Source organism: Pontivivens marinum (assembly GCF_900231835.1).
GTDB lineage: Bacteria > Pseudomonadota > Alphaproteobacteria > Rhodobacterales > Rhodobacteraceae > Pontivivens > Pontivivens marinum.
The window spans coordinates 57,672-114,446 of sequence record NZ_OCTN01000007.1 but is presented as its reverse complement, the minus strand read 5'-3'; the positions used below and the strand labels follow the sequence as shown (position 1 = coordinate 114,446).

The 56,775-nt window shown below is 58.6% G+C and carries 58 protein-coding genes (2 of these 58 running past the window's edge); 23 read left to right on the top strand and 35 right to left on the bottom strand.

Annotated elements, in window-relative coordinates:
• The 3 genes in view from fliE to CR254_RS14645 are tightly spaced (at most 12 nt apart) and all read right to left on the bottom strand, a layout consistent with a single transcriptional unit that may run on beyond the window.
• Positions 1–210 carry the 5' portion of a flagellar hook-basal body complex protein FliE gene (fliE, locus tag CR254_RS14655; RefSeq protein ID WP_097931267.1) on the bottom strand. 75 nt of this gene lie to the left of the window's left edge, so the window shows 210 of its 285 coding nt (coding positions 1–210); it begins with the start codon at positions 208–210; the stop codon falls past the left edge of the window.
• Between the two features lie 12 nt (positions 211–222).
• Positions 223–612, bottom strand: coding sequence for a flagellar basal body rod protein FlgC (gene flgC, locus CR254_RS14650; RefSeq protein WP_097931265.1), 390 nt, complete (start codon positions 610–612; stop codon positions 223–225).
• Between the two features lie 12 nt (positions 613–624).
• The gene (locus CR254_RS14645) at positions 625–1,014 is read right to left on the bottom strand and encodes a FlgB family protein (protein WP_097931263.1); all 390 of its coding nucleotides are present in this window, start codon (positions 1,012–1,014) and stop codon (positions 625–627) included.
• Positions 1,015–1,101: 87 nt separating this feature from the next.
• On the opposite strand from CR254_RS14645, the gene fliI reads away from it, so the two are divergent.
• A complete protein-coding gene (gene fliI / locus CR254_RS14640) occupies positions 1,102–2,406 on the top strand; it encodes a flagellum-specific ATP synthase FliI (RefSeq protein WP_097931261.1) in 1,305 nt (434 codons plus the stop codon).
• A 64-nt stretch (positions 2,407–2,470) separates the two neighbouring features.
• On the opposite strand, the gene CR254_RS14635 is transcribed toward fliI, so the two are convergent.
• The 5 genes from CR254_RS14635 to CR254_RS14615 all read right to left on the bottom strand — a co-directional run bounded on the left by CR254_RS14635 (position 2,471) and on the right by CR254_RS14615 (position 5,400).
• Positions 2,471–2,893 carry a flagellar biosynthesis repressor FlbT gene (locus CR254_RS14635; RefSeq protein ID WP_097931259.1) on the bottom strand — a complete coding sequence of 141 codons (423 nt, stop codon included), beginning with the start codon at positions 2,891–2,893 and terminating at the stop codon, positions 2,471–2,473.
• Positions 2,890–3,273, bottom strand: coding sequence for a flagellar biosynthesis regulator FlaF (flaF, locus tag CR254_RS14630; protein ID WP_097931257.1), 384 nt, complete (start codon positions 3,271–3,273; stop codon positions 2,890–2,892). The genes CR254_RS14635 and flaF overlap by 4 nt, the downstream gene beginning before the upstream one ends.
• A 97-nt stretch (positions 3,274–3,370) precedes the next feature.
• On the bottom strand, positions 3,371–4,615 hold the full coding sequence (locus CR254_RS14625) for a flagellin N-terminal helical domain-containing protein (protein ID WP_097931256.1): 1,245 nt from the start codon (positions 4,613–4,615) through the stop codon (positions 3,371–3,373).
• Between the two features lie 201 nt (positions 4,616–4,816).
• Entirely contained in the window at positions 4,817–5,122 is a 306-nt protein-coding gene (locus tag CR254_RS14620; protein ID WP_097931254.1) for a hypothetical protein, read from the bottom strand.
• Positions 5,119–5,400: a rod-binding protein gene (locus CR254_RS14615; RefSeq protein ID WP_245851664.1), complete on the bottom strand. Its 282-nt coding sequence runs from the start codon at positions 5,398–5,400 to the stop codon at positions 5,119–5,121. The genes CR254_RS14620 and CR254_RS14615 overlap by 4 nt, the downstream gene beginning before the upstream one ends.
• 96 nt (positions 5,401–5,496) lie before the next feature.
• On the opposite strand from CR254_RS14615, the gene CR254_RS14610 reads away from it, so the two are divergent.
• Both CR254_RS14610 and CR254_RS14605 read left to right on the top strand, forming a co-directional pair.
• Positions 5,497–6,549 carry a flagellar hook-length control protein FliK gene (locus CR254_RS14610; RefSeq protein ID WP_097931252.1) on the top strand — a complete coding sequence of 351 codons (1,053 nt, stop codon included), beginning with the start codon at positions 5,497–5,499 and terminating at the stop codon, positions 6,547–6,549.
• A gap of 10 nt (positions 6,550–6,559) precedes the next feature.
• Positions 6,560–7,195, top strand: a complete 636-nt coding sequence (locus CR254_RS14605; RefSeq protein ID WP_097931250.1) for a flagellar hook assembly protein FlgD — start codon at positions 6,560–6,562, stop codon at positions 7,193–7,195.
• Positions 7,196–7,237: 42 nt separating this feature from the next.
• On the opposite strand, the gene xylA is transcribed toward CR254_RS14605, so the two are convergent.
• From xylA to xylF, 5 genes are all read right to left on the bottom strand, one after another.
• Entirely contained in the window at positions 7,238–8,539 is a 1,302-nt protein-coding gene (gene xylA, locus CR254_RS14600) for a xylose isomerase (RefSeq protein ID WP_097931248.1), read from the bottom strand.
• Positions 8,536–9,978 carry a xylulokinase gene (gene xylB, locus CR254_RS14595; protein ID WP_097931246.1) on the bottom strand — a complete coding sequence of 481 codons (1,443 nt, stop codon included), beginning with the start codon at positions 9,976–9,978 and terminating at the stop codon, positions 8,536–8,538. Before xylB ends, xylA begins: the two co-directional genes overlap by 4 nt.
• Positions 9,978–10,733, bottom strand: coding sequence for an ATP-binding cassette domain-containing protein (locus CR254_RS14590; protein WP_219618026.1), 756 nt, complete (start codon positions 10,731–10,733; stop codon positions 9,978–9,980). Before CR254_RS14590 ends, xylB begins: the two co-directional genes overlap by 1 nt.
• 14 nt (positions 10,734–10,747) lie before the next feature.
• Positions 10,748–12,049 carry a sugar ABC transporter permease gene (locus CR254_RS14585; RefSeq protein ID WP_097931244.1) on the bottom strand — a complete coding sequence of 434 codons (1,302 nt, stop codon included), beginning with the start codon at positions 12,047–12,049 and terminating at the stop codon, positions 10,748–10,750.
• Between the two features lie 114 nt (positions 12,050–12,163).
• Positions 12,164–13,189 (bottom strand): D-xylose ABC transporter substrate-binding protein, encoded by a 1,026-nt coding sequence (gene xylF / locus CR254_RS14580; protein ID WP_180956028.1) that lies wholly within the window; start codon positions 13,187–13,189, stop codon positions 12,164–12,166.
• A 219-nt stretch (positions 13,190–13,408) separates the two neighbouring features.
• Between xylF and CR254_RS14575 the strand changes: the two genes are divergently transcribed.
• Together CR254_RS14575 and CR254_RS14570 are read left to right on the top strand one after the other, a co-directional pair.
• On the top strand, positions 13,409–14,641 hold the full coding sequence (locus CR254_RS14575) for an ROK family transcriptional regulator (protein ID WP_097931242.1): 1,233 nt from the start codon (positions 13,409–13,411) through the stop codon (positions 14,639–14,641).
• Complete coding sequence (locus tag CR254_RS14570; protein ID WP_097931240.1) at positions 14,634–16,136, top strand: CRTAC1 family protein; 1,503 nt, start codon at positions 14,634–14,636, stop codon at positions 16,134–16,136. Before CR254_RS14575 ends, CR254_RS14570 begins: the two co-directional genes overlap by 8 nt.
• Here CR254_RS14570 and CR254_RS14565 read toward each other — a convergent pair.
• Together CR254_RS14565 and folK are read right to left on the bottom strand one after the other, a co-directional pair.
• Positions 16,133–17,416, bottom strand: a complete 1,284-nt coding sequence (locus CR254_RS14565; RefSeq protein ID WP_097931238.1) for a cytochrome-c peroxidase — start codon at positions 17,414–17,416, stop codon at positions 16,133–16,135. The genes CR254_RS14570 and CR254_RS14565 overlap by 4 nt on opposite strands.
• 53 nt (positions 17,417–17,469) lie before the next feature.
• Entirely contained in the window at positions 17,470–18,021 is a 552-nt protein-coding gene (folK, locus tag CR254_RS14560) for a 2-amino-4-hydroxy-6-hydroxymethyldihydropteridine diphosphokinase (RefSeq protein ID WP_097931346.1), read from the bottom strand.
• 122 nt (positions 18,022–18,143) lie between these two features.
• Here folK and CR254_RS14555 point away from each other — a divergent pair, with 122 nt between their 5' ends.
• Together CR254_RS14555 and ispH are read left to right on the top strand one after the other, a co-directional pair.
• The gene (locus CR254_RS14555; RefSeq protein WP_097931236.1) at positions 18,144–18,683 is read left to right on the top strand and encodes a LabA-like NYN domain-containing protein; all 540 of its coding nucleotides are present in this window, start codon (positions 18,144–18,146) and stop codon (positions 18,681–18,683) included.
• A gap of 65 nt (positions 18,684–18,748) precedes the next feature.
• Positions 18,749–19,696 (top strand): 4-hydroxy-3-methylbut-2-enyl diphosphate reductase, encoded by a 948-nt coding sequence (ispH, locus tag CR254_RS14550; RefSeq protein ID WP_097931234.1) that lies wholly within the window; start codon positions 18,749–18,751, stop codon positions 19,694–19,696.
• Here ispH and CR254_RS14545 read toward each other — a convergent pair whose 3' ends face one another.
• Positions 19,697–20,134: a hypothetical protein gene (locus tag CR254_RS14545; protein WP_097931232.1), complete on the bottom strand. Its 438-nt coding sequence runs from the start codon at positions 20,132–20,134 to the stop codon at positions 19,697–19,699.
• A 380-nt stretch (positions 20,135–20,514) separates the two neighbouring features.
• Between CR254_RS14545 and CR254_RS14540 the strand changes: the two genes are divergently transcribed.
• Genes CR254_RS14540 through CR254_RS14525 form a run of 4 tightly spaced genes read left to right on the top strand, consistent with a single transcriptional unit; the run spans position 20,515 to position 23,095 of the window.
• A complete protein-coding gene (locus CR254_RS14540; protein ID WP_180956026.1) occupies positions 20,515–20,967 on the top strand; it encodes a DUF3429 domain-containing protein in 453 nt (150 codons plus the stop codon).
• Positions 20,964–21,992, top strand: coding sequence for a GFA family protein (locus tag CR254_RS14535; protein ID WP_097931228.1), 1,029 nt, complete (start codon positions 20,964–20,966; stop codon positions 21,990–21,992). Before CR254_RS14540 ends, CR254_RS14535 begins: the two co-directional genes overlap by 4 nt.
• A complete protein-coding gene (rnhA, locus tag CR254_RS14530; protein ID WP_097931226.1) occupies positions 21,985–22,440 on the top strand; it encodes a ribonuclease HI in 456 nt (151 codons plus the stop codon). The genes CR254_RS14535 and rnhA overlap by 8 nt, the downstream gene beginning before the upstream one ends.
• Before the next feature lie 34 nt (positions 22,441–22,474).
• The gene (locus CR254_RS14525; protein ID WP_245851662.1) at positions 22,475–23,095 is read left to right on the top strand and encodes a trimeric intracellular cation channel family protein; all 621 of its coding nucleotides are present in this window, start codon (positions 22,475–22,477) and stop codon (positions 23,093–23,095) included.
• Between the two features lie 2 nt (positions 23,096–23,097).
• Here the strand turns inward: CR254_RS14525 and CR254_RS14520 are convergent, their stop codons facing one another.
• On the bottom strand, positions 23,098–23,355 hold the full coding sequence (locus CR254_RS14520) for a hypothetical protein (protein WP_245851660.1): 258 nt from the start codon (positions 23,353–23,355) through the stop codon (positions 23,098–23,100).
• Positions 23,356–23,358: 3 nt separating this feature from the next.
• Complete coding sequence (gene fmt / locus CR254_RS14515; RefSeq protein ID WP_097931222.1) at positions 23,359–24,270, bottom strand: methionyl-tRNA formyltransferase; 912 nt, start codon at positions 24,268–24,270, stop codon at positions 23,359–23,361.
• Between the two features lie 120 nt (positions 24,271–24,390).
• Between fmt and CR254_RS14510 the strand changes: the two genes are divergently transcribed.
• Positions 24,391–25,140, top strand: a complete 750-nt coding sequence (locus tag CR254_RS14510) for an MBL fold metallo-hydrolase (RefSeq protein WP_219618025.1) — start codon at positions 24,391–24,393, stop codon at positions 25,138–25,140.
• 21 nt (positions 25,141–25,161) lie between these two features.
• Here CR254_RS14510 and def (CR254_RS14505) read toward each other — a convergent pair whose 3' ends face one another.
• Together def (CR254_RS14505) and def (CR254_RS14500) are read right to left on the bottom strand one after the other, a co-directional pair.
• Complete coding sequence (def, locus tag CR254_RS14505; RefSeq protein ID WP_097931218.1) at positions 25,162–25,665, bottom strand: peptide deformylase; 504 nt, start codon at positions 25,663–25,665, stop codon at positions 25,162–25,164.
• Positions 25,665–26,177: a peptide deformylase gene (def, locus tag CR254_RS14500; RefSeq protein ID WP_097931216.1), complete on the bottom strand. Its 513-nt coding sequence runs from the start codon at positions 26,175–26,177 to the stop codon at positions 25,665–25,667. Before def (CR254_RS14500) ends, def (CR254_RS14505) begins: the two co-directional genes overlap by 1 nt.
• A 109-nt stretch (positions 26,178–26,286) precedes the next feature.
• On the opposite strand from def (CR254_RS14500), the gene CR254_RS14495 reads away from it, so the two are divergent.
• Complete coding sequence (locus CR254_RS14495) at positions 26,287–27,459, top strand: MalY/PatB family protein (protein ID WP_097931215.1); 1,173 nt, start codon at positions 26,287–26,289, stop codon at positions 27,457–27,459.
• A 273-nt stretch (positions 27,460–27,732) separates the two neighbouring features.
• The gene (locus tag CR254_RS17940) at positions 27,733–28,116 is read left to right on the top strand and encodes a hypothetical protein (protein ID WP_145996754.1); all 384 of its coding nucleotides are present in this window, start codon (positions 27,733–27,735) and stop codon (positions 28,114–28,116) included.
• 217 nt (positions 28,117–28,333) lie between these two features.
• On the opposite strand, the gene CR254_RS14490 is transcribed toward CR254_RS17940, so the two are convergent.
• Positions 28,334–30,025 carry an NAD(P)H-dependent oxidoreductase subunit E gene (locus CR254_RS14490; protein ID WP_097931213.1) on the bottom strand — a complete coding sequence of 564 codons (1,692 nt, stop codon included), beginning with the start codon at positions 30,023–30,025 and terminating at the stop codon, positions 28,334–28,336.
• A 92-nt stretch (positions 30,026–30,117) separates the two neighbouring features.
• On the opposite strand from CR254_RS14490, the gene CR254_RS14485 reads away from it, so the two are divergent.
• The 4 genes from CR254_RS14485 to CR254_RS14470 are packed head-to-tail and all read left to right on the top strand — an operon-like array spanning position 30,118 to position 33,541.
• A complete protein-coding gene (locus tag CR254_RS14485) occupies positions 30,118–30,582 on the top strand; it encodes a hypothetical protein (RefSeq protein WP_097931211.1) in 465 nt (154 codons plus the stop codon).
• Positions 30,583–30,603: 21 nt separating this feature from the next.
• A complete protein-coding gene (locus tag CR254_RS14480; RefSeq protein ID WP_097931209.1) occupies positions 30,604–31,020 on the top strand; it encodes a hypothetical protein in 417 nt (138 codons plus the stop codon).
• The gene (locus CR254_RS14475; protein WP_097931208.1) at positions 31,020–33,155 is read left to right on the top strand and encodes a thioredoxin domain-containing protein; all 2,136 of its coding nucleotides are present in this window, start codon (positions 31,020–31,022) and stop codon (positions 33,153–33,155) included. Before CR254_RS14480 ends, CR254_RS14475 begins: the two co-directional genes overlap by 1 nt.
• A complete protein-coding gene (locus CR254_RS14470; RefSeq protein ID WP_097931206.1) occupies positions 33,152–33,541 on the top strand; it encodes a hypothetical protein in 390 nt (129 codons plus the stop codon). Before CR254_RS14475 ends, CR254_RS14470 begins: the two co-directional genes overlap by 4 nt.
• Here CR254_RS14470 and xseA read toward each other — a convergent pair.
• The 10 genes from xseA to CR254_RS14420 form a co-directional block, all read right to left on the bottom strand.
• Positions 33,538–35,103: an exodeoxyribonuclease VII large subunit gene (gene xseA / locus CR254_RS14465; protein WP_097931204.1), complete on the bottom strand. Its 1,566-nt coding sequence runs from the start codon at positions 35,101–35,103 to the stop codon at positions 33,538–33,540. The genes CR254_RS14470 and xseA overlap by 4 nt on opposite strands.
• Positions 35,104–35,185: 82 nt before the next feature.
• A complete protein-coding gene (gene hflC / locus CR254_RS14460) occupies positions 35,186–36,130 on the bottom strand; it encodes a protease modulator HflC (protein WP_097931202.1) in 945 nt (314 codons plus the stop codon).
• Positions 36,130–37,296, bottom strand: a complete 1,167-nt coding sequence (gene hflK, locus CR254_RS14455; protein WP_097931200.1) for an FtsH protease activity modulator HflK — start codon at positions 37,294–37,296, stop codon at positions 36,130–36,132. Before hflK ends, hflC begins: the two co-directional genes overlap by 1 nt.
• Positions 37,297–37,360: 64 nt before the next feature.
• Entirely contained in the window at positions 37,361–38,710 is a 1,350-nt protein-coding gene (gene gor / locus CR254_RS14450; RefSeq protein ID WP_097931198.1) for a glutathione-disulfide reductase, read from the bottom strand.
• Positions 38,711–38,790: 80 nt separating this feature from the next.
• Positions 38,791–39,585, bottom strand: coding sequence for a ribose-5-phosphate isomerase RpiA (rpiA, locus tag CR254_RS14445; protein WP_097931343.1), 795 nt, complete (start codon positions 39,583–39,585; stop codon positions 38,791–38,793).
• Between the two features lie 89 nt (positions 39,586–39,674).
• On the bottom strand, positions 39,675–41,120 hold the full coding sequence (locus tag CR254_RS14440) for a cobyric acid synthase (protein WP_097931196.1): 1,446 nt from the start codon (positions 41,118–41,120) through the stop codon (positions 39,675–39,677).
• Between the two features lie 71 nt (positions 41,121–41,191).
• Positions 41,192–42,247, bottom strand: coding sequence for a T6SS phospholipase effector Tle1-like catalytic domain-containing protein (locus CR254_RS14435; protein ID WP_097931194.1), 1,056 nt, complete (start codon positions 42,245–42,247; stop codon positions 41,192–41,194).
• A 36-nt stretch (positions 42,248–42,283) separates the two neighbouring features.
• Positions 42,284–45,448: a 4Fe-4S dicluster domain-containing protein gene (locus CR254_RS14430; RefSeq protein WP_097931193.1), complete on the bottom strand. Its 3,165-nt coding sequence runs from the start codon at positions 45,446–45,448 to the stop codon at positions 42,284–42,286.
• 9 nt (positions 45,449–45,457) lie between these two features.
• Complete coding sequence (locus CR254_RS14425) at positions 45,458–45,898, bottom strand: MarR family winged helix-turn-helix transcriptional regulator (protein WP_097931191.1); 441 nt, start codon at positions 45,896–45,898, stop codon at positions 45,458–45,460.
• Between the two features lie 59 nt (positions 45,899–45,957).
• Positions 45,958–46,392, bottom strand: coding sequence for an acyl-CoA thioesterase (locus CR254_RS14420; RefSeq protein WP_097931189.1), 435 nt, complete (start codon positions 46,390–46,392; stop codon positions 45,958–45,960).
• Between the two features lie 46 nt (positions 46,393–46,438).
• Between CR254_RS14420 and CR254_RS14415 the strand changes: the two genes are divergently transcribed.
• The 3 genes from CR254_RS14415 to CR254_RS14405 all read left to right on the top strand — a co-directional run bounded on the left by CR254_RS14415 (position 46,439) and on the right by CR254_RS14405 (position 51,235).
• Positions 46,439–47,107: an HAD family hydrolase gene (locus CR254_RS14415; RefSeq protein ID WP_097931187.1), complete on the top strand. Its 669-nt coding sequence runs from the start codon at positions 46,439–46,441 to the stop codon at positions 47,105–47,107.
• Between the two features lie 120 nt (positions 47,108–47,227).
• Complete coding sequence (locus tag CR254_RS14410) at positions 47,228–48,784, top strand: trimethylamine methyltransferase family protein (protein WP_097931185.1); 1,557 nt, start codon at positions 47,228–47,230, stop codon at positions 48,782–48,784.
• Positions 48,785–48,817: 33 nt separating this feature from the next.
• Positions 48,818–51,235 (top strand): GcvT family protein, encoded by a 2,418-nt coding sequence (locus CR254_RS14405; protein ID WP_097931184.1) that lies wholly within the window; start codon positions 48,818–48,820, stop codon positions 51,233–51,235.
• Positions 51,236–51,274: 39 nt separating this feature from the next.
• On the opposite strand, the gene CR254_RS14400 is transcribed toward CR254_RS14405, so the two are convergent.
• The 3 genes from CR254_RS14400 to kynU are packed head-to-tail and all read right to left on the bottom strand — an operon-like array spanning position 51,275 to position 53,516.
• A complete protein-coding gene (locus CR254_RS14400; protein WP_097931182.1) occupies positions 51,275–51,511 on the bottom strand; it encodes an Lrp/AsnC ligand binding domain-containing protein in 237 nt (78 codons plus the stop codon).
• Positions 51,508–52,317: a tryptophan 2,3-dioxygenase gene (gene kynA, locus CR254_RS14395; RefSeq protein WP_245851658.1), complete on the bottom strand. Its 810-nt coding sequence runs from the start codon at positions 52,315–52,317 to the stop codon at positions 51,508–51,510. Before kynA ends, CR254_RS14400 begins: the two co-directional genes overlap by 4 nt.
• A gap of 11 nt (positions 52,318–52,328) precedes the next feature.
• Positions 52,329–53,516 (bottom strand): kynureninase, encoded by a 1,188-nt coding sequence (gene kynU, locus CR254_RS14390; RefSeq protein WP_097931178.1) that lies wholly within the window; start codon positions 53,514–53,516, stop codon positions 52,329–52,331.
• Positions 53,517–53,588: 72 nt separating this feature from the next.
• Between kynU and CR254_RS14385 the strand changes: the two genes are divergently transcribed.
• Entirely contained in the window at positions 53,589–54,302 is a 714-nt protein-coding gene (locus tag CR254_RS14385) for an ABC transporter substrate-binding protein (RefSeq protein ID WP_180956025.1), read from the top strand.
• Between the two features lie 36 nt (positions 54,303–54,338).
• On the opposite strand, the gene CR254_RS14380 is transcribed toward CR254_RS14385, so the two are convergent.
• The gene (locus CR254_RS14380; RefSeq protein WP_097931174.1) at positions 54,339–56,294 is read right to left on the bottom strand and encodes a bifunctional 2',3'-cyclic-nucleotide 2'-phosphodiesterase/3'-nucleotidase; all 1,956 of its coding nucleotides are present in this window, start codon (positions 56,292–56,294) and stop codon (positions 54,339–54,341) included.
• Positions 56,295–56,475: 181 nt separating this feature from the next.
• On the opposite strand from CR254_RS14380, the gene CR254_RS14375 reads away from it, so the two are divergent.
• Positions 56,476–56,775, top strand: the beginning of a protein-coding gene (locus CR254_RS14375) for an AAA family ATPase (RefSeq protein ID WP_097931172.1). The gene runs 3,345 nt beyond the window's last position; only the first 300 of its 3,645 coding nucleotides appear in the window; its start codon is at positions 56,476–56,478; its stop codon lies off the right edge, out of view.

Genomic DNA, 56,775 nt, shown 5'->3' with positions numbered 1-56,775 from the left:
CAACTCGGTTTCTGCTAGGGCCTGCACCATCGCATGTGGATCAACTGTGCCAGCCAACGCGCCACGAGCGGCTTGCTCCGTCGATTGCAGATCCGACACCATGTCAGCCGCAACTTGGGCAAATTCCTCAACCGGTTCGACCTGTGGCTTCGCTGAAATCTGGCGTGCCAGTCCGTAGGCCTGACCTGCTAGTGTGGATTGAATGTCCATGATTTAACCCCTTTAGCGACGTAAAAGATCGAGCAACGAGGACGACATCGCCCGGGCTTGATCGAACATTTTGAGGTTGGCTTCGTAGGTGCGCTGTGCCTGACGAGCATCCGCGATCTCCACCATCAAATTGACGTTGGAGCCGTCGTAATACCCCTCATCATCGGCAAGCGGATGGCCGGGGGAATACACCCGCTCAAGCGAGCGCTGGCTCAGCTCTGGCGCGCCGGCAACAACACGCGCAATGCCCTCGCGCCCAGTAACCTCCTCAAAGGAAACTGTCTTTCCGTGATAACCGGGAGTATCGGCATTCGCGATATTTTCCGAACTCAACCGCAACCGCGCGGATTGGGCGGTCATGCCGCTGACAGAGCTTTGCATTGATGACAGTAGATCACTCATAGGGTTTCTCCCTTAACGGCCTAGGCTGGTACGCATGATGTCCAGAGACTTTCGATAAAGTGTTAACGCCAAATCATGTTGCTGACGGGCATCCGCAGCGCGCACCATCTGGTCCTCAATCGAAACGGTATTGCCATCAGGCGTGCCAGCGCCGGTGGTGGAACTGGCAGAAATCACACGTGGTTCCAGGCTAGAGCCACCAGCCATGTGGCCCGCTCGCGTGTTTCGAATAGAAAAATCGGAACTATCTACGGCCATGCGCTGGGAAAAGGGCACAACATCCTGCGCAACGAATCCCGGTGTGTCGGCATTCGCGATATTGCGCGCGATAACCGTCTGCCGTGTTGCGGCGTGGCGCGTTGCCTCAGCAGCAACGCGTAATAATGAGTTGTTTTCGGTCATTTCAGGGCTTCTCCCTTTACTCTTCAACCTCGGCTTAACCTTCGGAAGTGAACAAAGGGTAATCACGGATTAAAAGAGGATCGGCCAATGACACAATTCGCTGCAATGACGCGCTCCATCCGCGAAATTCCTCAAAAATCGCACCTAACAACACTGCGCCGAATCGAGGAGGGGCTACTTGTCGCACACGGTTTGCGGCAGGATATCGGCGTTGGTGATGTTTTCTCGATTGAGGGAGGAACCCGTGCTGAGGTCACGTCCCTATCGCAAGACGAAATTAAGTTGGCGCCGTTTGGTGCCATCAACCGTCTCGCGCCCGGCGCTTACATCTGGAAGGATTCGTCCAATTCCATCAGGCCAGATACCAGTTGGCTGGGCCGCGTGGTAAACGCATTTGGCGATCCTATGGATGGACAAGCGTTAAGCGCCGGCCCGCTACGCCTTGTGCCGACGGGACACCGAAATGCACTATCGCGGCGCAGTTTGGGCACCCGCCTCGACACTGGCCAACCGGCAATCGACACCATGCTGCCGCTAGTTAAGGGGCAACGCATAGGGCTATTCGCGGGGTCCGGCGTCGGGAAAACCAGCCTTCTCAACGCCCTAGCCAGTGGTATCAAGGCTGACGTCATTGTCTTTGCCATGATTGGTGAGCGGGGGCATGAGCTTGCCAGCTTTATCAACCATACGATGGACGCCGAAACGCGATCACGATGCATTTGCGTGGCTGCGACCGCTGATTGTTCCGCGCTTGAACGTCGGCGCGCAGCACAAGCATCAATCGATATTGCGGAGCATTTTAAGGAGCAAGGGAAGCATGTTCTAATCCTGATGGATTCCCTGACTCGTTGGGCAGAGGCCCATCGTCAGGTACAGGCCAGTCAGGCAGGCACCACAATCACCACCGGTTTTCCCGCAAATACAGGTCAAGACTTAGCACGAATGATGGAGCGCCTCGGGCCAGGATCAGCAGGCCAAGGTGACATCACCGCAGTGCTTTCAGTTCTGGTCGCAGGGTCGGATATGGATGAACCACTGGCCGACATGGTGCGCGGAATGCTGGATGGACATATTATATTGGATCGAGAGATCGCAGAAAGCGGTCGGTTCCCCGCAATTGACGTCCTGAAATCAGTATCACGCTCACTACCGCAGGCAGCAAATGCTGACGAAAATGCGGTCATAATGCAGGTTCGGAAAATTCTGGCGGCCGCATCACGTATAGCGCCACTACGTGATGCGGGGCTGGCAGTGGAGGGTGAGAACGCTCAAACCGATAGTGTAATGAAAGCTGCTGACGCGATTGATACAATGTGGTCTGCGCGTGACCTGCCCGACGCGACAACGTCATTTGCACGGCTCTCATCCCTGTGCAGTGCAGCTAGATTTTAATGATGCGCAAGGCCGGGGCGAACCGCCCCGCGCCGTGATAAACTATGCTTATAAGCAAGGTTAGCTATTCGCCAGCCAACCTTGCTGTATCCGCCTCTGCAAACAAATCCGCCTCAATCGGTCGCAGCGCTCTTAGCGAACGCATGCACTGGTAGATCATTCTCGCATCGGCATGGGCCGTGGCCTCAACAAGCAGGCAATGTGCTGGCCCCTCAGTGAAAACATGGCGCAACTGCGCAAGGCCGCTAGTCAATTGCGCGTAGCCTGTCACCTTATCAACCTCACCCGCAAGGATGAGTTGTGCCAGATAGCAAACCCGTGTCACCGGCGTTGTTGCCTGTGTGGGGTGGATTGCATCGCGCAACCGCAGGATGCTGGCATCAGGTGTCAGAATGCTCAGCCGCGACCGCCTATCACCGTTTTCAATGACGACGCCATTTATCAAGACGCGCTCCGCAGGGCGTAGCTTCAGGACCAATCCTGTCATGTCGTCACCTGAGCGGGTTGAGCCGCAGACAGCCCCGACAGGATATCCATATTGATCGCCGACAGGTTCTCAACCCCTGCGCCGCTCATCAGAATCCGATTTGTTTCATCGTGAACGAACCCCGCTAGCGAAAAAAGCTGCTTACGAAGGTCCATCGGCAACGCATTCTCAGGGCTGCTTAGATCCCGTGCAAAAATCCGCCACAGATCTGAATTCGCCTGCAAAGCCTCAACATAGGCTGCATATGACGTATCCCGATCCTGCGCGGCCGCAATGAGCGTCCTTGTGATACGCCCTAGAACACTCGCCTCAACTGATCGCGGAGTTCCAACATTTCGTTGCGCCGTTCCATACCCATTCTGGGCAGTTCGAATATTCATGTTCTGAGTTCCCGCTGTTTGATCGCAACAAGCCAATTTCACTGGCCGTCCGGCGTAAAATCCGGGCCGCTAGATATGCGGCCCGGAACATCAACCATCAGCCAAAGAGGGACAGGATGGATTGTGGAGCTTGGTTCGCAATCGACAACGACTGAATGCCAAGCTGCTGTTGCACCTGAAGCGATTGCAGGCGTGCGGATGCCGCCTCCATATTCGCGTCAACCAGCGCACCGATTCCGGATGTCAGCGAGTCTGTCAGGCTCGACACAAAATCAGACTGTGTATTGATCCGCCCCTGTACCGAACCAAAGGACGCCGCCGCGTCAATCGCGGTGTTGATCAGGGATTCAATATCAGTCAACGCCAGCGCCGCACCTTCCTCAGTCGTCACATCCAAGCTTGCCAGTGCGGAAAGCCCACCAGCAACCGTGCCGCCGGTAGTTTCGGTAAAGCCGACTGTAATCGCATCAGTACCAGCACCACCGCCCAGTGCGACAGTCAGCGCGCCTGTCGTTGCATCCTGCGAGGTGGAGATATTGGTCAGGCTATTATCCGAAATGTAAGTATCCATCTGCGCCTTCAACGCATCGGACACATCTGCTTCGGTATCACTGTCATTGGCAACATAGGTGAAGGTTTGCGCACCGCCTGTATTTGATCCAGCAGCACCCGTTCCCTCAAGAGAGATCGTGTATGTCGCGCCAGCCTCGATTCCGCCCGCTGTGAAGCTAACAACAGCATCTGGATCAGCAGCGTTACCTGCAACAGACGAACCCGTCCGCGTACCAGTCATCAAGGCACCTGCGGCGACAGCAGTGGTGCCGGCTTCCCCCTCAACCGCGGCGAGGTCATTTCTACCCACCGTGATACGCGATGCAGAGACGCTGCCATCCTCGGAACGATCAAGCGATGACAGGATCGAAATCGAGCTAGACCCCTGCAACAGGTTCACACCCTTAAACTGCGCTGCACCAACGATGGAGCTGACCTGATCGCGCAGAGCAGAAATCTCACTTTGGATTTTGCCCTTATCGTTGCCCGTTTCCTGCGCCGAAATAACCTGAGTTTTGATGTCACCCAGAAGGCTCGTGATGGATTCTGCGGCCTGACGTGCAACCGCAACGGTTGAGTTGCCTAGGGTCAAACTCTCAGAAATGGCTGTGAAACCATCCGCGTCCGAGCTCATAACCTGCGAGATCGACCACACCGCCGCGTTATCCGCAGCAGATCCGATTTTCAGGCCTGTGGAAATTTCCTTTTGTGTATCCGCCAGACCTGTACTGATGCTGCGCAACGTGCTGAGAGCCACCATTGCGCCGTTATTTGTCAGAATGCTCGACATGTAGAATACTCCATTCGCAGTGCATTCGGCACCACTTATCGGGAAAGCCGGTATGCCCCGGCAGGAAACGTCATTCTGACGAAAGCGGACCAAACCATTCCGGCAGGTTCCGCGCCGATCCACTCAGATCGCACAGTCACTAAGGCCCGCCACACCCTAACAACAAGTAAATGCGGCGAGCATAGTAGCGTTAACAAACCCCTAACGCTTCACCAGCATGGCAGGCGTATATCCGGCAGTATGCATCGTGCCATCGGGACTATAGGTTTGCAGCACCGGCATGATGGCAGGCGCACGCATTTCCACAACTGCCTCACGTGCAATCGCCAGCAGCTCAAGGTTCCTGCGCAATGCATCGCTGATCGGCGCCAACTCGTGCTGCGTCAATCGTTTCAACAGCGGGGCAATGCGTTCAATTGCACTGGGATCGGGGTAGTCGCCCCGCACAATGGCCGCGCGTTGGTCGGTAATAATCTCATTAACGCGAAGTGCTGTGCGCGATGTCATTGACCGATTCCTTCTGCCTGCGCCAAGCTCTGGAAAATTTGTTCGGCCAACCCGATGCCGCCCTGCTGGGCAAAGGCGCGGGCGTGTTCCTTGGCCAGCAACGAGGCAAAGGCATCCTCACCCGCACCACCGCCCTGTTCCGTTCGCGCGGCGCCGAACCCTGTATGACTCATCATTTCGGCCAGAAAGGCCGCCTCAAACTCAACAGCGGTGCGGCGCAACGCGGCCTCCTGCGCGCGTGGCATCACCGGTTCAGCACTGGAAATCGGGGTAAGCATATGTTTCTCCGTTCTAGATGCGTTCCTTTTCGACGCAGGAAGTAAAGAAATCGTAAGACCTCGCGCATTATCTATCCCCACATCAGGGAGAGAGCTGTGCACCTAATACCTATCGACATCCTCATTCAGACGCCGACCGATAGCGCAGCGCATAGGGTTGCGCCTGCGGGCACTGGCGACTTTTCAGCCCTGCTCGCCTCCATCACAGATGAGGAAACGCCAGCCGCTGAAATACCGGGTGAGGAGGTTGAGATCGGCGACGATATTTCGCAATCCGACACGCCGCCCCCTGCCCCGCAGAAAGCACAAATGCCGTTCGTGCAGTTGACTGCCAGCAAGGAGCCTGTGGAGGCAGCAAAGGCGTCCGCCCCAGCAAGTGACAGTTTGCCGATAGAACAGATGCAAACCACAGATGTCGAAATCGCAGTGAATTCAGCTATCAGCAGTGCCCCCGTAGCATCGCAAGCACCTGCAAGCTCAGCAACACTTACAAGCCTGACGACACCGACACCGACACCGACACCGACACCGACACCGACACCGACACCGACACCGACACCGACACCGACACCGACACCGACACCGACACCGACACAAGGCGAAAGCATAGCCTCCGCAGATAGCAAACCAGCCATTCCCACAGCAGCGGCCCAAGCGACCGAATCTAGCTTGGCAACGGAACAAATACTAACTGTTGAGCCACTCTCCATAACACCGAGAAACGCCACCCATCGCGCCGTAATCCCCGTGCAGCCGCAGATCGCCGCGACAGGAACGGACCCAACCCTAGCGCAAATCCGCGGCCAGATGGCGTCAGTCTCAATTGGTCACGACGGTGGGCAAACGGAGTTGCGGCTCGATCCGCCAGAGCTGGGCCGCGTGCGGATCTCGCTTGAGATTGTTGACGGTCATGTAACCGCACACCTATCGCCCGAACGCCCCGAGGTTATGGATTTGCTACGCCGCCACGCGGATTTGCTCGCTCAGGATTTTCTGGAGAGCGGTTTCGACAGCGCCGAAATGACCTTCAGCGAAAACCACGACACCGAGGGTTATACGGGCGAGGGCTCCCCCCCCACAGATACCGCCACTGAAACCACCGAAGTTCAACTGACCATTCCCAGCGAACGGCTAGACCTCAGACTCTGAAAGGTTTGACATGGAAATCACGAGCACAAGCCAGAGCGCGGCCAGTACAACAGCCACGCAAACATCCAACACATCCCCCACGACTGATTTCGAGACATTCCTGACCCTGCTGACGACCCAAATGCGCAATCAGGATCCCCTGAACCCCATGGAATCCACACAATTTGTGGAGCAACTGGCGACATTCACCTCGGTCGAGCAGCAGATCGAAACGAATACCAAGCTCGACAACCTGACTGCCGCATTGACGGCAAATGACACAAATGGCTTGGCCGCATGGCTAGGTCGCTCGGTTTCGGTTCTGGGTCAGGCGCAATATTCGGGGGAACCGGTTGAGCTTAGCTTCGATACTCCGCCCCCAAATGGCGCCCGACTGATTGTGCGCGACGCAATGGGAGAGATCATCGCCGATCACGCCTATAGCGGTGGCGCATGGAGCGGTACTCTACCCACAGGGCGTGAAGTGCAGGAAGGTGTTTATGATTTCGAACTGCGCAGTTCCGTCGCGGATGGCGATCGCGTAATCGCATATCCCTATACCCATTCGCGAGTGGAAGAGGCCCGAATGTCGCAGGACGGTGCTGTGCTGATATTGGCCGATGGACGCAGCATTTATGCGCAGCAGGTCGCGTCGATCCGCGACTAGTGGCTAACGGGCGGGGCCATACCCCGCCCGCAAAATTTCACATCAAACGAAACGGTTTACCCAGTTTTCGAGCTTTTCCTGACGCCCCGAAATCGGCGTTGGATTCAGGCCGTCACGCAATACGCGGGCCTCAATATCCTCAAGGGTTTCGGTCTTCAGCATATTTTGTGCATCTGCACCGTTCCAGCCAGCGTAACGGTCGGCCAGAGCAGCCTCCATGCCGCCATCCTCAAGCATCGCAACAGCCGCCTTAAAACCACGGGCGCAAACATCCATGCCACCAACATGCGCCGCAACCAGATCCTCCGCATCCAGGCTCTGACGACGCAGTTTCGCGTCAAAGTTGGTGCCGCCAGTCGTAAAGCCACCGCCCTTCACGATGTGGTAATAGGCCAGCGCAACCTCGGGCACGTTATTCGGGAACTGATCGGTATCCCAACCGGACTGATAATCGTTCCGGTTCATATCGATGGAGCCAAAGACACCCAGCGATTGCGCCAAAGCGATTTCATGCTCGAACGAGTGACCGGCCAAAATTGCGTGACCTTGCTCAAGGTTGAGCTTCACTTCGTTTTCCAGACCGTACTTTTTCAGGAAGCCGTATACAGTCGCTACATCGTAATCATACTGATGCTTCGTAGGTTCCTGCGGCTTCGGCTCGATCAGGATTGCACCCTCGAAACCGATCTTGTGCTTGTAGTCTACGACCAGATGCAGGAACCGCGCGAGGTGGTCCAGCTCCGTGCCCATATCGGTGTTGAGCAGCGTCTCGTACCCCTCACGACCGCCCCACAGGACGTAGTTTTCACCGCCCAAACGCTTGGTCGCGTCCAGACAGGTTTTGACCGTCGCCGCGCCAAAGGCGAAAACATCGGGGTCTGGGTTGGTCGCTGCGCCGCTCATATAACGACGATGCGAGAACATGTTTGCGGTGCCCCACAACAGTTTCGGCCCGCCCTGCTCCATCTTTTCCTCAAAGATATCGACGATGGCGTTCAGATTGCGTGTGTTTTCCGCGAAATCCGCGCCTTCGGGGCGAACATCAACGTCGTGGAAACAGAAATAGGGCGTGCCGAGGATGCGGAACATGTCGAATGCGGCGTCCGCCTTGACCCGCGCTGCTTCTGCCCCGCCATCGAACCATGGACGGTCGAATGTGCGACCACCAAAGGGATCGCCACCCTCCCATGCGAAACTGTGCCAATAGGCCACGGCGAAGCGCAGGTGCTCCTCCATCCGTTTACCCATGACGATTTCGTCGGGGTTGTAGTGGTGGAATGCCAGCGGATTGTCACTATCCGCGCCCTCAAATGCGATTGGGGCGATGCCCTCAAAATAACTCATGAATTCAAACTCCTGATAGCTGTTGACGCCATGCGATAACGGGCATGTGCATCCTCGAAAGCGTTGACGAGCGCGCGATCCGGCTCAACCGTGTGGTGAATGCTGGGCGGTGTTGCGATTTCCGCGCCCACGCCCTCAGCCGCCATCAGTCCCAAGCGAGCAGCGCCAAACGCACCGCCAAAATCGCCTGAAACCGGCACATCCAGCGCCAATCCCGTGGCATTCGCCACGATTTGCAGCCAATGCGGCGACAGCGAACCACCACCTACAGCCGTTGCACGCTCCAGCTTGGTTCCCGTCGCGGCCAGCGCGTCGCGGCAATCGGCAAAGGCAAAGGCAACGCCCTCCAACACCGCGCGCGTCATGGCCGAACGATCAACCGCATGTTCCAAGCCAACGAATGATCCGCGAACCGCTGCATCATTATGTGGCGTCCGCTCACCACCCAAATATGGTAAAAACAGCGCAGAACCCGGTGCCTGCACATCGCCCAAACCGGCAGTTAGCGCAGGCGCGGTCGTGTCACAGATTTTCGCAAACCAGTTCAGCGCATCACTCGCCGCCAGAATTACGCCCATCTGGTGCCAACTATTTGGCAATGCATGGCAGAATGTATGAACAGCCGATGCCGCATCCGGCGCGTAGCTGTCATTCGCAGCGAACAGCACACCGGACGTACCCAGTGATAGAAACGCATCGCCCGCGCGAACCGTCCCCATGCCAACAGCGGATGCAGCATTATCACCCCCGCCACCAGCAACGACCACGGTGTTCGAGAAGCCCCAGCGGGATGATAGTTCGGCACGCAACCAACCCGAAACCTGCGATCCCTCAACCAATCGCGGCATATGGGAGCGATCCAATCCGGTCGCCGCAAGCAGGTCATCGGACCAGTCCCGCGCGGCGGTGTCCAGCCAACTGGTTCCGGCCGCATCCGACATTTCGGCAACGTGTTCACCAGTTAGCCATAGGCGCAGGTAATCCTTGGGCAGCAAGATTTTCGCAATTTGGTCGAAAATCTGCGGCTCATTTTCACGCACCCATTCAAGCTTTGGCGCTGTAAAACCCGGAAAAACGATATTGCCCGAGATATCCCGAAATCTAGGATCGGCGTCCATATGCGCAGCTTGCACATGGGACCGCGTATCGTTCCACAAAATGCAGGGGCGCAGTACGTTATCCGCTGCATCCAGCAAAGTCGCGCCGTGCATCTGACCTGACAGGCCGATGCCGCGCACCGCTGACAGATCATGCTGGGCGGCCAATGCGTCCAAAACGTCCTCCGCCGCGCGCAACCAATCGGCGGGTTGCTGCTCGGACCAACCGGAATGGGGGCGCTGCACGTTCAGCGTAGCAGTGCTGTGCCCGACAACCGATTGGTTCTGATCGATAAGTACGCCCTTTAATCCGGACGTACCCAAATCCAATCCCAAATACATCAGGCTGCTTTCTCAGGCTGCTTGCCCAGAATGATCATGCCCAGCACGTCATCCTCGGTCACATCGGCGACATTTTCCGTTCCGACAAGCTGACCGTTTTTCATAACGCTAACGCGGTCGCACAGCTTGAATACATCCTGAATATCATGCGAAATCAGGAAGATACCGATGCCTTGCCGCTTTAGCTCCTCAATCAGTTCTGCCACCATCTGCGTTTCATGCACGCCTAGGGCGGCAGTCGGCTCATCCATGATCAGGATTTTGGCGTTGAAATAGACCGCCCGCGCGATTGCCACAGACTGACGCTGACCACCGGATAGCGCCGATACGGGTGAGGCGAACTTCTTGAAGTTCGGGTTGAGACGCGCCATGATCTCGCGCGTTTCAGCCTCCATCGCATCATCATTGACGAGACCAAAGCTGTTCGTGATCTCACGTCCCAGAAACAGGTTCGAGGCAGCATCCAGATTATCCGCCAAGGCGAGCGTCTGGTAGATCGTCTCGATATTGTTGGTACGCGCATCACGCGGCGAATTGATCGTGACCGACGTGCCATTGATGCAGATTTCGCCGCTATCAGCCTTGTACGCGCCGGACAGGATCTTGATTAGCGTGGATTTACCGGCGCCGTTATGGCCCAACAGGCCCACAACTTCACCCGGATACAAATCAACCGAGACATCATCCACAGCCTGAACGCCACCAAAGGCAATCGAAATGTTCTTCATTTCGACGAGAGGGGTTCCGAATTCCATAATCTCAACTCCTCTCAAAGACCGGCACGGCGGCGATAGATGATGTCCACCCACACGGCCAAGACCAGCACCGCACCAACGATGATGTTTTGATAGGGCGCATCAACGCCAACCATCGCCATACCCGATTGCAGGGATTGCATAATCAGCGCACCCAGAATGGCGCCATAGATCGTACCCAAACCGCCCGACAATGCCGTGCCGCCAATAACCGCAGCCGCAATCACGCGCAGCTCGTCCAGTGTGCCGATATCATTGGTGTGGTTCGTCAAACGCGCCGAGGCAACAACAGCGGAGATCGCGCACAGCGCCCCCATGATCGCGAACACCTTGACCGTCAGCATGCGTGTATCAATACCGCTCAGCTCTGCCGCATCAGGGTTTCCACCGGTGGCAAAGATATAGCGACCCAGCCGTGTGCGGCGTGCAATCACCGTCATCACGATCGCAATAACAATCAGCAGCAGTGCGGAGATCGGGATACCGTAGCCCATTTCCAGACCCTCGGGCATCACCTCACCACGGGCTGCGAATTGACGCGCCAGACGGGGACCGGGGATTTGGTAGCTGTTGATGATCAGAATAAAGCCGAGGATCGACACGGTGAAGATCGCACCCAGCGATATTTCAGCCCAGCGTGGTTTAACCGGAAAACCATGTGCGGCCTTTGTCCGGCGCGATTGCACCAGCATAATCAGCGCACCAGCCGTCAGAACGGCCCCGACGATCCAGCTCCACGTTTCACCCAGCGTTCCGTTGATACCGCCGAAAATCGCGAATGTCGGGTCTAGCGGGCCAACCGTCTGGCCATCCGTCATGTGCCACGCAACGTTACGCCAGACCAGCAGGCCGCCAAGCGTCACGATAAAGGCAGGGATCGTCAGATAACCAATCATCCACCCGTGGAAGGCGCCAATTGCCGTACCAACGATCACACCCGCAATCACCGTGAATATCCAGATGAAGGGGGACCCCAGCCCGAAAATCTCGGGCAAATACTGCGTTTGCAACATCGCCATCGCAGCGGAGCAAACACCCAGAACCGAGCCAACGCTCAGATCGATATGTCGCGTTACGATCACAAACACCATTCCGGTTGCCATGATGGCCACGGACACTGTCTGGATTGTAAGGTTGAAAATATTGCGTGGCGTCAGAAAACGTCCGTCCGTAAAGGCCGCAAACGCAATCCAAATCACGAGCAGTGCCGCGATCATTCCGATCAGGCGCATATCCAATTCCAGCGCGGCCAAACCCTTACGCTGGGTTGTTAGCGGCCCGGATGTGCCAGCGTTGCTGGTATCTGTCTGGCTCATTTTTCCATTCCCTGAATACAGGTCGCACCGCCCCGCGCGACGCACGAGGAGACCTGAACATTAAGCCCCGGCACGATGGCCGGGGCGGTGCGATTTTACGATCGTTCGTATCGATCAGTTGCAGGCGTCAACGGTGCCAGCGGCAACGTTCTGGCACAAGCTTTCCTGTGTGATCCAACCTGCATCAACAACAGCGGAGAGGTTGGCGCGGGTAACAGGAACAGGCTCCAGGAACTCAGCGTTCATCTCGGTCCCGGCTGGCGAGGTCCATGCCTCAGCGCCGTCAACATCAGCCATTGCGGTGCCACCTGCGAGGGCAACAGCAATCTCTGCCGCTGTGCGACCCAGATCACGGGCATCTTTCCATACGGAAACAGTCTGCGTACCCATTGCAACGCGGTTCAGCGCAGCGTGGTCGCCATCCTGACCCGAGACAGGAATACCGTCCATGCCCTGTGCCGTCAGCGCAGCAACTGCGCCGCCTGCTGTACCGTCATTCGAGGCAACAACCGCATCAACGGCGTTATCCTGAGCGGTCAGTATCTGCTCCATGTTGCGCTGTGCGTTCGCTGGCAGCCAGCCATCTGTATAGGCCTCGGCAACGATGGTGATTGCGCCGGAATCGATCGCGTCCTGCAAAACTTCCTGCTGACCACCACGCAGGAAATCTGCGTTCGGATCGGTTGGCGAGCCCTTGATCATCACGTAGTTGCCCTCTGGCTGTGCCTCCAGAACGGCGCGTGCCTGCATGCGGCCAACCTCAACGTTGTCGAAAGTCAGGTAGAATGCGCGGGAATCTTCGATCAGGCGGTCATATGCGACGACTGCGATGCCCTCATCAGCGGCCTGCTGAACTGCCGGCCCGATTGCGGAGGAATCCTGTGCCAGAATGATAAGCGCGTCTGCACCCTGTGCGATCAGCGATTCAACATCGGAAAGCTGCTTGGACGCGGAGGATTGCGCATCAGCCGAGATGTAAGTCGCGCCAGCTGCTTCGAGGGCAGCAACGATTGCAGCCTCATCAGTCTTCCAGCGCTCTTCCTGAAAGTTGGACCAGCTTACGCCAACGGTCAGATCCTGTGCGAGGGTCGGAGCAGCAAAGCCAGCGGCAAGAGCCACAGCAGCTGCGATTGTTTTCATCGTGTTCATTTTTCTCTCCCAATGATCCCGGTTAGCCACGATTCGTCGTGAAGTCCGAGAATGTGAGTGCATATTGGACGATTTAATTCATATGTCAAAAAATATTTGACGCTGATACGGTAGAAATGCACTCTTCGCAGGCAGAAGGTGCATATTTTGCATACTTCGCACTCGCAGCAATACCGACTCAAAGCGCTTTAAATTGAACGGATGAATTTAATGGACAGTGAACTGCTCGGATACGGCCCTCGCGGTTTACAAAGCAGCGCCCGCGACGAAACCGCTACCGAGCGTGTTTTTCAGCAGATTCGCGCTGATGGAGAGACCGCCCGCGTCGATATCGCCCGCGATCTGGGCATCAGCCCTGCAACTGTCACGACAATTACCGCCGATTTAATGGCCCGCGGTTTGATTGAGGAAACAGCGGCCCGCACCAATGCCACCGTTCGCGGCCGCCCCCGCGTCGCGCTGCAATTGCGCGCGCAGGCCCATGTGGTCGCGGGACTAAAGCTGGGCGATAAGGTCACAACCCTGGTGCTGCTGGATTTTCAGGGGCGCCAATTAGCTGAAACCGCGCTGCGCCAACCATTACACTTCGCTGACACCAATACTATTGTGCAGCTGATCAGCAAGGCTCTGGATCAGGCGCTCGCACAGGCGGGTCTGTCACGGGCGGATCTGTCCGCTATTGGGATCGGCGTTCCGGGCTTTGTGGATGCGCAACTTGGGCTGGTGCATTGGTCCCCAATTCTGGACCGCCGAATGGTCCCATTGCGTGCCTTGCTTGAGGATGCGCTGGATTGCCCCATCGCCATTGATAATGACGCGAACCTGCTGGCTCTGGCGGAATTGTGGTTTGGCGTTGGCCGCTCAATCCGCGATTTTATCGTTGTCACAATCGAGCAAGGTGTCGGCATGGGCGTCGTGATTGGCAACCAGCTATACCAGGGGACGCGTGGTTGCGGGATGGAATTCGGCCACATGAAGGTTCAGCCCGAGGGTGCATTATGCCGATGCGGCCAACGTGGCTGCCTGGAGGCCTATGTCGCCGATTACGCCCTGCTGCGAGAGGCAGAAATGGCCCTGCCCCTTGTGCCCGCTGGCAGCCCTGACCGCCTGGAAAAGCTGTTTGGAGAGGCAAAGGCCGGTAACCTTGCCGCGCAATCCATTTTCCGCCGTGCGGGAAAGCTGTTCGGCATCGGCCTCGCCAATATCGTCAATATTTTCGACCCCGAACTGGTGATCCTGTCCGGCGAGCAACTGCGCTATGACTACCTTTACAGCCGTGAGGTGCGGGAGATGATGGAGATGAACTCACTCGAACTGGGTCATCCCCCCGTCGAATTGCGCCTGCATAAATGGGAGGACCAGCTCTGGGCCAAGGGGGCCGCTGCATTTGCGCTGGATCGCGTTTCGCGCCGCGTGCTGGTCGGAGGAGCGCAAAATGCGTAACCACCTGATTTCAGGCATCTGCCTTTTGGCGGCAAGTTCGGCGCATGCACAGCCTACATTCGTAAATGACGCCCCGTTGCAGGATTTCACTCATATTTATGGCGGCGGATGGGAACATTTCGTCGGCGGTGGCGTGGCGGCATTTGACTGCAATAATGATGCTTTGCCTGATTTGTTTATGGCAGGCGGTGAAAACCCTGCGACGCTGGCACGCAATACATCCAGCATTGGTGGGCCGCTGCGCTTCACAGCAGAATCCACTGGGATCACTGGTGTAACAGGCGCGTGGCCGCTGGATATTGATGGCGACGGCATCCTAGACCTTGCCGTGATGCGCGCAGGCCCAAACCTGTTATTGAAGGGCGGCGCTGATTGCAGCTTCTCCCCTGCCCCATGGTCATTCGCAGCGGAGGATCGCTGGTCCACCGCCTTTACCGCCACATGGCAGGGCGATGGCTTTCCTACGCTCGCGGTTGGAAACTACGTTGATCGCAGCAACCCCGACGGCCCATTCGAGGCATGCGACAGCAACCAGCTCTACCGGCCCAATGGCGCGGGATATGCGGAACCAGTTCTGCTTGAGCCAGGATTTTGCCCGCTTTCCATGCTATTTTCTGACCCACTGCACAGCGGCACGCCGCAACTGCGTGTTTCCAACGACCGTCATTATTATGTGCGCGGCGGGCATGAGCAGATGTGGCAACTCACACCGGAACTGCGCGAGTTAACCGCCGAGGATGGCTGGCAGGCCCATATGCTATGGGGCATGGGCATCGCGAGCAGGGATCTGGATGGCGACGCCGTAGCGGAGGTCATGCTAACCTCGATGGGCGATCAACGCCTGCAACTGAATACAGGCGGTGCTGGCTGGGTGGATGCGCCCTTTGCCACGGGCACGGCATCGCAGCGGCCCTATACTGGCGGCGACGGGCGGCCTTCGACTGGCTGGCATGCCGAATTTGGGGACGTCGACAACGACGGGCGCGATGACCTGTTTATGGCCAAGGGCAACGTCGATCAAATGCCCGACGCCGCCACCCATGATCCCAACAACCTGCTGCTAGGGCAGCCGGACGGCACATTTACTGAGGTCGGGATGACAGCAGGCATCGCCACGATGCAGCGCAGCCGTGGTGCCGCCGTGGTGGACCTGAACGCCGACGGATTGCTGGATATCGTGGTGATGAACCGGCGCGCAAATGTTGAGCTACAGCGCAACACGACCACGGACGCAGGTAACTGGCTTGCCATCGACCTGCAACAAAGCGGCGGTAACACCCGCGCGGTCGGGGCCTTTATCGAGCTGCAAACAGCGGATCGCACCTATTGGCGTGAAATCACCGTTGGCGGTGGGCATGGCGGCGGACGCGCGGTGCCGGAACATTTCGGGCTGGGCGACCATATCTCAGCACGCGCACGGGTTCACTGGCCTGCTGGCGGTATTTCGGAATGGCGCGACCTGCCCGCCGGTCAAGTCGCGACGTTCAACCGTTAACGATCAATTGGCAGGCCGCTTGGCACGCTATCCGGTATGCCAAGCCGCCCGTCGATGCTGCCCCGATCGGTCAATGCACCCAGAAAGGCGAGTATCTGCGCAACCTCCGCATCGCCTAGTGCGATCGGGGTTAGTGCAGATGCATCCGTGATAATCGCCGCGTCGGCATCCGTATCGAAATGGTCGTCAAACCCATCGGGCAGAACGACTTGCGTCTGATCCCAACCCTGCGCGCCAAGGTGATGGCGCACCACGCCCTCCAGCGTCGCAAAGGCACCGTTATGCCCATAGGGCGCAGTTGCCGTCACATTGCGTAGGGATGGCGTACGGAATGCGAACATATCAGCCAGATCGCCGGTGACACGGCTGCGCCCCTCATCCCGATTATGGTTTTCGAAACGCGCGGCCTTTCCCGGCCCGAATTGCGGCATCCCTATCGCATGAAAGGCATGATCCGTTTGCAGCGGCCCCGCATGGCAATCCGCGCATCCCGCCTGCCCGTAAAACAGCTGTCGCCCCGCATCCGCCTGCGCGCTCAATTCAACCTCACCTCGCAAGAATTGATCAAACGGGCTGTCATCCGCACGCCATTCCCACGCCATAAAGGCAGCAATAGCGTTTGAAATATCGGTGAAGTCCAAGGGGCGCTCGGCCAGTTCAGGCAGAGCCGCATCGAAACGATCCGCATAGGCCGGCAGCGCGGCGACACGCGCGGTTAGCAAGCTCCACGCACCGCCCTGACCTGTAATTATGCCCTGCCGCACGGCGCGCGAAATCTCGTTCTCGGAATAATGCCCTGCCATCTCATCCGCGCTGAGCACGGGAAACATCGTTTGCGCGGACAATACGCCCGAGAAGCCGGACACCATATCGTCCTCAATCGGCGAGCGAATGCCCGACGGGCGCGTATCGTCCTGCTCCAACCGGCCATCGTGAAACAGCACGGTGAATTCGCGGGCGCCAAGGTTGAACAGTGCTGGTGCATTGCGCGGGATGCGCTGCTCGGGCGTATTCTCACCGGTGATGTGCCGGTCAGGGCCTAGGCCAACGCCGCCCTCACCCACCCCCAACGACAGGCCGTCAGCCGTACCGAAACGCGGATGGTGACAGGTCGCGCAGGATATATTTTGGTTGCCGGATAATATCGGATCCCAAAACAAATCCCGCCCGATTTCAACAATCGCCGGATCAACCGTGACGTAATCGGCATCGATTAACGGCGCAAAATCTTGCGCGATTGCGGGTGCGGCGAACAGGCTGAGGAGAAGGTATCGTTTCATGGCGCAACTGTGCCGTCACATGTGCCATCTGACAAGCATATGTCGAGGCGGCTTCATATCCGGCAAATTTCGGCCCGCGCCTCATCTGACAATGCATCACACATCTGCCTAACAGTGCGCCCAGTGATCGGATGCACCCAATCAGGCGCGACATCTGCCAGTGGAACCAGAACAAAGGCCCGCTCATGCAGGCGCGGATGTGGCAGGATCAATTCATCCGGTGCAGCAGGCGGAGTTTCATTGATAGGCATATCCATCCACCGCTGAACCGTCTGCCGATCCGGCAGGGTTTTCGCCCCCGATCCCAGCAGGTCCAAATCACAGGCGCGCGCGGCCCAGCGACGCCCACGGACACGCCCCAGATCAGCCTCGATCCGGTGCAGAATTTCCAGAACTTGCTGCGGGTCCAGCGCCGCCTCAACCCGCGCCGCAGCATTCGCAAAATCAGGGCCAGACCCAACCGGCCATGCAGGTGTGGCATAAATCGGGCTTAGCTCAGCAACCCTCAACCCAGCCGCGCCCATCTGCGCAACCGCATGTGATAGCGTCTGCGCCGGTGCGCCAAATGGCCCCGGTAAATTGGCGCCTAGCGCGATCAAATGCATCACGTCGCGATCCCCTTCCAATACCTCTTTGCACGTCAACCCCTTTTTCATAGTGTGTAAGTATTGCACAAGGAGTCCGCCCCGTTTTTTTACGCGGACACATCTGCCGAATTGGAGATAAGATGTTTTACCGCGACGAAAAACTAGCATTGTTCATTGATGGCGCGAACCTATACGCCGCATCAAAGGCGCTAGGTTTTGACATTGATTACAAACTGTTACGCACCGAATTCATGCGTCGCGGAAAATTGCTGCGCGCATTTTACTATACCGCCCTACTGGAAAACGATGAGTACTCACCTATTCGCCCGCTGGTGGATTGGCTGAACTATAACGGCTTCATGATGGTCACAAAACCGGCCAAGGAGTTCACCGACTCGTTAGGTCGACGCAAGGTAAAGGGCAATATGGACATCGAACTTAGTGTCGATGCCATGGAAATGGCCCCGCATATCGATCATATGGTCTTATTTTCCGGTGATGGTGACTTTAAGCCGCTGGTCGCAGGGATGCAACGTCAGGGCGTGCGCGTGTCGGTTGTTTCAACCATACGATCGCAGCCGCCAATGATTGCCGATGAATTGCGCCGACAGGCCGATAATTTTATCGAACTTGAGGAACTAAAAGACGTCATTGGGCGCCCCCCTCGCGCCGAAGATTGATCCGCGCCGGTTTATCTGCCCTCCGCAGCACGCTATATAAACAGCAGCGAATTACGGAGACGCCGATGCCGCCCCTGACCATCTACCTCGCCGCGCCACGCGGATTTTGCGCAGGCGTTGATCGCGCCATCAAGATTGTGGAAATGGCCCTCGAAAAATGGGGGGCTCCAGTCTATGTCCGCCACGAAATCGTGCACAACAAATACGTCGTGGACGGGCTGCGGGATAAGGGCGCTATTTTTGTCGAGGAACTGGACGAATGTCCGCTGGATCGCCCCGTAATCTTCTCGGCGCATGGCGTCCCGAAAAGCGTTCCTGCCGCAGCAGAGGCGCGGCAAATGTTATATGTGGATGCAACCTGCCCGCTGGTCAGCAAGGTCCATATCGAGGCTGAACGCCACCACGGCAACGGCCTGCAAATGGTGATGATCGGGCATGCTGGTCACCCGGAAACAATCGGCACGATGGGCCAACTGCCGGATGGTGAGGTTCTGCTGGTTGAAACGCCTGCTGATGTCGCGACTCTGTCACCGCGCGATCCTGAACAACTGGCCTACATTACCCAAACGACCCTTAGCGTGGATGACACGGCCGAGATTGTAGCCGCGCTGAACGCACGGTTTCCGCGGATTGTTGGTCCGCACAAAGAGGATATCTGCTACGCCACCACCAATCGTCAGGAGGCGGTAAAGGCCGTCGCGCCGATGGTCGATGCATTGCTGGTGATCGGGGCGCCGAACTCATCCAACTCCAAACGCTTGGTCGAGGTGGGATCGCGCGCCGGATGTGCCTATTCACAATTGGTGCAGCGCGCAGCTGAAATCGATTGGCGCGCTATTGATGGCATCTCCTCCCTCGCAATTACCGCCGGGGCGAGCGCGCCTGAAATCCTGATTGAGGAAGTCGTTGACGCGTTCAAAGCCCGCTATGACGTAACTGTGCAGATTATCGAAACCGCTCAGGAAAATGTTGAGTTCAAGGTGCCGCGCGTTTTACGCAGCGCGACCGCCTGATCACTCAACGTAGGCGTAAACGCTGGCATCAGAAACACCCAGATCCATCTCATGCATCGGCAGATCGAAATCCCATGCCACGTCGGTGTTTACGCAACGCTCACGTGCAGCAGCAAGTGGTGTCATATCGACGTCATAGGTACGCCCAGCCAGGGTCAGCTTGCCGTGATCCAGCATATCCGCAGCAAGCGTACGATCGTTGGAGGTGCTTGCATCTGTGTAACCGCAGAGCTGCGAACCACCGCGTCCATTGCCAACCAAACGATAACGAATTTGTGCGGCGGTATCAGGAAGTTGCTGCGAGAAGTACAGCGCGTGCAATGAATTGCCCTGCTCCTCCATCGCCGCCATCATGGATTCAGACATACAGCCGGAGATCAGGCCTGCTGCCAACAGGGTTGCTGCGCCTTTGTAGATACCAGTCATAATCGTTTTCATTGTACTCTTCCCGCATTTTACCTGAGAGGGCGAACGTTTCCGGGGGGGGCCGGAAGGCTTATTCGTTTCTCTTAAACTCACCTTAGTTGGGGTTTTCACGTAACGTCACACGGCCTTGGCATAGCGGGAGCCTCTGAAAGAACTAGCACCTACCCCAAAGTATTAGCGTCCTAACCTCGCGGGGTTCAGCGGGCACTTTCTGCACCGTACAAAGAGCGGGAAACGCTCGGAAATGGCTAGGTGCTGCTCGTGCAGGTTGAGCGGCAATCATGCGATTCTGTCGCATGTATCAAAGTAGATGCCGCAGCGAAGCCTCCCTGCGGTACTTGTCCATGCGTCAACCTGCGTGTAGCGAAGGGGCGAAATCACGGAGGCACGCAATGTCCAACATACCCAGACCTGCGCTTGTCATCTCGATGATCGGGCTGATCCCGTTTATTGTCGGCGCGTTGGCGATACTGGCACCTGATACGCTGCCACAAATCGGATGGTTCGATGGGGGCGTGAGCGCTGGGCGTGCGCTATTGTCGCTCTACGGCACCATGATACTGTGCTTTCTGGCCGGTTCCCTATGGGGTTTTGCATCACGCCATGGCCGAAAACCGGGTTGGATTGAACTGGGTCTGGCTATCGCGCCAGTGTTGGCTTTGCTGTTTGCGATGTCTAACGATCCGTCACGTTCGTGTGCCGTCCTCGTATACGCCTTTGCAGGGCTGCTTCTGATCGAATGCTGGTATGCGCGACGCGCCATTGTGGTTTGGTGGTGGTTGAGCCTACGCATCCCTCTGACTATCGTGGTTTCCCTTTGCCTAATGATCGGAGCATTTGCATGAGCCTGACCGGAGGATGCCAGTGCGGCGCCATTCGCTACGAAATCACAGGTGAGCCGCTGGGCTATGCCCGCTGCCACTGTACCGACTGCCAACGTCAAAGCGGGTCCGCCTTTGGCCTGTCGCTATACGTCGCACCTGATGAGGTTACATGGCAGGGCGACATGGCGGAATGGCACGACATTGCCACCAGCGGTCGTAAGGTTATTCGTAGCTTCTGCCCAAACTGCGGCACACGGCTGATGCATCGCGCCGCGCAGGGCACCGACTATATCTCGATCAAGGCAGGCACGCTGGATGCCGGTCATGATCTGGTGCCAAGTGCAGAACTGTGGACGGACTCCGCCCAACCATGGGTTTCATTGCTAGCAGACGTGCCGACCTATACGGGGCAACCCGAAACTCATGATGAGCTACGGCGTGCATGGGCCGATTGGCGGCGCGGGCGTACCTTGGCCTTTTATGACGATAACGCCGCCAGCTATGCCGATTATTCGCAACGTGACGAACCACATCCCCGCCTGACAGCATGGCTGGATGGCCTGCCAGATGGTGCCCGCGTGCTGGATCTGGGCTGTGGCATCGGCTGGGCAACGGCGCAGATGCTGCGGCGTGGCTTTGCAGCGCGGGCCATGGATGGATCACGCGGATTGGCGGATGAGGCTAAATCGCGCCACGGCGTTGATGTTGAGGTCATAAATTTTGGTGAGTTGGCCGAGAAGGCAAGCTTTGACGCGGTATGGGCGTTTTTCAGCCTGCTGCACGCCTCACGCGACAGAATGCCCGACCATCTGCGCCGGATTTATGACGCGATGACCCCCGGTGGAAAACTGTATCTGGGCCTAAAGCAGGGCGAAGGTGCCGTCCGCGATCAGCAGGGCCGTCTATACACCTATTACACCGAGGCCGAAATCCGGCGGCGTCTGGAACATGGCGGCTTTACTGTCACATCCGTTGAACAGGGTGAGGGCACCAATTTCGACGGCACCCCCACCGCAAACCTATACGTGGAGGCCACCCGTGGCTGAGTTTTTTGCCTATACTGACGGCGCATGTTCCGGCAATCCCGGCCCCGGCGGCTGGGGCGTTTTGCTGCAAGCCAAAGACGGCGCAGAAATCGTCAAGGAACGTGAACTGTCCGGCGGCGACCCGCAAACCACCAATAACCGCATGGAATTGATGGCCGCGATCAGCGCACTGGAAACCCTAGGACGGCCCGCAGCGGTTACTGTCGTCACCGACTCCTCCTATGTCAAAGATGGTTTGACCAAGTGGATTCACGGCTGGAAACGCAATGGCTGGAAAACCGCCGCGAAAAAACCCGTGAAAAACGAGGAGCTGTGGAAGCGTCTGGACGAGGCGCAGCAGCGGCATCAGGTTTCGTGGGAATGGGTAAAGGGCCATGCCGGCCACCCCGAAAACGAGCGCGCAGATGAGCTGGCCCGTGCGGGTATGGAGCCGTTTAAAAAGAAATGATCGCTGCCACGCACTCAACAGAATGGATCACCTCATGCTGGTAAGCGTGCTGGACCTGCTATCGGTCTTTATCTTCGCGCTGACCGGCGCGTTGACGGCCAGCCGTGCGCAGTTGGATCTGGTCGGTTTTGTCTTTATCGCCTGCCTGACAGCGATGGGCGGTGGTACGGCCCGCGACGTTTTGCTGAACCGTGATGCTGTGTTCTGGATTGCGGACCCGCGCTACGTGGCCGTTGCGACAGCGGCTGCAATCCTCGTCTTTTTCACGGCGCACCGGTTGGAAAGCCGTATCAAGACGCTGATCTGGCTGGACGCGCTGGCCGTGTCCGTGGCTGTGCCCGTGGGCGTGGCCGTGGCGCGCGGCATGGGCTTTGACTGGCCCGTCCTGCTCATCATGGGCATGGTTACCGCCTGCATGGGCGGGTTGGCGCGGGATGTGGTCTGTAACGAGGTGCCACTGGTACTAAAAGCACGCGATCTATACGCGACCGCCGCTTTGGCCGGTGCGGCGCTGAACGTCGTGGTCTATATGGCGACCAGCAGCCCCCTCTTCGCGGCTCTGGCCTGCGCGATCGTAACGTTCACAATCCGCGCAGGATCACTGGCATTGGGCTGGCGCGCACCGGTTTACCGCAGTACGCCCCCACGCCAGTAACGCTATTTGCGCCGTTTCCGAGAGCGTGACGCCGCCTCGGTCGGGATCAGGATCAATGCGCCCGCAGCCGAAATAATCGCGTTCAGCCCGTTACTGCCAAAGCTGATGCCGAACATGATGCGGATCATAAAGAACAGCATAACCCCGCCAATCGCGATGATGATGGAGGGGATATATCCGTTATGCGTAAAGCCCATCCGCTCCGCCGCGTAACCGACGATACCGCCGAGCATCAATGATCCGAAAAAAGCGAAAAACAACGATCAATCTCCTAATGTGTTGCCTGCATATATGGGATGGCCGCGCAGGAATTCACCTGCATCTTGCACTCCACGCCCCTCTCGCTGCAAGCGGATCAGTTTCACCGCCCCTGTGCCGCATGCAATAGTCAGCTCATCATCCAGCGCCGTTCCCGCTGGACCGGTGCCATCGGCCAGCGCGGATAGATGTAATTTCAGCCGCTTTCCACCGTGCATCGTCCATGCGCCGGGGAACGGGGCCAGCCCGCGAATTTGGCGATCTACATGCTCCGCCGGTTGCGACCAATCGATCTTCGCCTCAGCCTTGTCGATTTTGGCGGCATAGGTCACGCCCTCAGCCGGCTGCGGCACAGCCGTCAGGTTTGGCAGGGCTTCCAACGAATCAACCATCAGGCGCGAGCCGATCTCGGCCAAGCGGTCATGCAACGTCGCGGCGGTATCATGTGCGGTCAGCGCAGTCGCCTCTCGCAGCAGAACATCACCGGTATCCAGGCCCGCATCCATCTGCATGATGCAAACACCACTCTCCGCGTCACCCGCCATGATCGCCCGTTGGATCGGGGCCGCACCGCGCCAACGCGGCAACAGCGAAGCGTGGATGTTAAAGCACCCCAATCGCGGCGCATCCAGAACCGCCTGTGGCAGGATCAGGCCATAGGCAACAACCACAGCGGCATCGGCGTTTAGCGCGGCCAGATAGGCCTGCTCCGGCGCGCCGCGCAGGCTGCGTGGATGGCGGACATCTAGGCCCAGATCTGCGGCACGGGCGTGAACAGCCGTCGGGCGATCCTTTTTTCCGCGCCCCGCTGGCCGTGGCGGCTGGGTATAGACAGACACAATCTCGTGACCCGCCGCGATCAGCGCATCCAGCACTGTTACTGAAAAATCGGGCGTTCCCATAAAGATCAGCCGCATATCGCACCTCACGCACTATCCAAAATCATCGTGTCACGTATCACCGGCAGGACCGTAGCGCGCGACATTCACGCCCCATGTACTACGTTACTGGCAGAAGCCACAATGACAGGACATATCATGGACAGACGCAGCTTTCTCGCCACTACTGCGGCACTCAGCGCTACTACCTTTTTGCCCTATGCCGTGATGGCAGATGGCCATGCGGAGCCGTTCACGTTTGACAGCGCCGGTGGGCCGATTGTGATCAAACCAATCGATCATGCGTCCTTTATCATGCAGGTTCCCGGATTGGTCGTCCATGTTGATCCGGTGGGCGAGCCATCGCTCTATGCCGATGCGCCGACACCTGATGTGATCCTGATCACGCATCACCACGGCGATCACTTCAACATGGAGACACTGCGTGGGCTGGCCGGTGATGAGACGACCTTCATCGTGAACCCGACCGTTTATGACGCGCTGGAGGAATTCCAGTCCCGCGCGACCGTCATGGCGAATGGCGATACAGGCATGATCGGCGATTACCCGATTGAGGCCATCCCCGCCTATAACCTGACCGAGGAACGCCTAGGCTATCACCCGCAGGGGCGTGATAACGGCTATATCCTCAGCATCCACGACAAGACGGTCTATATCGCAGGCGATACCGAGGACATCCCTGAAATGCGCGCCCTAACAGGCATCGACATTGCATTCCTGCCAATGAATCTGCCCTACACGATGGATATCAATGCAGCGGCCAGTGCCGTGGCGGAGTTCCAGCCGACCTATGTGTTCCCGTACCACTACGGCGAGAGCGACATTGACGCCTTCACTCAGCTCGTCGGCGATAACTCCGAGGTTCTGCGCGGCGCGTGGTACGACTAAGCACCGAAAGCGGCGGGGGATTTAACCCCGCCGTTTGTTTTTCTGATGCTTGGCCAGCAGCATTTTCCGCTTTACCGGTCCCAGCCGATCGACAAAGACCTTACCGTCCAGATGGTCGATCTGATGCTGCACCGATGTTGCCCAGAGCGAGACAAAATCCCGCTCAACCTCATCCCCGTTTTCATCCATGAACGCGACAGTCACCGCCCGTGGGCGCGAGATCGTGGCCGACAGCCCCGGCAGGTTGGGCGAGGCTTCCTCATGCTCACGCATTTGCCCTGACTGATGCAGAATGCGCGGATTTGCCATGCGAACCGGCTGATCCATTCCGGGGGAACAATCAACAACAGCCAGCGCCATCATCTGACCGATCTGCGGCGCTGCCAGGCCAACACCCGGCATGGCGTACATACTGTCCAGCATGTCGTCCCAGATCGCGCGAACCTCATCCGTGATCGCGTCAACCTTGACCGCGGGGGTGCGCAGGCGTTTGTCGGGCCATTGCAGGAACGGACGACGCGCCATCAGGAGGCCAAGCTTCGTTTGAGCTTTTTCATCTTGTTCGTAATCATCGAGCGTTTCACCGTGCTGAGGTAATCGATGAACAGCTTGCCATCCAGGTGGTCCAATTCATGCTGCGCGCATGTTGCCTGCAAGCCGCCAAAATCCGCCTGCTGGATTTCGCCGTTCAGGTCCAGCCAGCGCATGCTGACCTCCAACGGGCGCGTCACCTCGGCATAGATGTCGGGGATGGACAGGCAGCCCTCCTCGTACACGCCCAGTTCCTCGGATTCGGCTGTGATCTCGGGGTTCAGCATGACGATGGGCGCTGGTGCCTCGTCCTTATCCGCGCAATCCATCACGAAGATGCGGCTCATCACGCCGATTTGCGGCGCAGCAAGGCCAATGCCCGGCGCATCATACATTGTGGCCAACATATCGTCAGCCAGTTTGCGCAGCGCATCCGAAGAATCGGCCACGGATGGCACGACCTTTTTCAGGCGAGGGTCGGGGTGGATTAGGATAGGTCTGATCATAGGCGTTCACTTAGGCCAAGCTGCGCAAAGGTGCAATTGCGGGTACAATACCAGACTTGCCCTCATGGTTCGCGGGTCTAATCTGACGAAAACGACAAGGAGTCTCAATATGTCCGCGAATTTTGACGAAATCATCGACCGGCGCAACAGCCACTCCGCCAAGTGGGACGCGATGGAGGCTTTGTACGGCGTATCGCCCGATACAGGCATTTCGATGTGGGTCGCGGATATGGACTTCAAACCGCCACAGGCCGTGAATGACGCGCTAGCAGCTGCGGTGCAGCACGGCGTGTATGGCTATTTCGCGAATGACAAACCCTACAAGGATGCAATCATCGGCTGGATGAAACGTCGCCACGACTGGGATGTTGATCCGGCATGGCTGTCCACAACGCATGGTCTGGTCGCCGGTGTTGGTCTGTGCCTGCAAGCATTCACGCAGCCCGGTGATGGCATCATGCTGTTCACGCCCGTTTATCACGCCTTTGCCAAGATGGTGAACGCCAATGACCGTAAGGTTGTTGAGTGTGAGATGGGGATCGAGGATGGGCGCTATTCCATCGACCTAGACCTCGCCGCGTCCCTTATTGACGGCGTGAAGATGGTCATACTGTGCTCGCCCCACAATCCGGGCGGCACCGTCTGGACCGAGGCTGAGCTGCGCGCCATCGCTGCCTTCTGTGTTGAACATGACCTGATCCTGATCAGCGACGAGATTCACCACGACTTGGTGTTTTCCGGCCAAACGCACCATGTTCTGGCGAAACTGATGCCCGAACTGTCCGACCGTCTGATCACGCTGACCGCAGCGTCCAAGACATTCAACCTTGCCGGCGGCATGACAGGCAACGTCATCATCGCGGATGCTGACATGCGCGCGAAATTTGCCAAGACCCATCTGGCCGCAGGCGCATCGCCCAACCGTTTCGGCATGTTGATGACGACCGCCGCCTATTCCCATGGCGATGAATGGCTGGACGAGCTGATTGCCTATCTGGACGAAAACCGCCGTATTCTGGAGGAAGGCCTAAGCGCGATCCCCGGTGTGCAGGCAATGACGCTGGGCTCCACCTATCTGTGCTGGGTTGATTTTTCCGGCACCGGAATGGAGCCAGCCGAGATTCAGCGCCGTGTACAGACCGAGGCACAGGTCGCCCCGAACCACGGCGTGACCTTTGGCAAGGGCGGCGAAACCTATCTGCGCTTCAACGTCGCAACGCGCCGCGCCCTGATTGTTGAGGCGGTAGAGCGGGTGCAAAAGGCCTTTGCCGACTTGCAGTGATCCGGCCCACATAGCCCTTAAAATAAGAGCAATCGGCTGAACGAAGGCCATTCCGAGTTGTAGAATACGGACGGTAGATTACTGCCGTCCGTTTTCTACTTCCCACTACCGAGCGTTCAACGAGATCGCCTGATCCTGTCAACCCACTTGAGAGCTGATACCCTCTTACCGACTTTGGCAGACTAGTCTTCCTATATAGGGTGGAAACTTGAAGCCACCTCTACTTAAATGCCAATCTGCTGCGTGACGGGGCCGCATCAGTCGAGGGAACGGATGTCACAAACCACAAAAGAGCCAACAGCTACCGAGATTTGCGACATGTTTTTGAAGGCCGCTGGGGTCATCGCTCTGGCCATCGTATCTGCTGGTTATATCGGAAAATACTTAAGTTGTGTGCCTAACAGTACGCTTTGGTCTGCATGGGGACCGGTGACGTTTGTCGCTGCGTGCTATCTGTTTGCAGGGAGGGTGGTCGTTTGGAACATCTTTGGTCCGTCGATTGCCACCATCCCAGCCATGACGATACGTGTGCTTGTGCGGACGATTGCATGCGTCGCCTTGGCATGCGCTATGACAAATGCGTTAGCTGTATTTTCTCCGGCATTCAATCGAGATGCCGGTACTTGTCCAAACTACATAGCCTACGATTTCTTCTAGGAAGCCAAAGTTTGATCGGTGCAGCCGCAAGAATAACTGACTACGGGAGATTGCAGCTCCCCGTATTTCGTCCTTAACCTCTAGCACGTCGAGTAAGGGTAGGACCTAAAAAGGCATACTTAGCTCCCACGTGATAGGCTCATAGAGATCGTGCTATAGTACGGGACGGCTTCAGAAACGGGCGGCAGCCCTCCCAGCTTACAGTGGATATTAGTATTTAAACCTCATCTGCAAAATGCTTTAGCACCATACGGATAGGATTGGGCGCCGCCTGTCCCAGACCGCAAATGCTGGAATCCACCATCAGCGTGGAAAGCTCCTCCAGCAACGCGCCGTCCCACGTTTCCGCCTGCATCAGCTTCACAGCTTTTTCACAGCCCACACGGCAGGGCGTGCATTGGCCGCAGCTTTCATCCTCGAAAAAACGTAGCATGTTCAGCGCAGCATCACGGGCGCGATCCTGATGTCCCAGCACGACCACAGCTGCCGATCCGATAAAGGTTCCGTGCGGCTGCAAGGTGTCGAAATCCAGCGGAGTATCCGCCATGCTGGCAGGCAGCAGCCCCGATGACGGGCCGCCGGGTTGATAGGCGTAGAATTCATGCCCCTCAGCCATGCCGCCGGCCAGCTCGATCAGCTCGGCTATGGTATGCCCCGCATCGACGATATAAACGCCCGGATTGGCAACGCGACCGGACAGGGAATAGGCGCGCATCCCCTTGCGCCCGTTAATGCCATAATCAGCGAAGACCCCTGCCCCCTCGCGGCAGATGCGCGCGATCCAGTGCAAGGTTTCGACATTGTGCACCAATGTAGGCCGGTCAAAGATACCGACCTGCGCCACATATGGCGGGCGGTGACGCGGCAGACCACGCTTGCCCTCGATGCTTTCGATCATCGCGGATTCTTCGCCGCAGATATAGGCACCGGCACCGCGGCGCAGGTCGATATAACCGGCCTCGACAATGCCTGCGTCCTCCAGCGCGGCGATCTCCTCGGCCAGGATATGCAGCACGGCAGGATATTCATCACGCATGTAAATGTAGCAGGTTGTCGCCTCAACAGCCCACGCGGCGATCAGCATCCCCTCAAGGAATGTATGCGGCGTCCGTTCCAACACATAGCGGTCCTTAAAGGTTCCCGGCTCCCCCTCATCCCCATTCACGGCGAGGTAGCGCGGTCCATCAGCCGCACGGACAAAGCTCCACTTTTTACCGGACGGGAAACCCGCACCACCCATCCCGCGCAGGCCAGATTCCAGCACCTCATCCTGCACCTGATCCGGCGTTTTGGACCCGCCGCGCAAAGCTGTCAGAACATCGTACCCCCCGGCCGCGCGATAGGTCGCGAAGGTTTCGTAATCGGGAATGGTCGCATGGGTTTCGCGGGCAGCGATCGCCGCCTCAACCTTTGCCACGGTGGCGTGGTCAATATGGGCGTGGCCCAGTTCCAGCACCGGCGCGGTATCGCAGCGGCCCATGCAGGGGGCGCGCAGAACCCGAACCTCATCGGGATTCATGCCGTCATCCAAGGCGCTCAATAGTTGCTGCGCACCGGCCAGCTCACATGACAGGGAATCGCATACACGAATTGTCAGCGCGGGGGGCGACACCTCATCCTCCTTTACCACGTCGAAATGGGCGTAGAAGGTTGCAACCTCGTAAACCTCGGCCTGCGACAGGCGCATTTCCTCGGCCAAGGCACGCAAATGTGCGGCGGACAGGTGGCCGTATTGATCCTGTATCAAATGCAGAAACTCGATCAGCAGATCGGACCGGCGTGGCGCATCCCCCAGCAGGGCGCGGATATCGGCCAATGCGCCATCCTCGTACTGGCGGCCCTTGGGCGTCGCGCGCCCTTTGCCTCGCCCAGATTTCCACACACCCTTACGTTCGTCGAGCGGAGCCATTGCCCACCTCCCCTGCATTGCATGACAGACAGTAGGACGGCATATTCATTCATGACAGTGCAAAAGCGGCGCTCGACGGGGGACAAGACGACATGCAGGTTTCGGATCAGCGACTATGCACCACAATCGGTGGCACGATACTGGCCATCGCATTGGCCAGCGCTACACCAATCGCAGCACAGGACAGCAAATTGCCCGCAGTGATGCGCGATATCCCTGTCGCGGAATGGATTCAGCGTGCCATAGGCCGCACCGTTTATTACTCGATAGACGGCACACCATTTGGCCGCGAATATTACGCACCGGATGGCCGCAGCGTTGTGTTCCAGCATGCCAGTGGCACCTGTCTGGAGGGCGAGTGGACGTACCGCGAGGATATAACCGCCTATTGCTATATCTGGCCCAATTCCGTGTCATGTTTTCGCCATGTCGAAACCGATGACGGGGTGCAGATTCTAAACGTTGAGGCAGATGGCTCCCCCACGTTGCAATCCGTACAGAGCGTGGAACAAATCGTCACTATACCGCTGAGCTGTGGTCCCGCCGTGACCAGCTAACCGACTATTCTGGAGTATCCCATGCGTCCGCTATTTCTAAGCTTGTGCCTGGTTGTCCTGCCCGCTGCGGCGCAGGACAACCCAACAGAACCACGCGATATTCCCCGTTTAGAATGGTTGGAGCGGGCATTGGGCAACTCTGTCCACTACACCGTGAATGGTGAATATATCGGGCGCGAATTCTATCTGCCAGACGGGCAATCCGTGCGGTACGAGGACGCGGCAGGCAACTGTCAGGATGGGCGTTGGACCTATAAGGATCAGACCTATTGCTTTGCTTGGCCCAACTCGCTGGTTTGTGCGCGCCATATTGATCTGGGTGACGGCTTGCTCAGCTTCCCCTCGGTTGAGAGTGACGGCACCCCGATCCCCGACGAAACGCAAGAGGGCACGCTGGTCGGCGGCGGGTTCTCCTGCAGCCCCGGAGTAATATCCTAATGACCCAGCCCCCCGGTGTTCAGCGTGATCCCGTACTTCAGGCCCAGTTAGATGCAGCGCTGATTGCCCGCGGGCCTGATTATCAGCCGCGCACCCACCTGATGGACGGCAGCGCCCCGCGCTATACCAACCGCTTGATCGAGGAAGCCTCGCCCTATCTGGTGCAGCATGCCCATAATCCGGTGGACTGGCGGCCATGGGGACCCGAGGCATTGGCCGAGGCGCAGGCGCTAGACCTGCCCATCTTCCTATCCGTTGGCTATGCCACCTGCCATTGGTGCCATGTGATGGAGGAGCAAAGCTTTGACGATGAGGAGGTCGCAGCTCTGCTCAATTCAGGCTTCATTCCGGTCAAGCTGGACCGTGAACAGCGCCCCGATGTGGATCAGGTCTATATCCTCGCCACGATGCTGCAACACCGACACGCCGGTTGGCCGAACTCGCTATGGCTGATGCCAGACGGGCGGCCCTTCCACACTGGCACATACTTCCCCAAGCCACAGTTCATGCAGGTTCTGGGCGCGATCAAACTGGGCTGGGCCGGTGAGCAGCGCGAACAGTTTGATAGCGTGGCCACCCAACTGTCCGACGCAATGGCGCGCATTCCCGCGCAAACCGCGCCGACAACTGCGCTGACCCAAGCCCCCGCCGCAGCGCTAACCGATCTGTCTCAAATGTATAACGCGGCTGAGGGCGGATTTTCCCACGGCACCCAATTCCCGCAGGAGGGACACCTGCTGTTCCTGCTGGATCACTGGCACCGCATCGGTGATGCCGCTGCGCGAGATATGGCTCTCGGCTCACTGCAAGGGATGATTGCCGGCGGTATCCACGATCATGTGGGTGGCGGCTTTCACCGCTATACCGTCGATGTGAATTGGCGCACCCCGCATTTTGAGAAGATGCTGTATAATCAGGCGCTGATGACCCGTGCCTTGGTTCAGGGCTGGCACATCACGAATGATCCGATGATGGCGCGCGCGGTGGCCCGCTGCATCGAATATGTGCTGCGCGACATGACCGCCCCTGATGGTGCGTTCTATTCGGCGGAGGATGCGGATAGCCTCGACCATACCGGCGCGCTGGAGGAAGGGGCCTTTTACGTTTGGTCTCCGTCCGAAATCGCAGATGAGTGGGTGATTGCCACCTTGGGCCTGCGCGAGAAACCTACGCTGGAGGCAGGTCCGGTTGCCCATCTGCGACCCAATACCTCTGTGGATATCACTCGCCTCGATCCCGCACTGGACGATATGCGTATCCGCCGCGATGCGCGCATCCGCCCCCTACGGGATGAGAAGGTCATTGGCGGCTGGAACGGCCTGATGATCCGCGCGATGGCGCAGGCGGGGCAGGCTATGGCACGGCCCGATTGGATTGATGCGGCGAACCGTGCCTTTGATGCCTGCATTACGCGGTTAGGACCGCTGCATCAGCTTGCACGTCTCGATATGGACGGGCGGCGACGTGAGGATGCAAACTTGTCCGATTACGCATGGCTGGGGCTGGCTGCCCTGTCCCTGAACCGCGTGGTGCAGGCGGGTGAAATCGCTGAGATCATGCTGGAACGCTTCGCATCCGGTGATCGGCTCGCGCTCAGCCCCGATGGGCCGCTTGGCCCTGTTTTGGAAACGGAGGACGGCGCAACGCCATCGGGTGAGGGGTCCGCGCTGGAACTGCTGGCCCTGCTATCGCAGGCAATGCCTGACCCGAAACGGGATGCCCGCGCCGCCGCCCTGCGCGACGCCGTTTCTGGGCGAATAGCGGAAATGCCGCTGGCCCGCCTCGACACCCTGCGCGCAGCTTCAATGCTGGATCAGGGCGCGACGGAGCGCTACCGGCGCATTGGCGAAATCACGCTGCATCTGCGCAACGATCGGACAGGCTATATGCTGGAGCTAACCATTCCCGATGGGTGGACCCTAGCCGCCGATGGGCAGGATGGGCTTGTCCCTCTGAGCCTTACCGGTGCCGAGACCGCATGGCCCGACCCGGTCACATTGGATGGAAAGCTGGCATGGACGGGCACCCTGTCCATGCCGCTAACACAGATGCAGGACAGCATATCAGTCACCTTCCAACCCTGTTCCGGTTCGGAATGCCTATTGCCCGTAACAGCGCAGTTTCGCCTACAATGATCCGGTTCGTTATCGCCCTATTGCTGGCCACGCCTGCCGCCGCGCAGGATGTAGTCCCGCCCGAGGATGTGCTGGACATGGTTGAGGGGCGCACCCTGCAATATGCCGCCGGCGGGCAGGATGTTGGACGGGAACAATTCCTATCCCGCTCGCAGGTTGTGCTGCGTGACGCATTTGGCCAATGCCTGCACGGTCAAGTCACGGTTCGCGGCAGCGCATTGTGCTTTGTATATGAGGGCGATCCACAGCAATTTTGCTGGTCCACGTTCAGCTTTCCAGATGGCAGCCTGAAGATGCGGATCACCTCACTGGGCAACGCAACCGTACTGGATCTGGCCGGAATAGACGACAAACCAGTGACATGCGATCCGGTCGGATCGGTTTAGAACAGACTGCCCTGCCCGCTATCCTTGGATGATGGTCGTGGTGCCTTGGTTGCGGCTCGCGGTTTTGATGCCGCCTGCCCCTCAACCCGCGCGGTTGTAGTTTTGTGATCGGCAAAGGTGATAGACAGCGTATCACCAGCGGAAAGCGCATTGGGATTCTTAATCAGCTCATCCCCCCTGTGCACCACTGCGAAACCACGGTTGAGCACCTCATGATAGCTCAAGGTCTCCAATGTGCGCCCCAGCGAGGTCAGCGCCCGCGCACGATCCGGCAAAATACGCGCGCCCGCACGGTGTAGGCGTTGTGCCTGTTGCGTGGTCAGGCTGCGCCGCTCCTCGGCCATGCGGATCAGGCCCGCGGGCCGTAGCTGCGCGCGCTTCACTCGATCCTGCCGGTCGCTCAATCCCTTTAGAATGGCGCGACCCAGTGACATATTCCGCAGCTTTGCACGGGGTTCAGCCAAGTGCGCCACCAACCGTGCCGGATCAAATGCAACTTGCGTCAATGCCAGTCGCTTTCGATCAGCCATGCGGCCCAATGCTGTTGGCAACCTGTCCCCCGCCCGATCCAGTCGCTGTCGCGGGTCCGATACAAGAGTTTGCGCCCGTGGTAGAGCCCGCGCCGCCGCACGGACACGATCCCCACGGTCGCGCAGAATACGTGCCATACCTGCGATCCGACGCTCATCCAACGCGGCCAGTGCGGCGCGCAATTCGGCGCGAACCGGCACTGCAATCTCCGCCGCTGCCGTCGGCGTTGGCGCGCGACGGTCCGAGGCGAAATCGATCAGCGTCGTATCTGTTTCGTGCCCAACGGCGGAGATCAGGGGGATCTGGCTGTCCGCCGCGGCACGCACCACGATCTCCTCATTGAAGCCCCACAAATCCTCAAGCGAACCGCCACCACGGGCAACGATCAGCAGGTCGGGGCGCGGGATCGGCCCATCGGGTGCTAAATTGTTGAATCCGCGAATGGCCGCAGCGACCTCTGCCGCGCAACGTTCGCCCTGTACGGCAACGGGCCAGACCAGCACCTCACGCGGGAAACGGTCGCGCAGGCGGTGTAAAATATCGCGGATTACGGCGCCGGATGGCGATGTGACCACACCGATTACCTTTGGCAGGAACGGCAGAGCGCGTTTGCGTTCCGCATCAAACAGCCCCTCCGCCGCCAAGGCATTACGCCGCTTTTCCAGCATCGCCATCAGCGCGCCGACGCCTGCGGGGGCCAAGCTTTCAATCACCATCTGGTAACGGGACTGACCGGCAAAGGTTGTCAGTTTACCGGTGACGATAACCTCCATCCCCTCCTCAGGCTGGGTGCGCAGCTTGCTCGCCACACCCTTCCAGATGATGGATGCAAGAACGGCGCGATCATCCTTTAGGTCCAGATAAACGTGGCCCGAACGGGGGCGCGACACTCGGCCCACCTCTGCCCGCACCCGCACATGGCCAAAGCCGCCCTCAATCGCGCGCTTCACCGCACCGCTGAGTTCGGAGATCGTGACCGTTGGCGCATTGCCACCGGCACCGGGTTCATCATCGTCAAAAAGATCGCTCATGGACCTGACCTTATCGTGGTGCAGCAGGACGAAAAAGGGCGGACCCGACAGGCCCGCCCCTAAATTTAGCAATTAGCCGCGCTTACTGCTCAGCTGGAGTAACCACGTCGGTCCGAACAGGGCGGGTTCCGGCCTCGGCCCGTGCGCTGCCCTCGTACTGATCGCCGTTCAGATACTCGAAGAACTCGCTATCCGGCGAAATCACCAACGTGGAGTTATCGCCGTTCAGGGCTGCCTCATACGCGCTCAACGAACGATAGAACGCAAAGAATTCAGGGTCCTGACCGAATGCATCGGCAAATATCCGGTTCTGTGCCGCGTCAGCCTCACCACGAATGATGTCGCTGTCACGCTGTGCCTCGGAGCGCAGTTCAACCGCGGTACGATCGGCGAGGGATTGCACGCGTAATGCGGCCTCCTGACCACGTGCACGTTCGTCCTCAGCCTCACGCTCACGCTCAGCGCGCATGCGGTTGAAGGTTTCCTCAAGGTTTTGCTCAGGCAGATCAGCGCGTTTGATGCGAACATCTACGACCTCAATACCCAGCTCAACCGTTTCACGCGCTGCCTGATCCCGAATCTGGTTCATCAGGCCAACACGGTCAGCCGACAGAACGGTGTTCGAGTTCACGGAACCCAGAACCTCACGCAAGGCAGAGTTCAGAACCGTGACAAGCCGCTGCTGACCCGAGATGATAGCGAAATCGCCATCGGTTCCGGTCCGCTCACGGAAACGCTCAACATCCGAAATACGCCAACGCGCAAACGCATCGACCACAAGGCGGCGATCATCCAGAGGCGTCACCTCCAGCGATTCCGTGTCGAGGCTTAGGATACGGTCGTCGTAATAGACCACTTGCTGGATGAACGGGATCTTGAAGCCAAGACCCGGCTCCTCCTTAACGGCCTTGATCTGACCAAACTGTAGAACAAGCGCACGTTGGCGTTCATCAACGACATAGATCGAGGACAGGGCCAGTACGGCCAGCAGGACAACACCTGAAATAGCAATAGTGATGCGGTTCATCAGTTGGTTCCCCCACGACGGAGTTCATTCAGTGGCAGATATGGCAAGACGCCCTGGCCGCCCTCTGGCTGGTCGATGATGATCTTGTCCACATCGCCCAGAACACGTTCCATCGTCTCGATATACAGACGCTTGCGTGTCACTTCCTCGGCGCCCTGATATTCGGTCAGGATGCTCAGGAAGCGCGCGGCCTCACCTTCAGCCTCGTTCACGACCTGTGCGCGATAACCCTCGGCCTGCTGCAAGAGTTGAGCAGCCTCACCACGGGCCTCGGCCAAGGCGCGGTTTGCATATGCATCCGCACGGTTTTGGGCGGTAACACGCTCCTGCTCCGCTGCCTGAACGTCACGGAAGGCATCAATAACGTCATTTGGCGGATCAGCACGGTCAAAGTTCAGACGAACGACCGAGATGCCGCTGTCATAGTTGTTCAGCGTTTGCTGGATCAGTTCGGACACTTCGGCCGAAATGATACCACGGTCACGGTTCAAGATCGGCGCGAGCTGCGAACGCGAGATCACTTCACGCATTGCGGATTCAGACACGGACGAGATTGTGCCCTCTGGATCGCGCAGGTTGAACAGATAAGCCGCCGGATCGTTGATGTTCCAAACAACCTCGAAATCAATATCGACGATGTTTTCATCACCGGTCAGCATCAAGCCATCATCACCACGGCCCGGACGTGTGCCCGTTCCGACATTGACGATCCGCTCGTTCGTCACTTCGACGATTTCATGCGTAACGATCGGCCACGGCGCGAAGTTCAGGCCCGGACCACCGGTCGAGGAATACTGACCCAGCGTCAGTTCCACCGACCGCTGCGAGGGCTGCACCGTATAGGCGGATGCATATAACCACGCGGCCGCACCCAGCACAGCAGCAATCCCGAAGATCAGCTTGCCGGATGGTCCATCGCCGTCGCCACCGGTGCCACCGCTGCCGGTGCCACCACCGCGTCCGCCCATCAGAACCTTAAACTGTTCCTGGCCCTTGCGCAGCATATCCTCGATATCGGGCACCTGACCGTTATTTGGTCCCTGCCCATTACCGTTATTAGGGCGGTTGCCGCCCCCCCAAGGATTGCGGTCGTCGCTCCCCTTATTATCACCCCGGTCGTTTCCCTTTTTACCCCAGGGTCCGCCGGAATTGTCGTTATAGGGCATCATGTGTCCTGTCTGTTATACGCATTTGGTGCATAAATTGTGTATTCACGCGGTCGTTATCAACCTAACGCGTTGGCGTCTTGAGAGTAACGAGTTCTTCTGCCGCAGTTGGATGAACGGCGACGGTGCGATCAAAGTCAGCCTTGGTCGCGCCCATCTTGATCGCGACACCGGCCATCTGGATCATTTCGCCAGCAGCCTCGCCTACGATATGACAGCCCAGAACCTTGTCATCAGCACGGCTGACAATCAGCTTCATCAGCATCCGTTCGTCCCGATTGCCGATGATGTGACCCATGGACCGGAAGCTGGTGCTGTAGACGTCAATCTCACCCACATTGCGGGCGTCTTCCTCGCTCAAACCGACAGTGCCGATTTCTGGCTGGGTAAAGACCGCCGTCGGGATCAGATCGTAATCAGCCTGTGTTGGCATATTGCCATAAACCGTCTGGGCAAAAGCCTGCCCCTCACGGATCGCAACTGGAGTCAGGGCCACACGGTCGGTCACGTCGCCAACAGCATAGATCGTCTCAACATTGGTTTGCGACTGATCGTTTACCAAAATCGCGCCATTCTTGCCGGTTTCAACGCCAACCGCCTCAAGCCCGAGGCTGTGCGTGTTGGGAACGCGGCCCGTTGCATACATCACACCCGAATAGTCAGCCGTGGTGCCACCAGTGAAATGCAGTTTTACGCCTGTCTCGGTCTTCTCGACCTGCTCCACATCGCAATCGGTGCGGATGTTGATGCCCTTCTTCGACATTTCCTGCGCGACGTGGTCACGGACCTCATTATCGAAGCCGCGCAAAATCTGGCTAGAGCGATAGATCAGGTCAACCTTGACCCCCAAACCATTGAGGATGCCTGCAAACTCACATGCGATATATCCACCGCCGACAATAGCGATACTGTCCGGCATGGTGTCCATCAGGAACATATCGTCCGAGATCATCACATGCTCATGTCCCGGAATATTCGGAACGAAGGGGGTGCCGCCAACGGCGACCAATATGCGCCCAGCGGTATGGCGCACGCCGTCCATCTCAACCGTATTGGCGTCCACAATCGTGGCCCGACCGTCCAGTACGTTCACATTCGCATTGCTGAGGTTACGGCGGTAAATCCCCTCCAACCGGTCCAGTTCCGCGTGGATATTCCCGCGCAGGCTGAGCCAGTCGAATTTCGGCGCCTCGACGCTCCAGCCATAACCGGCTGCATCGTGGAAGCTTTCGGCGAAGCGCGATGCGTAAACCATCAGTTTTTTAGGAACGCAGCCCCGAATAACGCAGGTGCCGCCATAGCGATACTCCTCGGCGATGGCGACACGAGCCCCTAATTCCGAAGCGATCCGCGCGGCCCGCACCCCCCCCGATCCACCACCAATCACAAATAGATCGAAGTCAAAATCGCTCATAGAATGTAGCTCCTGTAGGGGTATGCGCTATAATTTGGTTCGACAGGTATTATGCCCTAACGACCGTACAACGTGTCATCTCAATCTTGTGACATGACCCGCTTAATGAATGCCTGTTCGTCGATACCATCGGCAAAGGAAACGGGACGCATTACGCCATTTTCCTCAAGCAGATGGGCCTGACCGCTATCATAGCCGACCATGATTTGATCCGCGACGCCCAGGAACAATCCGTTTTCCACGACACCGGCCACTTGGTTCAGCAGCGGCGACAGGCGGTGAGGATCACCGATCCGTTTCAGGTGCAGGTCGAGGATATGGTTCCCCTCATCCGTGCGATACAGTTCCGAACCGTTCATGCGTGGCGTCACCTCACGACCGTCCACGTCAATCTGCTCCAGCATCTCCTCGATGATTGCACGGCTGGCGGTCCACCCCAGCGGGATCACCTCAACCGGCAATGGGAATGCGCCCAAAGTATCGACCAGCTTGCTATCATCCGTGATGACAACCATGCGGTCAGAGGCAGTTGCCACGATCTTTTCCTGCAAATGTGCGCCGCCGCCGCCCTTGATCAGGTTCAGTGCGGGATCAACCTCATCCGCACCATCAATGGTCAGGTCCAGCCATCCGGCTGCGTCCAGCTCAATCACCTCGATCCCCTCACTACGGGCCAAGGCGGCAGTGCGGTCCGAGGTCGCAACCGCCGACAGCTTGATACCATCCACACGAATGCGTTCGCCCAGCAGGCGGATAAACCAGTTCGCGGTAGAGCCTGTGCCCAATCCCAATTTCATATCCGGCTCGACCAATGACAGGGCCGCACGGGACGCCGCATATTTCGCACGATCAGCGGGTGTAAGGGTGTTCATCAGGCTATCTCCGGCACAGTGGTTCACGACCTTATATCAGCCAAGTTGCGCGGCGCGAGGGGGCCATGCAAAAATCTTCACCTACAGGGCCTTTAGCGCGCAATTGCCGCAATCGCGTCCAAATCCATACAGCGTTCCAGATGATCGGCCAATCGGTCCAGAACATCCTCGATAACCTGCGCATAGACCAGATCGCTGGCCTGATGCCCCAGCCGCGCCAGATAGGCCGCGCGAAAGGCGTCATCCGTGAACAACCCGTGCAGATAGGTGCCGCTAACCCGCCCATCGCGCGAGGTTGCCCCATCGGGCCGCCCGTCCAGCATCAAAACGGGCCGGTCGCAATCGGGGCCATCAGTATGCCCCATATGGATTTCATAACCGGTAACTGGCACATTTCCACCCGCCAAGGTGCCATGGACCTGCCCCAAACGCTTGACCGGTTGCATTGTCGTACGTGCATCCAGATGGCCCAACCCCTCGACCTGTCCGGCAACGCCGTCCACACCATCAGGATCGTCAATCCACTGGCCCAGCATTTGGTAGCCGCCGCAAATCCCCAGAACATGACCGCCCCGTCGCAAATGCGCCGCCAGATCAATGTCCCAGCCCTGTTCGCGCAGAAAGGCCAAATCACCCGTCGTGCTTTTGGAGCCGGGCAGGATCACCAAGGCCGCATCCCCCGGCAGCGGCTGACCAGCCGGAACCATTACGACCTGCACACCGGGCTCCAGCTTTAGCGGATCGAGGTCATCGAAATTCGCAATCCGCGCCAGCATAGGCACCGCGATTTTCAAACTGCCGGTCCCGCCCGACGCGATGCCCAAAGCATCCTCCGCCGGTAGTTTCGACGCCTCAGAAAACCACGGAATCACGCCAACGCTGGGCCAGTTGGTGAAACGCTCAATATCGCGCACGCCCTCATCAAACAGGCTGACATCACCGCGAAACCTGTTCACGGCAAAGGCCGCGATCTGCGCCCTATCGCCCGCCTCCATCACCGCCGCATGGCCGGCAAGCTGCGCGATAACCCCGCCGCGATTGATATCCCCCATCAAGATCACAGGAACATCCAGTGCGCGGGCAAAGCCCATATTGGCAATGTCATTCGCCCGCAAATTGGTTTCCGCGGGCGACCCCGCCCCCTCCACAATCACCAGATCGGCGGTATCCTTGAGCTGGGTGAAGCTATCGGCAACGGCCTGCAACAATTCCGCCTTGCGATCTGCATAGGCACGGGCCTGCGCACGGAATGCGACCTTACCATGCACAACTACCTGCGCGCCGGTTTCGCTCTCGGGCTTTAGCAACACCGGGTTCATGTGGACCGAGGGCGCTTGCTTACAGGCCAACGCTTGCAACGCTTGCGCACGCCCGATTTCGCCACCATCGGCGGTAACGGCGGCATTGTTGGACATGTTTTGTGGCTTGAACGGCATAGCCCGCAGGCCCCGCCGAACAAAAGCACGGCACAAACCCGCCACGATCAGTGACTTTCCAACATCCGATCCGGTGCCCTGCACCATCACTGCCTTACCCATCGCGCGCGGCCCTCTTAACTGGTGCTACAACCTGTTCAGCAATGACTATCCAAGGCCGGTGATGCAACACCTCAGGGCGCGGTTTCAGGGGTATCGGCAACATCATCGCGCAGGGCAAGGTTTACCGGCGCGCCCAGTTCACCCCGCGGGCGATATCCGCGCAGGTTGCGAATACGCTCGCTGACTGTCGGATGTATCTGCTGCGCGGCCTCAGGCTGTATCAAGCGGCGAATGCGGAACAAAAACAGCTTGGCCGAGCCTCGCCAATTCCCGACCGAGGGGGCCAACGGATCGGTTGGAAACCGGTCACGCCAGCCCTCGGGCAGGGTAACGTCGCAATTTTCCAGATGGTTCAGCATCCAGACCAGCGGAATATTCGATAGCGGGCGCGCATCGGGATGCCGCCAGACATGCCCGCCAACATCACCGTGATTGCCCGCAAACCACATCTGCTGCATTTGCCCCGGCCAATCGGGCCGTGGATGCCACAGGATCGGGTCATAGGCGGCGCGCGTTTCATCAATGGCCAAGGCCTGAAAGGCATGGCTCACCCCGTCCCCGACGCGATCATCGTGAAAATCCGTCACCATCGGCGCAAGCCGGTTTAACAACGGATAGGGCAGCCCCAGCGCGCTAACCGTATCCCAGACGCCCACCATTTCGATATGAACGTCCTGATGGCAATATTTCTGGGAAAACCGCATCGCCTGATAACTGCGGGTCATGGATTCGTAATACCGGAACGATCGCAGTACCCGCCGATGCATGGCGTGCTGCGCCTTTAGCAATCCGACCTGCCCGATCCACCCCGCAAGGCTGCGCACAGCATAGGCCCCTCGCGAATAGCCCATCAGCACGATCCGATCACCGGGGCGATAGCGTGAGGCAAGCGTGGCGTATCCCTCGGCGATTGCCTCGTTGATGCCCAGTCCGGCAGCGGCGGCCAGCCACTTACTCCACCCCTGCCCCTGCACACCGGGGTGATAGCTAACCGATTGCTCGACCGTTTGGCCAACTTCCTCAAGCAAGCGATAGGTCAGGCCCGCATTCGTCTCATGCCCTTCGATCAGCCGTGAAAACGTGCCGTCGATGATAACAATATGCGTTCTGGGCGTGCGATCTGACATTTTGGCAAGGGATCGCAAGCGCGCCTGACATGCAAGTCAAAGCAGCGAGATTTCGATGCTACCCCCTGCCTGTGCTGCGCGTGAACGACACAGGATCATTGCGCCCTTGCGATCCGCCTTGGACAAGACATGGTCCCGATGCTCCACATCCCCCGCGATCAACCCGCATTTACAGGTTCCGCACAGCCCGTCAGCGCATTTCACGTCCACCGCAATGCCCTGCGCGATCAGGGCGTCTGCTGCGCTTTCCTCAGCACTGACCGCGATTTCGCGCCCATCTGGCAATGACAATGTGAAGGGGTGGTTTTCATATTCCGGCTCCTCAGGAACCGAGAAATACTCCCTATGCACGGTTTCCTCAGGCCAGCCCTGCCGCTCCGCCTCATCCAGAACTGCACCCATATATCGTTCTGGTCCGCAGGTATAAACATGCGCCCCGTCCGAGGGCGTCAGGATTTGCGACAGGTCCGCCCGTACCTCATCCGAGAACCACAGATGTACCCGATCCGCCCATGGTGCCGCTGTCAAATCGGCCAAGAACCCAGCCGAGGCCCGCGTGCGACACGAATAGTGCAGCTCGAATTCCTGACCCAATTCATGCAGTCGGTGCGCCATCGCGATCATCGGCGTTACGCCAATGCCACCGCCCATCAGCAAGGTGCGCGGCGCGGTATCGTGCAACGGAAAATGATTGATCGGTCGCGAAATATAAACGCGCCGCCCCTCGGTAAAGATACGGTGCATCAGCGCTGATCCGCCACGGCCCTCATCCTCACGCAGCACACCAATCTGATAAACCGAACGATCCGCCGGATTGCCCGACATCGAATATTGGCGCAGGAATTCCGGCGCGACCACGATGTCCAGATGCGCCCCGGCGGTCCATTCGGGCAGATCACTGCCATCGGGGTTGCGGAACTCGTATTTCACGACATCGCCGGTCATGTGTTCCACCCGCGAGATTACGAGGGGCAGCACGGGGCTTTCCCCACCGAAATCGGGGCGTTTATGCGCAGGATCATCACCAGCGGCCACGCGGCTGCGGTAATCATCGGCGCTGATCAGGTTTTGATAGGCCTCGATCCCTGCCTCACGATCCATCGGATAGGGGAACGGCCATGGCGGCGGGGCCAGATCAGCGGGATAAACCGCCAGCGTCTGATCCTCATGTTTCAGCACACGTTCCGGAGCGATTTCGCGAGCGTTAAGCGGTTTGCTGCTAGGCCGATAGGGCCCGTCGCTCTCCATCTCCAGATCCCACCACCACTTCTTGGTCGGGTTCATATTGCCCCGCCCTAGGCGGTCATCCAGCGCTGCAAGGTGCTTTGCCGCCCCCGGTACATTCATCGCGGCCCAGCGGAACGGTGCCTCGGCAAACAGGCCCTCCAGATTCCAAGGGCAGGTTTTCATGCACCGTCCACACATCGCGCCGCCCTCGGTTCCGATGCGGTAGGTCGTGCATTTCTGGCTATCGCTTTTCCAGATTTCATAGCCGTTGAACATCCGCTTTGGCCCAGCGGTAATCGCGCCGGAAGGGCATTCACGGGCGCATTTATTGCAAGCCTCGCAGAATTTTTGCAGGCCGAAATCGATCGGCGCATCATGCACCATCGGCATGTTGGTGGTGATTGCACCCGATTTCAGGCGCGGCCCCAGAAACGGGTTCAGGATCACCTCACCAATCCGGCTGACCTCACCCAATCCGGCCAAGAGCATCAGCGGCGGCTGCAATACCTCACCATCGATGACAGAGTGGACGCGGGCCTCGTACCCCATTTCGCGGATAGCCTCAGCGATCACGCCACCAAGTAGCGAGAACCGCAGATAGGCCCGCATGGATTGCGCGCAGGCGATCCAGTCATCACCGCTTGCGCCCTCCATCGTCTCATGCCCCTGATCGATAATCATCGAGATCGCATTGCGATGATAGGCTGGCAGCGGGTCGCCCTTTGCATCATGCGAGTAATACGCCCAGTCAGGGCAACGGCTGATCCCCACTGCATCCGCGCCCAGGAAATAGCTGGCCGCCTTGATCCAGTCCGCGTTTCGCTTTTCCTCATCCGCGCGCGGGTCCTTGGCCTGCGCGGGGCCGTCCTGCAACAAGGTGAACGCCCCCAGCGCACGGCGAAACGCAAAGGCGGACGCCGATTTGCGCACGTAATTGCCGTTTTTGGCATTGTCCTGCGGGGTGCGGCCCATATCGCCGAACAGGGCACGGCTGAACATATCGGCACGTTTGGGAACACGCGGGACACGCGGCTCATCAATATAGGTTGTTGGATTTTCGACCCGCTTCAACGTCTCGAACGGATGCGGTCCGGCGGCAAAATCGCGTGAGGCATAGGGATCGCCGTTCAGCGCGGTTTTCGACTGAGCGCCCAACCACCATTGCGCGCCGCCCTTACTGCCACTGGCCAAGGGCGCGTCCGGTGCCAGATCGAATGTTGTCGTGACAACGCCGATGCCGAACTCCGCACCCAGCCATGGGTTTACCAGCTTACCGCCCTCAACACGGGCCAAGCCTGCGGCAACTGCCATCTTGCCTAAATGCACGTCAGAGGCGGTGCCGTGATGGGCCCGTGCCTCGAACCCCAGCAGGCGGATATAGTTGGCCAGCACGGCGCCCGTTTCACCGGCGCGCAATGCTGCGCGGGCATCCTGCGCGTCCTGCAACATCCACTCACCCGGTGCATCCTTGGGGTCGCGAGGATGCGCATACAAGTAGACCAGAGCATGCGTGTGCTGGTGGCAATCAACGGGCGCTGCCTCCGCGCTTTCCCGTAGCTCGGCCATGATAACGTCGATACCGGCGCTAAAGGTCGAGGTTTGGCGTGTCCGCAAATCCTGCGCCAGTGCACCAACCGCCGGATTTGCAACGGGGGATGCCAACCACATCTCGGGCGTGATCGCCGCCACACCGGCAAGGCTGACATCGCAATAATAGGCAAAGGACTTCAGATGGTTCGAGCGCTCCTGAGGATCATCAGGCACTTGCGCCATCTCATCCTTGACCAAGCCATCACGGATTGCGTCCAGCATCGCCTGATAGCGCGAAATCGCTTTACCCAATGGCGTATGCGGCGTTTTAACAGGGCGATCCGCAGGCACATTATCCAGCCGCACATCAGTCGCACGGGGCACATGCTCCTGCGGATATGGGCCAAGGTGCATCGGTCGGTCAGCGTAGGAACGCAGGCGCATGACGCCTCCTTATAGTTTGTCGAGAGGAGTTTGGGCGTCGTTAAAGGCCGCCAGCAGGTCAACGACCCGAATACGTTCGCGTGGTCGCAGGGCCAGCAACACCTGCTCCGCGTTGCGTTCTGCCGCGTCGATACCGGCCTGCATGGCAACGCGCCCCTCATCGGTGATGACCAACAGGCGGTTGCGCGCATCCTGATCGCAGACAACACGACGCAGATATTTCTGTTTTTCTAAGCGCGTCAGACCACGCGATACTGCCGCACGGTCCAGCCCGAAATGCTCACTAAGCCCCGAGGGTTGGGTGATGCCATCCTGCCCGATGCCCAGCAACAGGCACCATTGCAGGCGCGTCAGATCAAGGGCTTTTAGCTCCTCCTCAAATCCACGCTCCACCGCACGGGCAGCACGCGACAACTGATATCCGAAGGATGCTTTTAAATCATAGGTCATGGACGCAGCGTGGCGATTAAAGTTGACTCCGTCAATGAATTTAAATTGATGCAGTCAACTTAATTAGCCAGCCCACGCAATGCTGTTGCGAACTCCACTGGCAACGGAACAGGTCGTCTGGACTGCGCGTCCACATAAACATGGGTAAATCCTGCCTCGGCTGCGGCGGCGGGCGCGTCGCCGCGAAACAGGCCAACCTCGTACCGCACGGAACTGCGCCCGACAGTGGCAACCCGTATCCCCGCATCAACCGGATCGGGATATCCCAGCGACGCATTGAATTTGCAGTCGGATGACACGACCAAACCGATGACGGGACCGTTTGGGATGATCAGGGTTTTGCTGGCAATGATCCAATTGTTCACTGCCGTATCGACAAATTCATAAAAGACGGCGTTATTCATATGCCCGTAAACATCATTGTCACGCCAGCGCGTTGGCAGCCGGTCAAAGACGCGATAGGCATCACGGGTAGCGGGGGCTGGTCGGCTCATGAATAGTCCTGCTTCATTGGCGCTTCTCCATTTAACGGACCTATCCATGACGCAAGCTATCATCTTCGACAAGGACGGCACCCTTTTCAGTTTTAACAAGACTTGGGCCCCGTGGTGCACCGCTCTGATGCGCGACCTGACGCGGGATGAGGGTCACGCCCGCGCCCTGTCCGGCTGTGTCGGCTTTGATCTGGATACGGGGCTATATGCCACCAACAGCCCTGTAATTGCGGGAACACCGGACGATTCTGCGGACCTGATGCTGCCCCTGTTGCCGGACTGGGATCGAACAGAACTGATTGCACATATGCTCTCACGTCCGGTGACACCTGCGCCCGCGACCGAGCTGAACGCCCTACTCACTCTACTGGGCGCGCGCGGGATCAAGCTGGCCGTGATGACTAATGATTCCGAGGGCGCGGCCCGTGAGCAATTGACGGCATTGGATGTGGCGCATCATTTCGACGCCATTATCGGCTACGATAGCGGACATGGTGCAAAGCCTGACGCCGCCCCCCTGCTGGCCTGCGCGACAATGCTTGGCACCTCCGCCGCGCAGTGCCTGATGGTTGGCGATAGCCTGCACGATATCCACGCAGGGCAAGCAGCAGGCATGCGGACGCTTGGGGTTCTGACCGGGATTGCGGGCGCCGAAATTCTGTCTGTCGCGGATTCGGTGCTGCCCGATATCAGCCACTTGCCGGATTGGCTGTAGGTAAAACTGCGCAACATGCCGACCACATAGCCACCGAAAACGACACAATCAGTCGCGCTTCGCACAGAATCCTCCGCCAACCCCTCGTCTTGTGGACTGAGATAACGCGGAGGAGCCACCATGACGGCACATCAACCAAAGCGCGGACGCTCCGGCGGGAGGGCAGGTAATGCCCGTCGTGGGGCGACCGAAACCATTGCCCAGATGCCATGGCAGCAGCCGATAAATATCGACCGCCCCACGGAACCCCTGCCCCCCGAAGGCGTCGCCGCAGTCCATGACACCGCCATGCGCGTGCTGGAGGAAGTCGGCGTAGAATTCCTGAACGCCGAGGCCCGCGACACCTTGGCCAAGGCGGGGTGCAGGATCGAGGGGGAAAACGTGCGGATGGACCGCGAATGGGTCATGGAAATGCTGACCCATGCGCCGTCGCAATTCACGCTGACGCCGCGTAATCCAAACCATGCGGTAACGATCGGAGGCAAGCATATGGCCTTCGTCAACGTGTCGTCGCCGCCCAATGTCATGGATCTGGATCGGGGGCGGCGCGTGGGCGACATGGGCAGCTTTCGCGACCTGCTCAAACTAACCCAGTATTTCAACTGCATCCACATTGCAGGCGGCTATCCGGTGGAACCAGTGGACGTGCATGCCAGCGTTCGGCATCTCGACTGCCTGTACGAAAAGCTGACCCTGACTGACAAGGTTGTGCATGCATATTCACTGGGGCCAGAGCGGGTCGAAGACGTGATCGAGATGGCACGCATTGCCTCAGGTCTGGATCACAGCACCTTCGAGGCATCCCCCCATGTTTACACCAACATCAATTCGTCCAGCCCGCTAAAGCATGACTGGCCCATGCTGGACGGCGCAATGCGGTTCGCGCGACGCGGCCAGCCGGTTATCGTAACGCCGTTTACACTGGCCGGTGCGATGGCACCGGTCACAATGGCCGGTGCGGTCGCCCTATCCGTGGCCGAGGGATTGGCCGCCATCGCATTGCTGCAATTCATCCGCCCCGGTGTGGGTGTTGCGCTGGGGTCGTTCACCTCGAATGTCGATATGAAAACCGGCGCACCCGCCTTTGGTACACCGGAATATGTGCGCGCCACGCAGATGACCGGACAGATGGCGCGGTTTTACGGGCTGCCGATGCGGGCGTCGAATGCCTGCGCCTCGAACGCGCCGGATGGGCAGGCGATGTGGGAAAGCTCGAACTCGCTATGGGCGGCGGTGAATTCCGGTGTGAACCTAGTCTATCACGCGGCTGGTTGGCTGGAGGGCGGTTTGATCGCCTCCTACGAGAAATTTGTGATGGATTGCGAATTACTGCAACAAATCCAGCGTTACATGGAGCCAAGCATCACGGCGACCGATCCTGACAGCCTAGCCTTTGATGCCATTGCGGAGGTCGGCCCCGCCGGACATTTCTTTGGCACGCAGCACACGCAGGACCGGTATCAAACCGCGTTTTATTCCCCCTTCATGTCCGATTGGCGCAATTTCGAAGCTTGGCAGGAGAGCGGCGCCGTTTGGGCGGCCGAGCGTGCAAACAAGATATGGAAGGGCGTCCTGAACGAATACCAACCGCCCGCAATGGACGACGCCACCCGTGAGGAACTAGCCGCCTTTGTCGCCCGTCGTAAATCCGAGGGCGGCGCGCCGACCGATTTCTAATCTACCCAAGACCCCTCCGAAAGGAACCGATCCATGACACAGCATTACCGCGCTATCGTAATTGGAGGGGGCGTCGTTGGCGCATCTGTCCTGTACCACCTGACCAAACGCGGCTGGACCGATGTGGCGCTACTGGAACGCGACGTGCTGACCTGCGGCTCCACTTGGCATGCGGCAGGCGGGTTTCATACGCTGAACGGTGATCCGAACGTGGCCAAATTACAGCAATACACCGTCGAGCTGTACAAGGAGATCGAGGAGATGTCCGGCCAATCCTGCGGCCTGCACCTGACCGGCGGTGTTCAACTGGCCAAGACCAAGGAGCGGATGGAAAGCCTGTATATGGCGCAGGCCCGTGGCCGCTATATGGGGATGGAGCTGGATATCGTCACGCCGGAATGGACCAAGGAACGCTTTCCCATTCTGAACGACAAGGAGTTCATCGGCGGATTGTGGGACCCGATCGAGGGGCATCTGGACCCATCAGGCACCACCCATGCCTACGCCAAATGCGCCCGCATGAACGGCGCGAAAGTCCACGAGAAAACCAAAGTTGACGGCATGTCCCGCGACGAATTCGGCACCTGGCATATCCAGACCAGTCAGGGCGAATTTACCACCGACAACGTCATCAATGCCGGTGGCCTATGGGCGCGTGAGGTGGGCCGCATGGTCGGGCTGGAACTGCCCGTTCTGGCGATGGAACACCACTATCTACTGACCGAGCGCGTGGACGAGGTTGCCGATTACAAGGAACGCACCGGCGAGGAAGTCATCCATATCATCGATTTCGAGGGGGAGATTTACACTCGGCAGGAACGCGACGGCATCCTGCTGGGCACTTACGAGCAGGCCGCAACCCCGTGGCAGCCGCGTGAAACCCCGTGGAATTTCTCGGCTGAGCTGCTGGAGCCTGATTTCGACCGCATCGCCCCCTCGCTGGAGGTGGCGTTCAAACACTTCCCCGCGCTTGAAAATGTCGGGATCAAGCAAGCCATAAACGGGCCATTCACCTTTGCCCCTGACGGCAATCCACTGGTTGGGCCGGTACGCGGACTGCCCGGATATTGGTGCGCCTGTGCCGTGATGGCCGGGTTCAGTCAGGGCGGCGGCGTCGGGCTGGCCCTGTCCAACTGGATCGTCGATGGCGATCCGGGTTTTGACGTGTGGGGCATGGACGTGGCGCGCTTCGGCAATTGGGCCACGATGAGCTACACCAATGAAAAGGTCCGTGAGAATTATTCCCGCCGGTTCCGCATCCGCTTCCCGAACGAGGAACTGCCCGCCGCACGCCCCCTGCGCACGGCGGCGTTGTATGATCGGCACATCGCGCTGGGGGCGCAAATGGGCATGTCCTATGGGCTGGAAACCCCGCTTTGGTACGCGCCTGATGGGGTCAGCGATGCGTTTTCGTGGCGCCGCTCCACCGATCACGATCATGTCGCGGCAGAGGTTGCTACCGTCCGCGATGGGGTCGGCATTCTGGACATTAGCGGCTTCGCCAAATTCACGGTATCAGGCACGGAGGCGGAGGCGTTTCTGGACAAAGTTCTGGCCTGCAAACTGCCCCAAACAGGCCGCATGACATTGGCCCCTATGTTGAACCAGAACGGAAAGCTGATCGGCGATTTGTCACTGGCCAATATAGGCGATCACTATTGGCTGGCCGGTTCAGGCGTGGCCGAGGAATATTACCTGCGCCATTTCGAGGCACACCGCCTGCCCGATATGCGGATCACCTCCATGGGCCTAGGCACCTGCGGCATCTCCATCGCGGGCCCCAAGGCGCGTGACCTGCTGGCCCGCGTGACGGGTCAGGATGTCAGTCACGATGCGTTTAAATTCATGGCGATGCGCCCGATGACCATTGGCCATGCACCCTGCACCGTTGGCCGCGTAACCTATACCGGCGATCTGGGATATGAGATCTGGATGGACACAGATTACGCCCGCTATGTCTGGGATTTGCTGATGGCTCAGGGTGCGGATCTGGGCATTGCGCCGGTTGGAGTGCGCGCGCTAAACGCGCTGCGGCTTGAGAAAAACTGGTCTAGCTGGGGCCGCGAATATCGCCCTGTCTATGGTCCGCTGGAGGCCGGTCTGGACCGTTTCGTCGCCTATGACAAACCTGCGGATTTCATTGGAAAGCAGGCCGCACTAACCGAACGTGAAACCGGCGGCGCCCTGCGGCTGGTCACCTTCCGCGTTGATGCGATAGATAGCGACCCGATCGGGGATGAGCCGATCTGGCATCAGGGTCAGGTGCGCGGCTGGATCACCTCTGGCGGCTATGCCCACAATCAGGGCACCGCGATGGCGCAGGGATATGTTCCGGTTGAGCTGGCCAATGCCGATACCGGCTGGGAGGTTGAGGTGCTGGGCAAGCGTTTGCCCATGCACAAACAGGCGCAACCTGCCTTTGACGCCAATTCCAGCCGGATGCGCAGCTAAACCCGCGCCCAGTCAAATCCCCGCGTTACGGCGCGGGGGTCAAAACGCCTTGAACGTCAATGTCGTCATGGACCGTTCAACATGGGTGATATTCGCCACGTTTTCGTTGATCCAGTGGCCGATATCCACATCCTCGGGCGGATATACCTTTAGCAGCAAATCCCACTCACCAGACGTGGAATATAGCTCCGAGACGATTTCCCGCTCATATAATTCATCAGCCACGGTATAGGTTGTGCCGGGTTTGCAGCGGAGTTGTACGAATACAGCGCTCATAGATCGGTTCTCACTTGCCAGAGTTCAGGGAACAGTTCGGTTTCTAACATTTTTTTCAGATAGCTAACGCCGCCCGTACCGCCGGTGCCGCGCTTAAAGCCGATCACCCGCTCTACCGTTGTGACGTGATTGAAACGCCAGCGGCGGAAGTAATCCTCCATATCCACCAGCTTTTCCGCCAGCTCGTATAGCTGCCAGTTTGCCTCAGGCGCACGGTAGACCGTGGCCCATGCTGCGGTCACACGCGGATCGGCGGTATAGGGTTGGCTAAGGTCGCGGTCCAATACCGCAACCGGCACATCCGCCACCTCGGCCAACCGACGCAGGGCGATGTCGTATAGCGAGGGCTGCGCGCATTCCTCGATCAGTGCCGCCGCCATTTCAGGGCGGTGGGCGTGGGGTTTCAGCATCGCGGCATTGCGATTGCCCAGCATGAATTCAATCCGGCGATATTGCCACGATTGAAAGCCGGAGGATTGGCCCAAGCTCTCGCGAAACCGCGTGTAATCCGACGGCGTCATGGTGCGCAGCACGTCCCACGCATTGTTCAACTGCTCGAATATCCGCGCCACCCGCGACAACATCTTGAACGCGGGGCGAATGTCCTCTTGCTGCAAGGCAGTGCGCGCGGCATCCAGTTCGTGAATTGCCAAGCGCATCCACAGCTCCGATGTTTGGTGCTGCACGATAAACAGCATCTCGTCATGCGCATCAGATCGTGGATGTTGTGCTGTCAGGATCGCATCCAGCCCAAGGTAATCGGTATAGGACATCCGTTCCGAAAAATCGGTGATTGCGTCACTCATCGGGGTCTCCGTCATGTCACTGCCTGCCGAGCGTGAAATTCCGGCTTATCCCAACTGGCGGTCTCAATGATCTCTGCCAGAATGGCCGCGGCGCGGCGCACCTCATCCTCACCGATATATAGCGGAGTAAAGCCAAAGCGCAGAATGTCCGGCGCGCGGAAATCACCGATCACACCGCGTGCGATCAATGCCTGCATCACCGCATAGCCCTGCGGGTGGTGGAAACTGACCTGCGAGCCACGTTGCGCACCATCGCGGGGCGAGGCAAGGGTGAGGTCGGTTGCCGCCTCTACTTGCGCGATGAACAGATCGCATAGCGCGATGGAGCGGCTGCGCAGATCCGCCATATCCACCCCGTCCCACGCATCCAGCGCCGCGTCGAGCGAGGCCATTTGAATGACCGATGGCGTGCCCACCCGCATCCGCTCAATCCCGACACCGGGGCGATAAGCTTGGTCAAAGGCGAACGGTGCCTCATGCCCCAGCCAGCCGCTCAACGCGGGAACGGCACGGTCGGCATGGCGTGGCGCGACGTAGATAAAGGCCGGCGCACCCGGCCCGCCATTCAGGTATTTATAGGTACACCCCACCGCGAAATCCGCGCCCACACCGGCCAGATCAACGGGCAGCGCGCCCGCGGAATGAGCCAGATCCCAAACGGTGATCGCACCAACCGCATGTGCCTTGGCCGTCAGGGCCGCCATGTCGTGTTTACGTCCGGTGCGATAATCCACCTCGGTAATCATGGTCACTGCGACGGTTTCATCAATTGCGTCGGCGACATCCTCGGGCGCGACAACACGCAATTCGTGGCCCTGACCCAAGCTCCGGATCAACCCCTCGGCCATATACAGGTCGGACGGGAAATTGCCGCTATCGCTCAGGATAACCTTGCGATCAGTCATGCTCAACGCGGAGGCCAGCGCCTGATATACCTTGATAGACAGGGTATCGCCCAGCACCACATGACCTGCCTCTGCCCCGATCAAGCGTCCGATACGATCACCCAGCGCCATGGGTTGCGCCATCCAGCCGGCCGTGTTCCAGCCGGTGATCAGCATCTCACCCCATTCATCAGCCATCATCGATGCAACCCGTGCACCTGCCGCAACCGGCAAAGGGCCCAGCGAGTTGCCGTCCAGATAGATTACACCCTCGGGCACATGGAACATCTGCTTGGTCGCATCGAAGTTTGTCACGTTCTCTCTCCGTATTGTGAATTCCGTTGTTTCAGGGAAGGTGGGTAGGGTTCAAGGGAAATGGTTTATCAGATGAGCTCAATCCACATCCTTGCCCCTGCAATCGCCTATCTGTTGTTGAGCGTGCAGACCCATGCGGAGGTGCTGCGGCTTGCCCTGATTGCCCAGCCGCAGGACGAGATTGTCGCTGGATTGCATCTGGCGCTAGGTCAATCGCCAAGCGCGCCAATCTCACTAACCCTGCATGCGCCGAACGATCCCGTGCAGGCCGATATTATCGCCAGCGCCCACGATCTTACGCAGTATGAGAGCTCGATCCGCATTGCCCTTGGCCCCAATGGGCAGGCCTGCCAGCAGATGTATCTGGATTTGCACGGCGCGGCGCATCCTGATGCAGGCCCGATAACTGACCATATCATGGGGACGTACTCCATCGCGCCATGGGCCTATGATTTGGGCGGGGAAAATGACGCGAACCAAGGGTTTGTGGCGCTATTTCATGATCGCCATGGCCAACTGCCCAGCCTGAATGCCGCCATCGGTTATGACCTCGGCAATCTGTTGCTGAGCACATTGAACGTCGCCAGCCCGCAGGATCACGTCGCCTTCTTCGCCACGATGCAAAGCTCAGATTTCATCTCGGTTCGGGGCGAGTTGCAATTCACGGCACATGGCGCCCCGCTGCAACGGCAATACCTGCGACAGATGCGTCAGACGCCGTTCGGCCCCGCCCACAGCTATATCGAGACGCTGCCGGATGTGCCGCCCGCACAATGCGAGGGGTAGCAGCGGCCCGATTTACTCAGGCCGCTGCGCGTTATTTTACAGCGTGATGCGATACCGTGCGAAGCCGTCATCGCCATCGCCTGCTGCCTCGATCGACACACCGGAAACGGATGACATATGCTCGGCTGCGGCAGGGCCGGTATCAAAGGAAACGGTCGTTCCCGCCATTGGCGCAAAGGTCCAGTTGGCGTCCGCCTTGGGATTGATGGTTCCCTGCTCAACGATATAGCGCACGATGACATCGCGGTTGGTGTCCGGCCCGACAAAGATCGTGGTGGATCCGTCCGCACCGGGGAAGCTGCCACCACCGCCAGCGCGGTAATTGTTCGTGGCAACAACAAACATCTGATCGCGATCAATCGGTACGCCCTGATAGGTCAGGTTCACAATCCGGTTGGCATCGGCATTCACGACCTGCCCGTCGCTGTCATATTTCGCAGGCTGGCTGAGGTCGATCTGGTACTCGACCCCGTCCATGACATCGAAGTTATAGGACGGCATATCCGGGTTGATCAGCACGGCATCCTGCGCACCAGGCTCGACCTGATTGAACATTCCGGCGGAACGCTCCAACCACTCCTGCACCGTAGCGCCGTCGATCAACACGGCGCGGGCGGTGTTGGGGTACAGATACAGGTCCGAGACATTCTTGATCGCCACCGGGCCAACCGGAACGTCGGTGTAGTAATCGGGACCACCACGGCCACCTGCCTTGAACGGAGCCGCTGCGGACAGGACCGGCAGGCCCTCCCATTCAGTGCCCTGCATCATCTGCTCGATATACCATGTCTGTGCCTGGCTAACGATCTGGACCGAGGGATCATCGGCGACCAGTGCGAAATAGGAATGCAGCGGCGCCTCAGTTTCCCCCACGGCGCGGCGGATATAGGCGAGGGTTTCCTCATGCTCCTGCACGGTGGCATTCAGAACGGGTTGGAAGCTATCGACCAGCGGGTTCACGGTACGCTCAACCCGCTCCGAAATCGGACGTGCCTCGGAAACCGAATTGACCACGCGCCATTCACCTGCCTCATGCTCCAGCATCAAATCGATCAGGCCCATATGGCTGCCCCAGAATCCGGCCATAACAGCAGGTTTACCCATCAGGGTGCCCTGCCCGATGCCATCACCGGTATAGCTTTCCGATGGGAAGACGAGGTGATGGTGACCCGACACAACGGCGTCGATCCCCTCAATCCCCGCGACGTGCAGTGATGCGTTTTCCATACCGTCGGTTGCGGCCTCGGTCGAAATTCCCGAATGGCTGAGCGCTACGACGAGATCGGCACCTTGCTCACGAATTTCAGGAACGAAGGCACGCGCCGCCTCCAGAATATCGCGGGAACTGGCATTACCCTCCAGATGGCGGCGGTCCCAGTTCATGATCTGTGGCGGCAACAGGCCGATCAGGCCGATTTTCACCGTTTGGGTGGTGCCATCGCCCAGCGTCACATCACGCTCAACAATCGTGTAGGGCGGAACCAGATGGTCATCGTCGCGCGGATTTGCGCCCAGCGCGCCCTTGGCCACATTTGCCGACACAACGGGGAAGTCAGCGCCCGCGACAGCCTTCATCAGGAAATCGAGACCGTAATTGAATTCGTGGTTGCCCAGCGTCGCGGCATCATAGCCAAGGGTGTTCATCGCCTTGATCACCGGATGCACGTCCCCCTCGGCCAGACCCTTCTCATAGGCCATGTAATCGCCCATCGGGTTACCCTGTAGGTAATCGCCATTATCCACGAGGATCGCATTCGTCGCCTCGGCGCGAATCCCCTCGATCAGGCTGGCCGTACGGGCCAATCCGACGTTATCCACCGCACGATCGCCGTAATAGTCATAGGGGTGAACGTGAACATGCAGGTCGGTCGTGGACATAATGCGCAAATGCGCCTGACGGCCCGTGGCCATGGCCGAGAACGGATGCAACATTACAAATGCGCCTGCACTTGCCAATAATGTCCGACGGTTAACGTTGAATGATCCAGTCATGTGGCATGCTCTCCGACTATGCGTTCTGATTTGCGCGTTAGATATATGGCAAAGATGACTGTCACACGACAAACCGATCCATGTCCATGTTCGCATTTTGTGTTCGCGATGGGCGATTTCCTGCTATCAATTTCACAACGCTGTGCCCAAGGGCCGCGTGGGGCAGGTAGTGGACAGTTGAATGCACGGCGTTGGTACACAAGAATACGATAATGTAGATGTTTTGAGCATCGCATGGGATGCTGCTGTTGTGATGCAGGCCGACTTAGTCGGGTTTTCGCAAATGGCGTCTACTCTGGGCCAGCAGGGGCCAAAGGGCGCGGAGGCTCTGTCCAGCGCGCTAGAGCAGTTTTTCGGAACAATCATTCGCACGGTTGAGGGGACAGGCGGCCTGATCGCGGGCTTTGCCGGGGATGCTGTCATTGCAATCTGGCCCGGCACTGCGGATCAATCGATTGCATTGCGCGCTGCGGGTAGCGCA

Excerpts from the sequence above, each read along its gene's own strand:
- CR254_RS14510 (WP_219618025.1), top strand. The coding sequence starts at position 24,391 with ATGGACAGACGCAGCTTTCTCGCCACTACTGCGGCACTCAGCGCTACT.
- CR254_RS17940 (WP_145996754.1), top strand. The coding sequence starts at position 27,733 with ATGTCACAAACCACAAAAGAGCCAACAGCTACCGAGATTTGCGACATG.
- CR254_RS14590 (WP_219618026.1), bottom strand. The coding sequence starts at position 10,733 with ATGGAATTCGGAACCCCTCTCGTCGAAATGAAGAACATTTCGATTGCC.
- CR254_RS14420 (WP_097931189.1), bottom strand. The coding sequence starts at position 46,392 with ATGAGCCGACCAGCCCCCGCTACCCGTGATGCCTATCGCGTCTTTGAC.
- flaF (WP_097931257.1), bottom strand. The coding sequence starts at position 3,273 with ATGAATATTCGAACTGCCCAGAATGGGTATGGAACGGCGCAACGAAAT.
- xylA (WP_097931248.1), bottom strand. The coding sequence starts at position 8,539 with ATGAGTTATTTTGAGGGCATCGCCCCAATCGCATTTGAGGGCGCGGAT.
- CR254_RS14585 (WP_097931244.1), bottom strand. The coding sequence starts at position 12,049 with ATGAGCCAGACAGATACCAGCAACGCTGGCACATCCGGGCCGCTAACA.
- gor (WP_097931198.1), bottom strand. The coding sequence starts at position 38,710 with ATGAGCGATTTTGACTTCGATCTATTTGTGATTGGTGGTGGATCGGGG.
- CR254_RS14540 (WP_180956026.1), top strand. The coding sequence starts at position 20,515 with ATGTCCAACATACCCAGACCTGCGCTTGTCATCTCGATGATCGGGCTG.
- CR254_RS14485 (WP_097931211.1), top strand. The coding sequence starts at position 30,118 with ATGCAGGTTTCGGATCAGCGACTATGCACCACAATCGGTGGCACGATA.
- xylB (WP_097931246.1), bottom strand. The coding sequence starts at position 9,978 with ATGTATTTGGGATTGGATTTGGGTACGTCCGGATTAAAGGGCGTACTT.
- CR254_RS14555 (WP_097931236.1), top strand. The coding sequence starts at position 18,144 with ATGTTTTACCGCGACGAAAAACTAGCATTGTTCATTGATGGCGCGAAC.
- CR254_RS14415 (WP_097931187.1), top strand. The coding sequence starts at position 46,439 with ATGACGCAAGCTATCATCTTCGACAAGGACGGCACCCTTTTCAGTTTT.
- CR254_RS14400 (WP_097931182.1), bottom strand. The coding sequence starts at position 51,511 with ATGAGCGCTGTATTCGTACAACTCCGCTGCAAACCCGGCACAACCTAT.
- CR254_RS14440 (WP_097931196.1), bottom strand. The coding sequence starts at position 41,120 with ATGGGTAAGGCAGTGATGGTGCAGGGCACCGGATCGGATGTTGGAAAG.
- CR254_RS14605 (WP_097931250.1), top strand. The coding sequence starts at position 6,560 with ATGGAAATCACGAGCACAAGCCAGAGCGCGGCCAGTACAACAGCCACG.
- CR254_RS14405 (WP_097931184.1), top strand. The coding sequence starts at position 48,818 with ATGACACAGCATTACCGCGCTATCGTAATTGGAGGGGGCGTCGTTGGC.
- xylF (WP_180956028.1), bottom strand. The coding sequence starts at position 13,189 with ATGAAAACAATCGCAGCTGCTGTGGCTCTTGCCGCTGGCTTTGCTGCT.
- CR254_RS14565 (WP_097931238.1), bottom strand. The coding sequence starts at position 17,416 with ATGAAACGATACCTTCTCCTCAGCCTGTTCGCCGCACCCGCAATCGCG.
- flgC (WP_097931265.1), bottom strand. The coding sequence starts at position 612 with ATGAGTGATCTACTGTCATCAATGCAAAGCTCTGTCAGCGGCATGACC.
- hflC (WP_097931202.1), bottom strand. The coding sequence starts at position 36,130 with ATGAACCGCATCACTATTGCTATTTCAGGTGTTGTCCTGCTGGCCGTA.
- CR254_RS14635 (WP_097931259.1), bottom strand. The coding sequence starts at position 2,893 with ATGACAGGATTGGTCCTGAAGCTACGCCCTGCGGAGCGCGTCTTGATA.
- CR254_RS14480 (WP_097931209.1), top strand. The coding sequence starts at position 30,604 with ATGCGTCCGCTATTTCTAAGCTTGTGCCTGGTTGTCCTGCCCGCTGCG.
- def (WP_097931216.1), bottom strand. The coding sequence starts at position 26,177 with ATGATCAGACCTATCCTAATCCACCCCGACCCTCGCCTGAAAAAGGTC.
- CR254_RS14625 (WP_097931256.1), bottom strand. The coding sequence starts at position 4,615 with ATGTCGAGCATTCTGACAAATAACGGCGCAATGGTGGCTCTCAGCACG.
- ispH (WP_097931234.1), top strand. The coding sequence starts at position 18,749 with ATGCCGCCCCTGACCATCTACCTCGCCGCGCCACGCGGATTTTGCGCA.
- CR254_RS14435 (WP_097931194.1), bottom strand. The coding sequence starts at position 42,247 with ATGTCAGATCGCACGCCCAGAACGCATATTGTTATCATCGACGGCACG.
- xseA (WP_097931204.1), bottom strand. The coding sequence starts at position 35,103 with ATGAGCGATCTTTTTGACGATGATGAACCCGGTGCCGGTGGCAATGCG.
- CR254_RS14470 (WP_097931206.1), top strand. The coding sequence starts at position 33,152 with ATGATCCGGTTCGTTATCGCCCTATTGCTGGCCACGCCTGCCGCCGCG.
- CR254_RS14490 (WP_097931213.1), bottom strand. The coding sequence starts at position 30,025 with ATGGCTCCGCTCGACGAACGTAAGGGTGTGTGGAAATCTGGGCGAGGC.
- CR254_RS14425 (WP_097931191.1), bottom strand. The coding sequence starts at position 45,898 with ATGACCTATGATTTAAAAGCATCCTTCGGATATCAGTTGTCGCGTGCT.
- CR254_RS14535 (WP_097931228.1), top strand. The coding sequence starts at position 20,964 with ATGAGCCTGACCGGAGGATGCCAGTGCGGCGCCATTCGCTACGAAATC.
- CR254_RS14475 (WP_097931208.1), top strand. The coding sequence starts at position 31,020 with ATGACCCAGCCCCCCGGTGTTCAGCGTGATCCCGTACTTCAGGCCCAG.
- CR254_RS14430 (WP_097931193.1), bottom strand. The coding sequence starts at position 45,448 with ATGCGCCTGCGTTCCTACGCTGACCGACCGATGCACCTTGGCCCATAT.
- CR254_RS14620 (WP_097931254.1), bottom strand. The coding sequence starts at position 5,122 with ATGACATCGCGCACAGCACTTCGCGTTAATGAGATTATTACCGACCAA.
- CR254_RS14615 (WP_245851664.1), bottom strand. The coding sequence starts at position 5,400 with ATGCTTACCCCGATTTCCAGTGCTGAACCGGTGATGCCACGCGCGCAG.
- CR254_RS14380 (WP_097931174.1), bottom strand. The coding sequence starts at position 56,294 with ATGACTGGATCATTCAACGTTAACCGTCGGACATTATTGGCAAGTGCA.
- fliI (WP_097931261.1), top strand. The coding sequence starts at position 1,102 with ATGACACAATTCGCTGCAATGACGCGCTCCATCCGCGAAATTCCTCAA.
- fmt (WP_097931222.1), bottom strand. The coding sequence starts at position 24,270 with ATGCGGCTGATCTTTATGGGAACGCCCGATTTTTCAGTAACAGTGCTG.
- CR254_RS14410 (WP_097931185.1), top strand. The coding sequence starts at position 47,228 with ATGACGGCACATCAACCAAAGCGCGGACGCTCCGGCGGGAGGGCAGGT.
- CR254_RS14525 (WP_245851662.1), top strand. The coding sequence starts at position 22,475 with ATGCTGGTAAGCGTGCTGGACCTGCTATCGGTCTTTATCTTCGCGCTG.
- hflK (WP_097931200.1), bottom strand. The coding sequence starts at position 37,296 with ATGCCCTATAACGACAATTCCGGCGGACCCTGGGGTAAAAAGGGAAAC.
- CR254_RS14575 (WP_097931242.1), top strand. The coding sequence starts at position 13,409 with ATGGACAGTGAACTGCTCGGATACGGCCCTCGCGGTTTACAAAGCAGC.
- CR254_RS14645 (WP_097931263.1), bottom strand. The coding sequence starts at position 1,014 with ATGACCGAAAACAACTCATTATTACGCGTTGCTGCTGAGGCAACGCGC.
- CR254_RS14495 (WP_097931215.1), top strand. The coding sequence starts at position 26,287 with ATGTCCGCGAATTTTGACGAAATCATCGACCGGCGCAACAGCCACTCC.
- folK (WP_097931346.1), bottom strand. The coding sequence starts at position 18,021 with ATGCATTTGATCGCGCTAGGCGCCAATTTACCGGGGCCATTTGGCGCA.
- def (WP_097931218.1), bottom strand. The coding sequence starts at position 25,665 with ATGGCGCGTCGTCCGTTCCTGCAATGGCCCGACAAACGCCTGCGCACC.
- kynA (WP_245851658.1), bottom strand. The coding sequence starts at position 52,317 with ATGAGTGACGCAATCACCGATTTTTCGGAACGGATGTCCTATACCGAT.
- CR254_RS14385 (WP_180956025.1), top strand. The coding sequence starts at position 53,589 with ATGAGCTCAATCCACATCCTTGCCCCTGCAATCGCCTATCTGTTGTTG.
- CR254_RS14545 (WP_097931232.1), bottom strand. The coding sequence starts at position 20,134 with ATGAAAACGATTATGACTGGTATCTACAAAGGCGCAGCAACCCTGTTG.
- CR254_RS14570 (WP_097931240.1), top strand. The coding sequence starts at position 14,634 with ATGCGTAACCACCTGATTTCAGGCATCTGCCTTTTGGCGGCAAGTTCG.